At 70.6% G+C, this 55,319-nt stretch carries 55 protein-coding genes and 1 pseudogene (1 of these 56 running past the window's edge); 32 read left to right on the forward strand and 24 right to left on the reverse strand.

What is annotated here, in order from left to right; all coding sequences use genetic code 11:
* Positions 1–200: 200 nt before the first annotated feature.
* Entirely contained in the window at positions 201–1,736 is a 1,536-nt protein-coding gene (locus tag SPF06_RS13940; RefSeq protein ID WP_323279718.1) for a lipase maturation factor family protein, read from the reverse strand.
* Positions 1,737–1,770: 34 nt separating this feature from the next.
* On the opposite strand from SPF06_RS13940, the gene SPF06_RS13945 reads away from it, so the two are divergent.
* A complete protein-coding gene (locus SPF06_RS13945; protein ID WP_323279719.1) occupies positions 1,771–2,469 on the forward strand; it encodes a dienelactone hydrolase family protein in 699 nt (232 codons plus the stop codon).
* An 18-nt stretch (positions 2,470–2,487) separates the two neighbouring features.
* On the opposite strand, the gene SPF06_RS13950 is transcribed toward SPF06_RS13945, so the two are convergent.
* Positions 2,488–4,014: an MFS transporter gene (locus SPF06_RS13950; protein ID WP_323279720.1), complete on the reverse strand. Its 1,527-nt coding sequence runs from the start codon at positions 4,012–4,014 to the stop codon at positions 2,488–2,490.
* Positions 4,015–4,106: 92 nt separating this feature from the next.
* Here SPF06_RS13950 and SPF06_RS13955 point away from each other — a divergent pair, with 92 nt between their 5' ends.
* The 3 genes from SPF06_RS13955 (at position 4,107) to SPF06_RS13965 (ending at position 6,057) form a co-directional block, all read left to right on the forward strand.
* Positions 4,107–4,652, forward strand: a complete 546-nt coding sequence (locus SPF06_RS13955) for a TetR/AcrR family transcriptional regulator (RefSeq protein ID WP_323279721.1) — start codon at positions 4,107–4,109, stop codon at positions 4,650–4,652.
* 143 nt (positions 4,653–4,795) lie between these two features.
* Positions 4,796–5,551 (forward strand): MerR family transcriptional regulator, encoded by a 756-nt coding sequence (locus SPF06_RS13960; protein ID WP_323279722.1) that lies wholly within the window; start codon positions 4,796–4,798, stop codon positions 5,549–5,551.
* Positions 5,552–5,682: 131 nt separating this feature from the next.
* Positions 5,683–6,057 (forward strand): VOC family protein, encoded by a 375-nt coding sequence (locus tag SPF06_RS13965; RefSeq protein ID WP_323279723.1) that lies wholly within the window; start codon positions 5,683–5,685, stop codon positions 6,055–6,057.
* Positions 6,058–6,195: 138 nt separating this feature from the next.
* Here the strand turns inward: SPF06_RS13965 and SPF06_RS13970 are convergent, their stop codons facing one another.
* The gene (locus SPF06_RS13970; protein ID WP_323279724.1) at positions 6,196–7,668 is read right to left on the reverse strand and encodes an MFS transporter; all 1,473 of its coding nucleotides are present in this window, start codon (positions 7,666–7,668) and stop codon (positions 6,196–6,198) included.
* A gap of 85 nt (positions 7,669–7,753) precedes the next feature.
* On the opposite strand from SPF06_RS13970, the gene SPF06_RS13975 reads away from it, so the two are divergent.
* Complete coding sequence (locus tag SPF06_RS13975; protein WP_323279725.1) at positions 7,754–8,134, forward strand: MarR family winged helix-turn-helix transcriptional regulator; 381 nt, start codon at positions 7,754–7,756, stop codon at positions 8,132–8,134.
* A gap of 28 nt (positions 8,135–8,162) precedes the next feature.
* Here SPF06_RS13975 and SPF06_RS13980 read toward each other — a convergent pair whose 3' ends face one another.
* Entirely contained in the window at positions 8,163–8,576 is a 414-nt protein-coding gene (locus SPF06_RS13980) for a DUF5997 family protein (protein ID WP_323279726.1), read from the reverse strand.
* A 98-nt stretch (positions 8,577–8,674) separates the two neighbouring features.
* Here SPF06_RS13980 and SPF06_RS13985 point away from each other — a divergent pair, with 98 nt between their 5' ends.
* On the forward strand, positions 8,675–9,454 hold the full coding sequence (locus SPF06_RS13985) for a LysR family substrate-binding domain-containing protein (protein WP_323279727.1): 780 nt from the start codon (positions 8,675–8,677) through the stop codon (positions 9,452–9,454).
* Positions 9,455–9,622: 168 nt separating this feature from the next.
* Here SPF06_RS13985 and SPF06_RS13990 read toward each other — a convergent pair whose 3' ends face one another.
* The 4 genes from SPF06_RS13990 to SPF06_RS14005 all read right to left on the reverse strand — a co-directional run bounded on the left by SPF06_RS13990 (position 9,623) and on the right by SPF06_RS14005 (position 13,098).
* Complete coding sequence (locus SPF06_RS13990; protein ID WP_323279728.1) at positions 9,623–11,077, reverse strand: outer membrane protein assembly factor BamB family protein; 1,455 nt, start codon at positions 11,075–11,077, stop codon at positions 9,623–9,625.
* Positions 11,078–11,104: 27 nt separating this feature from the next.
* The gene (locus tag SPF06_RS13995) at positions 11,105–11,536 is read right to left on the reverse strand and encodes an ATP-binding protein (RefSeq protein ID WP_323279729.1); all 432 of its coding nucleotides are present in this window, start codon (positions 11,534–11,536) and stop codon (positions 11,105–11,107) included.
* Positions 11,529–11,861 (reverse strand): STAS domain-containing protein, encoded by a 333-nt coding sequence (locus SPF06_RS14000; protein WP_323279731.1) that lies wholly within the window; start codon positions 11,859–11,861, stop codon positions 11,529–11,531. The genes SPF06_RS13995 and SPF06_RS14000 overlap by 8 nt, the downstream gene beginning before the upstream one ends.
* A 142-nt stretch (positions 11,862–12,003) precedes the next feature.
* Positions 12,004–13,098: a SpoIIE family protein phosphatase gene (locus tag SPF06_RS14005; RefSeq protein ID WP_323279732.1), complete on the reverse strand. Its 1,095-nt coding sequence runs from the start codon at positions 13,096–13,098 to the stop codon at positions 12,004–12,006.
* A gap of 91 nt (positions 13,099–13,189) precedes the next feature.
* Here SPF06_RS14005 and SPF06_RS14010 point away from each other — a divergent pair, with 91 nt between their 5' ends.
* Positions 13,190–14,827: a sensor histidine kinase gene (locus tag SPF06_RS14010; protein WP_323279733.1), complete on the forward strand. Its 1,638-nt coding sequence runs from the start codon at positions 13,190–13,192 to the stop codon at positions 14,825–14,827.
* 10 nt (positions 14,828–14,837) lie between these two features.
* Here the strand turns inward: SPF06_RS14010 and SPF06_RS14015 are convergent, their stop codons facing one another.
* Both SPF06_RS14015 and SPF06_RS14020 read right to left on the reverse strand, forming a co-directional pair.
* Positions 14,838–15,749 carry a glutaminase gene (locus SPF06_RS14015; protein ID WP_323279908.1) on the reverse strand — a complete coding sequence of 304 codons (912 nt, stop codon included), beginning with the start codon at positions 15,747–15,749 and terminating at the stop codon, positions 14,838–14,840.
* Positions 15,750–15,784: 35 nt separating this feature from the next.
* A complete protein-coding gene (locus SPF06_RS14020; RefSeq protein WP_323279734.1) occupies positions 15,785–17,380 on the reverse strand; it encodes a PucR family transcriptional regulator in 1,596 nt (531 codons plus the stop codon).
* 215 nt (positions 17,381–17,595) lie between these two features.
* Here SPF06_RS14020 and SPF06_RS14025 point away from each other — a divergent pair, with 215 nt between their 5' ends.
* The 3 genes from SPF06_RS14025 to SPF06_RS14035 are packed head-to-tail and all read left to right on the forward strand — an operon-like array spanning position 17,596 to position 19,210.
* Complete coding sequence (locus tag SPF06_RS14025) at positions 17,596–18,189, forward strand: sulfite oxidase-like oxidoreductase (protein WP_323279735.1); 594 nt, start codon at positions 17,596–17,598, stop codon at positions 18,187–18,189.
* A complete protein-coding gene (locus tag SPF06_RS14030) occupies positions 18,186–18,914 on the forward strand; it encodes a ferredoxin reductase (RefSeq protein ID WP_323279736.1) in 729 nt (242 codons plus the stop codon). Before SPF06_RS14025 ends, SPF06_RS14030 begins: the two co-directional genes overlap by 4 nt.
* The gene (locus SPF06_RS14035; protein ID WP_323279737.1) at positions 18,911–19,210 is read left to right on the forward strand and encodes a DUF6510 family protein; all 300 of its coding nucleotides are present in this window, start codon (positions 18,911–18,913) and stop codon (positions 19,208–19,210) included. Before SPF06_RS14030 ends, SPF06_RS14035 begins: the two co-directional genes overlap by 4 nt.
* On the opposite strand, the gene SPF06_RS14040 is transcribed toward SPF06_RS14035, so the two are convergent.
* From SPF06_RS14040 to SPF06_RS14075, 8 genes are all read right to left on the reverse strand, one after another.
* Entirely contained in the window at positions 19,182–19,685 is a 504-nt protein-coding gene (locus SPF06_RS14040) for an NUDIX hydrolase (protein ID WP_323279738.1), read from the reverse strand. The genes SPF06_RS14035 and SPF06_RS14040 overlap by 29 nt on opposite strands.
* Before the next feature lie 84 nt (positions 19,686–19,769).
* Positions 19,770–20,825: a sugar phosphate isomerase/epimerase family protein gene (locus SPF06_RS14045; protein ID WP_323279739.1), complete on the reverse strand. Its 1,056-nt coding sequence runs from the start codon at positions 20,823–20,825 to the stop codon at positions 19,770–19,772.
* A 126-nt stretch (positions 20,826–20,951) separates the two neighbouring features.
* Entirely contained in the window at positions 20,952–22,577 is a 1,626-nt protein-coding gene (locus SPF06_RS14050; protein ID WP_323279740.1) for an ABC transporter substrate-binding protein, read from the reverse strand.
* A 30-nt stretch (positions 22,578–22,607) separates the two neighbouring features.
* Positions 22,608–23,744 carry an ABC transporter ATP-binding protein gene (locus tag SPF06_RS14055; RefSeq protein ID WP_323279741.1) on the reverse strand — a complete coding sequence of 379 codons (1,137 nt, stop codon included), beginning with the start codon at positions 23,742–23,744 and terminating at the stop codon, positions 22,608–22,610.
* Positions 23,741–24,805 carry an ABC transporter ATP-binding protein gene (locus SPF06_RS14060; RefSeq protein WP_323279742.1) on the reverse strand — a complete coding sequence of 355 codons (1,065 nt, stop codon included), beginning with the start codon at positions 24,803–24,805 and terminating at the stop codon, positions 23,741–23,743. The genes SPF06_RS14055 and SPF06_RS14060 overlap by 4 nt, the downstream gene beginning before the upstream one ends.
* Position 24,806: 1 nt before the next feature.
* Positions 24,807–25,823 (reverse strand): ABC transporter permease, encoded by a 1,017-nt coding sequence (locus SPF06_RS14065; RefSeq protein WP_323279743.1) that lies wholly within the window; start codon positions 25,821–25,823, stop codon positions 24,807–24,809.
* A 9-nt stretch (positions 25,824–25,832) separates the two neighbouring features.
* Entirely contained in the window at positions 25,833–26,708 is an 876-nt protein-coding gene (locus SPF06_RS14070; RefSeq protein WP_323279745.1) for an ABC transporter permease, read from the reverse strand.
* Complete coding sequence (locus SPF06_RS14075) at positions 26,689–27,762, reverse strand: sugar phosphate isomerase/epimerase family protein (protein ID WP_323279746.1); 1,074 nt, start codon at positions 27,760–27,762, stop codon at positions 26,689–26,691. The genes SPF06_RS14070 and SPF06_RS14075 overlap by 20 nt, the downstream gene beginning before the upstream one ends.
* A gap of 214 nt (positions 27,763–27,976) precedes the next feature.
* Between SPF06_RS14075 and SPF06_RS14080 the strand changes: the two genes are divergently transcribed.
* Complete coding sequence (locus SPF06_RS14080; protein ID WP_323279747.1) at positions 27,977–28,666, forward strand: FadR/GntR family transcriptional regulator; 690 nt, start codon at positions 27,977–27,979, stop codon at positions 28,664–28,666.
* Positions 28,666–29,727: pseudogene (locus SPF06_RS14085) on the forward strand (homoserine dehydrogenase); the annotation flags it as partial. The gene SPF06_RS14080 and the pseudogene SPF06_RS14085, both read left to right, overlap by 1 nt.
* A gap of 242 nt (positions 29,728–29,969) precedes the next feature.
* On the opposite strand, the gene SPF06_RS14090 reads toward SPF06_RS14085, so the two are convergent.
* Entirely contained in the window at positions 29,970–30,539 is a 570-nt protein-coding gene (locus tag SPF06_RS14090) for a hypothetical protein (protein WP_323279748.1), read from the reverse strand.
* A 167-nt stretch (positions 30,540–30,706) separates the two neighbouring features.
* Entirely contained in the window at positions 30,707–34,324 is a 3,618-nt protein-coding gene (locus SPF06_RS14095) for a proline dehydrogenase family protein (protein ID WP_323279750.1), read from the reverse strand.
* A 121-nt stretch (positions 34,325–34,445) separates the two neighbouring features.
* Between SPF06_RS14095 and SPF06_RS14100 the strand changes: the two genes are divergently transcribed.
* Both SPF06_RS14100 and SPF06_RS14105 read left to right on the forward strand, forming a co-directional pair.
* Positions 34,446–35,354, forward strand: a complete 909-nt coding sequence (locus SPF06_RS14100; protein ID WP_323279910.1) for a LysR substrate-binding domain-containing protein — start codon at positions 34,446–34,448, stop codon at positions 35,352–35,354.
* A gap of 174 nt (positions 35,355–35,528) precedes the next feature.
* A complete protein-coding gene (locus tag SPF06_RS14105; RefSeq protein ID WP_323279751.1) occupies positions 35,529–35,840 on the forward strand; it encodes a hypothetical protein in 312 nt (103 codons plus the stop codon).
* Between the two features lie 79 nt (positions 35,841–35,919).
* On the opposite strand, the gene SPF06_RS14110 is transcribed toward SPF06_RS14105, so the two are convergent.
* The 3 genes from SPF06_RS14110 to SPF06_RS14120 all read right to left on the reverse strand — a co-directional run bounded on the left by SPF06_RS14110 (position 35,920) and on the right by SPF06_RS14120 (position 38,839).
* Entirely contained in the window at positions 35,920–36,483 is a 564-nt protein-coding gene (locus SPF06_RS14110; protein WP_323279753.1) for a hypothetical protein, read from the reverse strand.
* A gap of 114 nt (positions 36,484–36,597) precedes the next feature.
* The gene (locus SPF06_RS14115) at positions 36,598–37,578 is read right to left on the reverse strand and encodes a bile acid:sodium symporter family protein (RefSeq protein ID WP_323279754.1); all 981 of its coding nucleotides are present in this window, start codon (positions 37,576–37,578) and stop codon (positions 36,598–36,600) included.
* 163 nt (positions 37,579–37,741) lie between these two features.
* Complete coding sequence (locus SPF06_RS14120; RefSeq protein WP_323279755.1) at positions 37,742–38,839, reverse strand: GTP pyrophosphokinase; 1,098 nt, start codon at positions 38,837–38,839, stop codon at positions 37,742–37,744.
* 56 nt (positions 38,840–38,895) lie between these two features.
* Here SPF06_RS14120 and SPF06_RS14125 point away from each other — a divergent pair, with 56 nt between their 5' ends.
* The 4 genes from SPF06_RS14125 to SPF06_RS14140 are packed head-to-tail and all read left to right on the forward strand — an operon-like array spanning position 38,896 to position 42,027.
* The gene (locus SPF06_RS14125; RefSeq protein ID WP_323279756.1) at positions 38,896–39,693 is read left to right on the forward strand and encodes an alpha/beta hydrolase family protein; all 798 of its coding nucleotides are present in this window, start codon (positions 38,896–38,898) and stop codon (positions 39,691–39,693) included.
* A gap of 4 nt (positions 39,694–39,697) precedes the next feature.
* Positions 39,698–40,636 (forward strand): carbohydrate kinase family protein, encoded by a 939-nt coding sequence (locus SPF06_RS14130; protein WP_323279757.1) that lies wholly within the window; start codon positions 39,698–39,700, stop codon positions 40,634–40,636.
* A 21-nt stretch (positions 40,637–40,657) separates the two neighbouring features.
* A complete protein-coding gene (locus tag SPF06_RS14135) occupies positions 40,658–41,218 on the forward strand; it encodes a YbhB/YbcL family Raf kinase inhibitor-like protein (protein ID WP_323279758.1) in 561 nt (186 codons plus the stop codon).
* Entirely contained in the window at positions 41,215–42,027 is an 813-nt protein-coding gene (locus SPF06_RS14140; protein WP_323279759.1) for an HAD family hydrolase, read from the forward strand. The genes SPF06_RS14135 and SPF06_RS14140 overlap by 4 nt, the downstream gene beginning before the upstream one ends.
* Positions 42,028–42,184: 157 nt before the next feature.
* Here the strand turns inward: SPF06_RS14140 and SPF06_RS14145 are convergent, their stop codons facing one another.
* Positions 42,185–42,331: a DUF5670 family protein gene (locus SPF06_RS14145; RefSeq protein WP_323279760.1), complete on the reverse strand. Its 147-nt coding sequence runs from the start codon at positions 42,329–42,331 to the stop codon at positions 42,185–42,187.
* Between the two features lie 126 nt (positions 42,332–42,457).
* Here SPF06_RS14145 and SPF06_RS14150 point away from each other — a divergent pair, with 126 nt between their 5' ends.
* The 14 genes from SPF06_RS14150 to SPF06_RS14215 form a co-directional block, all read left to right on the forward strand.
* Positions 42,458–42,787 (forward strand): hypothetical protein, encoded by a 330-nt coding sequence (locus SPF06_RS14150; protein ID WP_323279761.1) that lies wholly within the window; start codon positions 42,458–42,460, stop codon positions 42,785–42,787.
* 85 nt (positions 42,788–42,872) lie between these two features.
* Complete coding sequence (locus tag SPF06_RS14155; RefSeq protein ID WP_323279762.1) at positions 42,873–43,790, forward strand: S1C family serine protease; 918 nt, start codon at positions 42,873–42,875, stop codon at positions 43,788–43,790.
* A 197-nt stretch (positions 43,791–43,987) separates the two neighbouring features.
* The gene (locus tag SPF06_RS14160; protein WP_323279763.1) at positions 43,988–44,773 is read left to right on the forward strand and encodes an amino acid ABC transporter ATP-binding protein; all 786 of its coding nucleotides are present in this window, start codon (positions 43,988–43,990) and stop codon (positions 44,771–44,773) included.
* Position 44,774: 1 nt separating this feature from the next.
* The gene (locus SPF06_RS14165; RefSeq protein ID WP_323279764.1) at positions 44,775–45,419 is read left to right on the forward strand and encodes an amino acid ABC transporter permease; all 645 of its coding nucleotides are present in this window, start codon (positions 44,775–44,777) and stop codon (positions 45,417–45,419) included.
* Complete coding sequence (locus SPF06_RS14170) at positions 45,416–46,069, forward strand: amino acid ABC transporter permease (protein ID WP_323279765.1); 654 nt, start codon at positions 45,416–45,418, stop codon at positions 46,067–46,069. Before SPF06_RS14165 ends, SPF06_RS14170 begins: the two co-directional genes overlap by 4 nt.
* Positions 46,070–46,205: 136 nt before the next feature.
* On the forward strand, positions 46,206–47,078 hold the full coding sequence (locus tag SPF06_RS14175) for a substrate-binding periplasmic protein (protein ID WP_323279766.1): 873 nt from the start codon (positions 46,206–46,208) through the stop codon (positions 47,076–47,078).
* A gap of 123 nt (positions 47,079–47,201) precedes the next feature.
* Positions 47,202–48,107 (forward strand): dihydrodipicolinate synthase family protein, encoded by a 906-nt coding sequence (locus SPF06_RS14180; RefSeq protein ID WP_323279767.1) that lies wholly within the window; start codon positions 47,202–47,204, stop codon positions 48,105–48,107.
* 90 nt (positions 48,108–48,197) lie between these two features.
* On the forward strand, positions 48,198–49,199 hold the full coding sequence (locus SPF06_RS14185; protein WP_323279768.1) for a proline racemase family protein: 1,002 nt from the start codon (positions 48,198–48,200) through the stop codon (positions 49,197–49,199).
* On the forward strand, positions 49,196–50,182 hold the full coding sequence (locus SPF06_RS14190; protein WP_323279769.1) for an ornithine cyclodeaminase family protein: 987 nt from the start codon (positions 49,196–49,198) through the stop codon (positions 50,180–50,182). Before SPF06_RS14185 ends, SPF06_RS14190 begins: the two co-directional genes overlap by 4 nt.
* A gap of 23 nt (positions 50,183–50,205) precedes the next feature.
* Complete coding sequence (locus SPF06_RS14195) at positions 50,206–50,901, forward strand: GntR family transcriptional regulator (protein ID WP_323279770.1); 696 nt, start codon at positions 50,206–50,208, stop codon at positions 50,899–50,901.
* Entirely contained in the window at positions 50,898–52,094 is a 1,197-nt protein-coding gene (locus SPF06_RS14200) for an NAD(P)/FAD-dependent oxidoreductase (protein WP_323279771.1), read from the forward strand. The genes SPF06_RS14195 and SPF06_RS14200 overlap by 4 nt, the downstream gene beginning before the upstream one ends.
* On the forward strand, positions 52,091–52,366 hold the full coding sequence (locus SPF06_RS14205; protein ID WP_323279772.1) for a (2Fe-2S)-binding protein: 276 nt from the start codon (positions 52,091–52,093) through the stop codon (positions 52,364–52,366). Before SPF06_RS14200 ends, SPF06_RS14205 begins: the two co-directional genes overlap by 4 nt.
* Complete coding sequence (locus SPF06_RS14210; RefSeq protein WP_323279773.1) at positions 52,363–54,009, forward strand: FAD/NAD(P)-dependent oxidoreductase; 1,647 nt, start codon at positions 52,363–52,365, stop codon at positions 54,007–54,009. The genes SPF06_RS14205 and SPF06_RS14210 overlap by 4 nt, the downstream gene beginning before the upstream one ends.
* 58 nt (positions 54,010–54,067) lie before the next feature.
* Positions 54,068–55,319 carry the 5' portion of an aldehyde dehydrogenase (NADP(+)) gene (locus SPF06_RS14215; protein ID WP_323279774.1) on the forward strand. It continues 263 nt past the right edge of the window, so 1,252 of the gene's 1,515 nt are visible here — the first part of the coding sequence; its start codon is at positions 54,068–54,070; its stop codon lies off the right edge, out of view.

Consider the following 55,319-nt stretch of genomic DNA (forward strand, 5'->3'; position numbering starts at 1 on the left):
TCCCGAGACATGTGTCGCGTATCAGCTGTCGCCGATGTCGCGAGACACGTGTCGCCTATGTCCTGAGATCACACACCGCCTCGCGCACCCATGATGTCTCGGGACATCGACGACACCCCCGGTCTTCGGACCGGGGGTGTCGTCGTCTCTGGAGGGTCTCGGCCTGCAACCGGCCCGAGTCGGTGTGACGGATTCCCGCCCTACGCGACGTCCTTGAGCTGCACCGGCCGGATGAGCACCCGCATCGGAGTCACCACCCAGCGCTCGCGCGTCGCACGGAACTCCTCATGGGTCGAGAATTCATACAGCGCATTCCGCACGCGCACCCAGCGCGGCCGCACGCCGTCGAACGGGTCCGCGCGGAGCAGCCGCAGCGTCGCGGGGTCCGCCTCGAGAAGCTTGAACAGGAACGCGTAGAACCACTCCTCGTGCACGGTGCGCAGGGGGAGGAACCACATGAGCCAGTCAAGGCGCAGGTGGTACGGAGCCCACTGCCGCGGGACGCGGCCCGGCTCGCCGGGCTTGCCCTTGAAGCGGTACTCGCGCCATGCGGCGTCCTCCGTCGGATCGTCGTCGAGCGTCCCCTCGACGACGATCTCCACCCGGTGCTTCGTCACGCTCCCGAATGCCCCGTACGTATTGCCGAGCTGCCAGCGGTTGAAGCTCGCGTTCATGAGCTGCCGCCGCGAGAGCAGGTTGCGCGCGGGCCAATAGCCGAGCACGGCGAGGAGCAGACTCGCGGCGAGGACGACGGCGGCCCATGCCCACGCGAACACGTCGCCAGGGTATCCGGTCGCCTCGCCCAGTCCGCCGGCGAAGAGCCCGCCGGACCACACGCCGTCGTGCGCCGCCGCCGTGTCGGCCCACGCCGCCGTCGAGTAGCGGGCCGGCGTGAAGGGCAGGGCCGCGTGCACGACGCGGTCGCTCACGCCGGAGAACGCGAGCACGATCGCGGACCAGTTGAGCCACGCGAAGTTCCCCGAGAGCACGAGCCACAGCTGCGTGACGATGATGAGCGCCGCCGCGATGGTCGCGAGCGGCTGCGGCGCGAACAGGAAGAACGGGACGACGAGCTGGGCGAAGTGGTTCCCCGCGACCTCGGCCCGGTGCAGGCGCTTCGGCAGGAGGTGGAACTGGCGGCTGAGCGGGCCCGGCATCGGCTGGGTTTCGTGGTGGTAGTAGAGCGCCGTGAAGTTGCGCCACTCGGACCCGCCGCGGATCTTGATCATCCCCGCACCGAACTCGAGCCGGAACACGAGCCACGCCGTCACGAGGAGCACGGCCGTGGGCGGCGGGCTCTGGTCCGAGCCGAGGAACGCGACGGTGAAACCCGCCTCGAGGAGGAGCATCTCCCAGCCGAAGCTATAGAACGTCTGGCCCACGTTCACGATCGACATGTAGAGGCCCCACAGCGCGAGGAACGCGAGCAGCGGCACCCAGGGCGGCCCGAGCTGGGGAACGCCGAGCACGATGAGCCCCGAGATCGCGAGCCCGGCTCCGCACATCCAGCGCAGCCGCCTGTCCGAGTACCCCCAGCGGAACAGCGTCGGCCGGCGGAGGCGATGGAACGCGGCGATGAACTCGGGCACGGGCAGGAGGCCGCGTTCGCCGAGCAGTGCGGGGAACTGGTTGAGGCTCGAGAGGAACGCGATGAAGAAGAGGACGGCGATGCCCCGCTGGAGCACGACGCGCGCCAGCTGGTAGTCCGGCGCGCTGAACCACAGCAGCCAGTCCATGCGTCAACGCTACGCCCGGGGCTAGCGTGGTTCCATGAGCGAACAGAGGCCCTTTCAGAACGTCACGTTTCCCTCGGTGGGCCGCGAGGCTCACGGCTATCTCGCGCTGCCCGCCGCAGGCTCCGGCCCTGGCGTCATCGTCATCCAGGAGTGGTGGGGGCTCGTCGACCACATCCGCGACATTGCCGACCGCCTCGCCGCCGAAGGCTTCGTGGCCCTCGCCCCGGACCTCTTCGGAGGGCGCGTGGCGCACGACGGCGCCGAGGCCGCCCGCATCATGCGCAGCCTCCCCGAGGAGGAAGGGGCGCGGCTCCTCGCGGGCGCCGTCGACTACCTCCTCAGTCTGCCCGAGGTGACGAGCGCGACCGTGGGGGCGATCGGCTTCTGCATGGGCGGCGGCTTCGTGCTCCAGCTCGCCGCCCAGCAAGGTGACCGGGTGAGTGCTGCCGTGCCGTTCTACGGGGTGGGGCAGGGCGTGCCGAATGACTTCTCGGGCGTGCGCGCCGCAGTTCAGGGCCATTACGGCGAGCACGACCGCGGCTACCCGGCCGCCGAGGCGCGGAAGCAGGAGCAGCAGATCCGGCGAGAGTCCGGAGCCGAGGTCGAGTTCTTCTTCTACGACGCCGGCCACGCGTTCGCGAACGACTCCAACCCGCAGGGGAACTACCGGCCCGAGGCAGCCAAGCTCGCGTGGTCGCGCTCGGTGCAGTTCCTCAAGGACAAGGTCCACTGAAGCGCTTCCGTCCGGTGGTCACCTTCCGTGGGTGCCGAGCGCCCGACGGACGACGGCGGCGGCCACGAGCATGAGCACCGCGCCGATGGCGGCGGTCGCCCCGACGCCGGAATCGAACGCGCGATGCGCCGACTCGAGGAGCTCGGTGGCGACAGGCCCGGGGAGAAGCGGCGCGGCGTCGACCGCTCCGCCGAGCGTCTCGCGGGCCTTCGCCGCGGCGTCGGAGGGGAGCCCGCCGGGAATCGCGACATTGAGCCGGTACGCCGCGCCGAGCACACTCCCGAGGATGGCCGTTCCCATGACGGCGCCGAGCTCGTACGCCGTCTCTGAGATCGCGGACGCTGCACCCGCCTTCGCACGCGGGACGCTCGCGATGATGAGGTCATTCGAGAGCGTCTCGGCGAGGCCCACGCCCGCCCCGACGACGGCGAAGCCTGTGAGCAGCGCGGGCAGCGAGCCGTCGCGGCCGAACGCAAGCACGATCACGTAGCCCGATGCATTGAGCAGAAGGCCCGTCACCATCACGCCGCGGACCGAGAAGCGCGCGGCGAGCCGCACGGCGGCGAGGCCGGTCACGATCGTGAGCGCGAGGCCGGGGAGCATGAGCAGGCCCGCCCGGAGCGGGGATGCTCCGGCGACGAGCTGCAGGTGCTGCGAGAGGAACAGCATGAAGCCGACGAGCGAGAAGATGCTCAGGAGGTTCGAGGCGAGTCCCGCGCTGAACGCGCGCGTCCGGAAGAGGCGCACGTCGAGCATCGGCGCCGCGCGGCGCAGCTGCCTCCTCACGAAGACCCACCCGGCCACGAGCCCAGCGGTGAGGACGAGCGCGGCGGGGGCGCCGCCGTCGTGCGCAAGCTCCTTGACCCCGTAGACGACCGCGGTCGCGGAGGCGATGACGAGCAGGATGCTCGTCGCGTCGACGGGCGACGGCACGGGGTCCCGGGATTCGGGCACGAGGAGCGGCGCAAGCACAAGGAGGGGGACGAGCACGGGCACCGCGAGAAGGAACAACGAGCCCCACGCACCATGCTCGAGGAGTGCGCCGCCGACGAGCGGGCCGAGCGCCGCGCCGCCCGAATAGGCCGCGGCCCAGATGGCGATCGCAAGCCGGCGTTCCGTCGCATCCACGAAGATGTTGCGGATGAGCGAGAGTGTGGCGGGCATGATCATCGAGCCGAAGACGCCTAGCAGTGCCCGGGCGGCGATGAGCTGCGCCGCGTCCGTGGCGAGGGCGGCGGCCGCGGAGACAGCTGCGAAGCCCGTGGCGCCGATGAGGAGGATGCGGCGGCGCCCGAAGCGGTCGCCGATGCTGCCCATCGGCACGAGCAGCCCGGCGAGGACGAGCGCGTAGGCGTCGACGATCCACAGGAGTTCGGTGCTGCCCGGTTGGAGCGCGAGCGAGATCGCGGGGAGGGCGAAGGCGAGCACGGTGTTGTCGACGGCGATGAGCAGCACCGGGAACATGAGTGCGGTGAGCGCGAGCCAGCGTCGCGCAGTGGCGGGGTGCGTGCCGATCTCGGGCCGCGAGGCGATGTGGACCATCATGACTCCTTGGTGTGCCGGGCGCTGGGGTGTGGCCCGACTCGATAACTTTACCGTCTGGACGGTTTAGTTACAACACCACGTACAGTTTCCTTATGCCCAGACCGCCCAAGGCCCGCGAGGCGCTCGTCGCCGCGTATCGCGACCTCCTCGTCTCCGAGGGCGAGCGCGCCGCCACGATGGATGCCGTCGCTGCGCGGGCGGGGGTCTCGAAGGGCGGCCTCCTCTATCACTTCAAGAGCAAGGACGCGCTCGCGGACGCCCTTCTCGCGGCGCTCCACGAGGCGGCCTCCGCGGACCGCGAGCTGATGGCGGCGGATCCCGACGGGCCGTCGCGGTACTTCGTCCGGACGTCGGTCAACTCGGGGACCGACATGGACGCACTCTTCGTCGCGGCCGTCCGGCTCGCCCAGGCCGGGCACGTCGGCGCGCTCGCCGCCCTCGAGGAGATCGACGCCGCGTGGCTCGAGCTCATCCGGCGCGAGGTGCCGGACCCCGCCGTCGCCACGGCCGTCATGCTCATGGGCGAGGGGCTTTATCACTACTCCTCACTCGCCGGAAGCTGGCCCGAGAAGGCGTTCGGGACCTCGCTCGAGGAGCTGCTCGCCGTAGTGGACCGGCTCAGCGGGCGGGGCGGCTAGCGTTTCTGAGATCACGGGCTGCCCAAAGCCGCATTTCCGTGGGTCATTTCCCCCGGAGAAGCGGGGGAGGGCAGCACTTTGCCTGACCACTTGACCTTGACGCCGCGTCAACTTCTACGCTCGAAGAGGCAGGGAGGAAACGCATGGACTGGAGCATCCAAGAGGTCGCCAAGCTTGCAGGCACCACGAGCCGCACGCTGCGCCATTACGGCAGCATCGGGCTGCTCGAGCCGAGCCGCGTGGGCCACAACGGCTATCGCTACTACGACGAGGAATCGCTCGTGCGGCTCCAGCGCATCCTCCTGCTCCGCGAACTCGGGCTGGGTCTGCCGGCCGTCGCGGAGGTCCTCGAGAACCAGACGGACCAGAGTGCCGCGCTGCGCACGCATCTCGCGTGGCTGCGGCAGGAGCAGGATCGGCTCGCGCGCCAGGCGCGGGCCGTCGAGTCGACGATTCAGCAACTGGAGGAAGGAGGCCAGCTCATGGCACAGGACATGTTCGATGGGTTCGACCACACGCGGTACAAGGACGAGGTCGAGGCCCGCTGGGGAGCGAAGGCGTACGCGGACGGCGACTCATGGTGGCGCGGCCTAGGCGCCGAGGGCCAGAAGGAGTGGAAGGGGCGGATCTCCCGGCTCATCGATGACTGGCGCGCAGCGGCGTCGAGCGGCGCGTCGCCCGAGAGCGACACGGCCCAGACGCTCGCCGCGCGGCACGTCGAATGGCTTGGCTCGATCCCAGGCACGCCGGGCTACCCCGAGGGGCCCGCGAAGGCCTACGTGCTCGGCCTCGCCGACATGTACGTCTCCGACGAGCGCTTCGCGGCCAACTACGGCGGCGCCGAGGGGGCGACTTTCGTGCGGGACGCCCTGCGCGTCTACGCCGAACGCGAGCTCTGAGGTTCGCAGGCGCCCAGGCGGGCGGGGCGACGAAGGCGAGCGGACGACGGCGGGTGCGCGCCGCCGTCGTCCGCTCGCCTTGGCACTCGAAGCCCTCGTGCACCCGCGCTCACGCGCCTAGGGTTGACTGCATGCGAGTCAAGATGTGCAGCATTCACGTGACCGATCCAGCCGCGGCCCATCGTTTCTACACGGAGACGCTCGGCTTCGAGACCCTCATGGCCCTGCCTGAGGCTCACCTTTTCATCGTGTCGTCGCCCGGCACGCCGGGGCTCGGGCTCCTGCTCGAGCCGAGCGACAACCCCGTGGCCGAGGCCTACCGTCGGGGCGTCTACGCCCAGGGGCTCCCGGCGATCGTGTTCGGCTCGGCGGACGTGCGCGCGGACTACGAGCGGCTCACGGCCGCCGGGGTGGCCTTTCAGGGCGAGCCCGCCGAAGGTCCGGCTGGCCTGGCCGCCGTGTTCGACGACACGTTCGGGAACTTCGTCCAGCTCCACCAGGACTGACAGCGCGAGAGGTGGCCACGGGTTATGCGAGAGGTGGCCACGGGTTATGCGAGAGGTGGCCACGCGTCGCCAGCAGCGTGACGCGTGGCCACCTCTCACCCCACGCGTGGCCACCTCTCACCCCACGCTTGGCCAATCTCAGGCGCGCGCGCCCGCCGGGCGGCGACGCACCTGCCACCACCGCGGCGCGACCGCGATGAGCAGCCCGGCCACCGCGACCGCGGTGCTCAGCCCGAGGCCCGGCCGAAACACGTCGAGCATGGCCTCAGCCGACGCATGGCCGGCGTGCCCGCCGGACCCCACGAGCGCCGTGGTGACCGCGAGCACGAGGGCTGCGCCCACCTGCGTGCTCGTCTGGATGAGCCCGGCGGCGAGGCCCTGCTCGGCGTCGTGGATGCCCGCCGTCGCCTGCACGTTGATCGACGGGAAGCCGAGCGCGAAGCCCACGCCGAGCAGGAGGACCGAGGGCAGGATGTCGAGCGCGTAGACCGGATGCGTGCCGATCCGGAGGAATAGCAGGTAGCCGAGCGAGAGGGAGAGCAGGCCCGCAACGACGAGGCGCGTCGCCCCGAAGCGGTCGATGAGCCGGCTCGCGAACGGCGCGCTCCCCGCGACCATGAGCCCCGCCGGAAGGAGGGCGAGTGCCATCGCGAGCGGTGCCCAGCCGAGAACTGACTGCAGGTACAGCGTCACGATGAACTGGAAGCTCAGGTAGGAGCCGAAGAGGGCGACGGCGGCGAGGTTGGCGCGCGCGACCCAGCCTTCGCGGAGGATCCCGAAACGGATGAGGGGGTGCTTCACGCGCGACTCGATCCATCCGAACGCCGCGAGGACGGCGGCCGAGAGCACAAAGCCCGCGATCGTCTGCGCGGAGCCCCAGCCCGCGTCGGGGGCCGAGACGAGCGTGAAGACGAGCCCGAGCATGCCGGCCGAAAGGGTGACGGCGCCCCAGACGTCGTGTCCGCCGTCGCCCGCTGCGCGGTCCCGCGGGATGAAGCGCAGGCCCAGGATCACCGCTGCCACGGCGATCGGCACGGAGAAGAGGAAGGTCCAGCGCCAGCTGAGCGCCGTCATAAGCCCGCCCACGACGAGGCCCAGCGAGAAGCCGCTCGCCCCGAACGTCGTGTAGATGGAGATGGCGCGGTTGCGCTCGCGGCCTTCCGCGAAGTTCGTCGTGATGATCGAGAAGCCCGTCGGTGCGGTGAACGCCGCGGCGAGGCCCTTGATGAAGCGGGTCGCGATGAGCAGGGTCGGATCGCTCACGAGGCCGCCCAAGAGGGACGCGGCGGCGAAGACGCTCAGAGCGATGAGGAAGATCCTGCGCCGCCCGAGGAGGTCCGCCATGCGCCCGCCGAGCAGGAGGAGCGAGCCGTAGCCCAGAACGTAGCCGGACACGATCCACTGGAGCGCGCCCGTGCCGAGGCCGAGCTCACGGCCGATTGAGGGAAGGGCGACGCCGACCATCGAGACGTCGAGGCCGTCGAGGGCGAGGACGACGCACAGGGTGGTGAGGAGGAGCCACTGCGCGCGGGTCCAACGGGAGTCGCCGCGCGGCGTCGTGGGGGTCTGAGGGGCGGCCAAGGTGGTCAGAGTTGTCAGATCTTGCGCCATGCCCACGACATTACATGACGCATCATTCAATGACAAGGAAAAGAATGATGTGGAATTAGATTCCGTGTCGAGGTATACTCGGGGCATGTCCACGGAGGCCACGCACGAACTCGTCGAACAATGGCGAGCCCTCCAATGCGCCTATCTCAAGACCTCGAACGCCCTCGACCGCGAGCTGTCCTCGCGGCACGGCATCGGCCTCAACGAGTTCGAGACGCTCGACCTCCTCGCCGAGCACCGCTCCGAGGGATGCCGCATGAAGGACCTCACCTCGGTCTCGCCCATGACGCAGAGTGCGCTCTCGAAGATCGTGGACCGGCTCGAGAAGGCCGGTTACGTGCGCCGCGCGGCTTGTGCCGACGATCGCCGCTCCCTCTACGTCGAGCTCACCGACGCCGGCTCGCATCTGCACGACGAGGCCGCGACGACCCACCGCGAGCTCCTCGAGGCCAACCTCCCGGTCTGACGGGGCCCGGCCGCGGGCCGGACCCGGCTCAGTGGTAGTGGCGCGGATCCGCTTTGATCTTCTTCTGCGACTTGGCCGCCGCGGCATCCCGGATGCGCTTCTGTTCCTCGCGCACGGCCGCCATGTTGGCGCGCTCGTCGACGAGCCACTGCGGCCGATTCTGCAGGAGCTCAGAGATCTCTTCGGTGGTCAGCGCCTCGCTGACACCGCCACGGGCGAGGCCGCTGATCGTCACGTTGAGCTTCTGCGCGACGACGGGGCGCGGGTGGGGGCCGTTGCGGCGCAGGTCTGCGAGCCACTCCGGCGGGTTCGACTGGAGCTCGTCGAGCTGCTCGCGCGACACCTCGCCTGCCTGGAACTCGGCCGGGGTCGCGGGCAGGTAGATGCCCAGCTTCTTCGCGGCCGTGGCAGGCTTCATGGACTGGGGCTTGCGGGAAGTCATGGATCAAGCGTAGCTGGACGCCGCGTACCCTTGGCGGGCAGCGTGCTGACGACGCCACCCGTGGCCCCTCTCAAGACTTATCGGGCTACGGTTGACGCATGGATTCCGAGAGCCTCGCCCCGGCCGGTCTTCGCGTCGCGTTTGTCGCCGGCGTCTCGCCCGGCAAGTGGTTCCGCCGCTGGGAGGAGCGCTTCCCCGAGGCCACGCTCGCCTCCGAGATGGCCGACGACGGCGCCCAGCTCGCCGCTGTGCGCGAGGGCCGCGCTGACATTGCGTTCGTCCGCCTCCCCGTGGACCGCGAAGGGCTCCATGTCATTCCGCTCTACGAAGAGGTCCCGGTCGTCGTCGCCCCCAAGGGGCACGAGATCCAGGCCTTCGACGAGGTGCCCTTCGCCGAGATCGAGGACGAGCTCTTCGAGTACGACGGCGGCGCCTCCGAACGCCTCGACCTCGTCGAGGGCGGCGCGGGCCTTGCGATCCTTCCGATGAGCGTGGTCCGCCACTTCAACCGCAAGGAGCTCCGCTACCGGCCCGTCACGGGGGTTCCGGGATATGAGGTCGGCGTCGCGTGGCGTCGCGACAACGAGAGCGAGGCCGTTCAAGAGTTCATCGGGATTGTGCGGGGGAGGTCTGCGAACAGTTCCCGCCAGGCCTCGGTGCAGCGCGGCCAGCAGGAAGCCGCGAAGCAGCGCCGGGCCGATCGCGCGGCCTCCCAGTCGGCCGAGGCGAAGTCCCGGAACGAGGCAAGCCGCGCCGCGAAGGCCGCCCGCACGGGGAAGCCCGCTCGCGGCGCCGCGAAGCCTGCTCGGCAGGGGAAACCGGGAGGCGCGGGAGGGAAGTCGAGGCACTCGGGTGCGGGTCGCCGTCGTCCGCGGTAGCGCTCGCGTCGGTGAGTCCCGCGCCGCCGGGAGGTGGCCACGCGTGGGCGGGAGGTGGCCACGCGTGGGCGGGAGGTGGCCACGCCTGGGCGGGAGGTGGCCACGCGTGCGGTTGGCGACGCATGGCCAGCTCTCGCCCATCCCGTGGCCAGTTACCCGCTCGGCCGGCTATCCGACGCTGAGGGCCGCGACGCCGTCGAGCGTGCCGACGAAGGCCCTCCCGCCCGAGAGTGTCGGGCTCGCGAAGTGCGGCACGGGGCCCAGCTGCGCGTGTCGCCGGATGCCGCCGCTCGCCGGGTCGAGGGCGTAGAGGTCCCCGGTCTCGTAGTCGACGACCCACACCGCCCCGTACCCGGTCACGGGGGAACCGGCAGCGCGCACGGGAAGCCGCCACCCGAGGCGGAGGCCGGGAGGCGAGGTCACGGTCATCTCCTGGAGCCAGCCGTCGCACGGGACGTAGACAGTCATGCCGGTGACGGACGGCGCCCCGTAGGCCCGGCACGCGGCGGCCTGCGCGAGGGCGCCCCCGATCCCGCCGAGGTGCCCCGCGTCGAGCACGTACGCCGTCCCGCCCTTGCCGTCCATGAAAACGTACGGGCCCACCCGGACCGGCGTCATCGAGCCGAGGTCGGCGTCGGCGGCGTTCTCCCGCGCCCACGTGCTCGGGGCGAAGAAGTCGGTGCGCCGCAGCGACGCGTCGAGGGCGATCACCGAGTCGGAGCCGTCGTAGTCGGTGGTCGACGCGCCGTTGCCGACGCCCACGAGCAGGCGAGCGCCGTCCACCGCCGGCCCGCCGGGTGCCCAGATGCCGCCTTCGCGCGAGGTCGGCACAACGTAGTCTTCGACGGGCCCGCCGCCCGTCGTGGACACCGAGAGGACGGTGCCGGTGTAGTCGGAGCAGTCGCCGTAGAGCCCGCCGTAGGCGATGTAGATGCGGCCGCCCAGGAGGGAGAGCGCAGCGCGCTGCTGGTACGCGATCCGGCTGCCGCGCGGCGGCTCGACCTCGCGCCGCACGGCGAGCGAGCCGTCCTTCGCGTCGACGCCCACGAGCACATGGCTCCCGTCGGAGAGCTCCGCGACCGCGAACACCAGCCCCGTGGCCGGGTCGTAGACGGGGGTTCCCGTGATGCCCAGCGGGTCGATGTTCCCGCACGGCAAAGCCGAAGCGCGCGCGGGCACCCCGACGCTGCGCTGCCACGCGATCTGCCCGGTCGCGGCGTCGAGGGCGTAGATGGTGTTGGATTCCGTGGCCGCGACCACCAGTCCGTGGACCACGAGCGGCTCCCCGTACACGGCGCCGTCGAGCTTCGTGTGCCACGCGCTGCCGAGCTCGCCGGTCGTGCCGAGGGCGGGCGACGCCGGTCCAGCACCCGTGCGGGCCGCGTCGCGGTGGTAGGTTGGCCAGTCGTCCGGATCGAGCGGCTCTGGGGTGCGCGCTCCCGGAGGGGCCGTGAGGGGACTGGCTGTGAGGGTTTGGGCGGGTGGGGCAGGCGTGGTGGGCGGCGCTGTCGTCGGGACTGCCGTGCACGCGGCGAGTGCAGCGCCTCCGAGGACGAGACACGCGACGGCGGCCGCGGCTCGCCCCGGCGGGCGGCAGGCGCGCCGGCCCCTCGTTCTCGTCATGGTCCCGTCCTCTCCGAGACCGGGCTGCTATTCCGCCTCGTGCTCGGGGCGGAGGGTGAGCGTCCAGACGTTCCCGTCGTCGCGCCGCTCGCAGGTGATCGTGGTGAGGAGCTGGCGCGCGAGCGCGAGGCCGCGGCCGGCCTCGGCCTCCGGGTTCGGCATCTCGCCCGAGCCCTCGGGGATGATCGCGGGCCACGCCCCGAGTTCGAAGAGGCGCGCGAGCAGGAGGTCCGGCCGGATCTCGACCTCGAGATCGAGTTCGACCTCGCCTCCCGGCGGCCGCGCGTGTTTGACGGTGTTGGTGACGACCTCGATGACCGCGAGCTCGAACGGGAGGCGGTCCCCGAGGTTGATGACCATGGCGTCGGTCCAGACGCGGGCCAGCTCGTCCTGCACCGCGTCGACGATCCGCGGCGTGGCCGACCCGCGCACGTGCCCCTGGGCGAGCAGGTCACGCATCGCGGTATGCGTCCTCGACAGCGGTGTACGGCGTAAGGATCCGGTCGATGCTCGTGAGCTTGAGAACCATCTGCACCTGCTCTCCTACGTTGGCGATCCGGAGGTCACCCCCGGCCTGGCGCGCGGCCTTGAGGCAGCCCACGAGCGCCCCGAGACCTGACGAGTCCATGAACTCCGTCTCCCCGAGATTGAGGACGAGCAGCTTGTGCCCCGACTCGATGGCTTCCGAGACGGCAGCCTTGAGCAATGGGGCTCCCACCATGTTGAGGCGGCCCTGCGCCGCGACCTCGGTGTAGCCTTCCCGTTCCTCGACGGCGAACTTCATCTTTCCTCCTCGCCCCCCATCTGCGTTTGGAATCCTGCCAACCCCAGCATCCCGCGGGCCGCGCCGCGGACGCGCGACGCCGCGTGAAGAACCGCGAGTGCGCCCTGAGGGGGCCCCGTGGTCGCGACGCGTTGAGGCGGCCTCACGCCGCCGCCCCGGAGTGGTCTTCTGCGGGGGCGCGCCGGACGACGATGACGGTCGTATCGTCCTGGTTCGTCGAGTCGAGGCTGATGACCGAGCGCACGGCCGCTGCCGCGTCGGGGGCCCCGACGATCGCGGCCGTCGCCGCGTCGAGCGCGTCGTCCACGTGCGCGAACCCCTCGAGCAGGCCGTCGCTCAGGGCCACGAGCGTGCCGCCCGGCTCGAGCCGCCCGTCGCGGGCGGTCCACTCGGCGCCCTGGAGGAGGCCGATCGGGGGGCCCGACGTCTCGAGCCGCTCCCACACGCCGTCCGGATGGATGAGGACGCCGAGGCCGTGCCCCGCGTCGACGTAGGTGAAGTCTCCCGTCGCGGCGTCGAGCCGCGTGTGGAGGAGCGTCACGAACGATCCGAGCCGCAGCAGGTCGGGCTCGAGTGCCCTCGCGGCAGTCCCGACGAGGGCTCCCGGGCCGTGCTCGAGCCGCCCGGGGCGGAGGACCGCACGCGCGGTGGCCGCGACGAGCGCTGCCCCCATGCCCTTGCCCATCGCGTCGGCTAGCGTGAAGGCGAGCGAAGCGCCGTCGCTCTCCCAGTCGAAGAAGTCGCCCCCGACGGTGCGCGACGGATGGCACGCGCCCGCGATGTCGTAGCCGGGCACATCCGGTGCGCGGTCCGGGAGGAGCCCGCGCTGGACGCGCGCGGCGGTCTGGAGCTCGGTCTCGGGGGCGGCGGCCGCGCGCGGCCGGCGGAAGAGCGCCTCGACCCGCGCCTGGAGCTCGCGCGGGCTGAACGGCTTGGGGAGCACGTCATCCGCGCCGCGGTCGAGGGCCTCGAGGCGGTCCGCCTCCGCTGCGCGCGCCGTGACGACGAGGATGTACGCGTTGCTGAACATGCGCAGGGTCCGGCAGACCTCAAGGCCGTCGAGGTCCGGCAGGCCCAGGTCCAGGGTGATGAGATCCGGCTCGATACGGCGCGCGGCCTCAAGGGCCGGATAGCCCGCCCCCGCGCTCGTGGCGTCGAAGCCCTGACGGCTGAGCGTCGCCTCGAGGAGGCGGCGGATATCCGGATTGTCCTCGATGACGAGCGCGCGACGTGTCATGCTTCTCCTTTTTACAGGGCAACTCAATCATTTCTGACGTCCGATGTCACAAACTTGTGTGGGGAAAAACCACGAAGGTGACGGGAGAACCGTGGAGAAGCTTCTCGAGGTCCTGCTGGCGGCCCGACGCCGCTTCGACGGGCTGGGCCCCCGCGGACGGGTGGTCCTCGCGCAGCTGCCCCTCAATGCGACCCTCGTGCTCGTGTACGCGGTCGCGGCGTTCATGGACAGCGGGCCCGCCCGCCAGGGCGTCTTCGTCGCGGGGCAGGTGCTCGCCGTCGTCATCTTCGCGGCGTGCGCGGCGATCCCCTGGCATCGCCTGCCCTCGTGGGCGCCGCTCATTATCCCGGTCCTCGACTTCATCCCTGTCGGGCTTGTCCGCTCGGCCGGGGCACCGGTCCTCTCGGGGCTCGCGCTCATCGCGGTCTTCCCGATCATGTGGCTCGCGGGCTCGGGGCATCGCCCGCGGCTCGTCGTCGCGATCGGGGCGTTCGCCTCGATCGTCATGGTGTGGACCCCGCTCCTCATGGTCGGCGCGTCGGCGGGCCACTCGTTCATCGCCGAGCTCGTCGCGCCGCTCATGCTCATCACGGTCGCGATCGTGATCGCCGTCATGACTGCCAGCGGGATCGCGCAGCAGGCCCGGGTCGAGGAGCTCCTCGCGCGGAGCGAGACCCGCGAGAGGCTCCTCGACACCGTACTCGAGACGGTCGATGTCGGCGTGCTCGTCATCGACGACCAGGGCCAGAACGTCTTCCTCAACGCGAAGCAGCGCCAGCTCTACCTCGCCGCGCTGCCCGACGGCCGCTCCTCGGCGCCCGAGGGCGAGCTGCTCGTCTACCGCGAGACCGGCGATGAACCCGTGCCCCCCGCCGATCGCCCGATTGCTCGGGCCCAGTCCGGGGACATGCTCGACCACGAGGTCTTCCGGCTCGGTCGCGGGCCCGATGCGCGGATGGTCTCGATCTCGGCGCGCGAGTTCCACGACCCCACCGGGGACCACGCGGGGACCGTGCTCGCGGCGTCTGACGTGACCGAGGTCGTCGAGGCCGTGCGGGCGCGGGACAGCTTCCTCGCGAGCATGTCCCACGAATTCCGCACGCCGCTCACGAGCCTCCTCGGCTACGCCGAGCTGCTCCAGGAGGATCCGTCCTTGAGCCCCGAGGCCCGCTCTGACCTCCAGGTCATGAGCCGGAACGCGCGCCACCTCCGGAAGATGGTTGACAACATCCTGGCGGCGTCCGTCGAGGGCCCGACAGCAGAGGTCCAGCGCACGCCTCTCGACCTCGCGCGCCTGCTCGCCCACGCGGCCGCCTCGGCGGTACCCGACGCCGACGGGCGCGGCATCGCCGTGAGCGTCGAGGCCGACGTCGAACTTCCTGTTCTCGGCGACCGCACCGGGCTCGTCCGGGTGCTCGATAATCTCGTCTCGAACGCGCTCAAGTACTCGGAGTCCGGCACGACGGTGACACTCACGGCGTCGCGCGAGGGCGACTGGGCCGTGTGCAGCGTCGCGGACCAGGGCCTCGGAATCGCTCCCGAGGACGTTGAGCGCGTGTTCACGCGCTTCCAGCGCAGCACGGCCGCCCTCCAGGCCGGCATTCCCGGCACCGGGCTCGGGCTCGCGCTCGCACAGGAGGTCGCCATCCAGCATGGCGGCGGGCTCGAGTGCACGAGCGAGCTCGGCGTGGGGAGCGTCTTCACGCTGCGCCTGCCGCTTGCCGCCTAGCTTGCGCCGGTCAGAAGACTGACCAGCCCGTTCGCGCCGTGAGTTCGGCGAGAGCTGCGGTACCGGCCACCGAGTTGCCCTTCGCGTCGAGGCCGGGGCTCCACACGCACACGGTGCACCGCCCCGGCACCACGGCGAGGATCCCGCCGCCTACTCCGCTCTTGCCCGGAAGGCCCACACGGTAGGCGAACTCGCCCGCCGCGTCGTACATGCCGCACGTGAGCATGATCGAGTTGATGCGCTTGGCGTTGTCCGCGGACAGCACGCGGGGCCCGTCGGGCGAGGCTACGCCGCCACGGGCAAGGAAGAGCCCAGCCCGTGCGAGGTCCCGGCAGCTCATCGCGATCGAGCAGTGCCGCACGTAGTGAGTCAGCACCGCGTCGACCGGGTTGTGCAGGTTGCCGAAGTCGGCGAGGAAGTGCGCGAGGGCACGGTTCCGGCTGCTCGCGGCGAGCTCCGCCGCGGCAGCATCGCCGTCGACCGTGATCCGTGCGCTCCCGGACAGGCCGCGCAGGAAAGCGAGCACCGCCTCGCCCGCGTCGCCGAGCCGCTCCATGAGGAAGTCGGTGACCACGAGCGCGCCCGCGTTGATGAACGGATTTCGCGGGATTCCGGACTCGGCCTCGAGCTGCACGAGCGAGTTGAACGCGGTGCCGCTCGGCTCCCGCAGGACGCGCCGCCAGAGCGCCTCCCCGGGGTCGCCTGCCAGGGCGAGGGCGAGCGAGAACAGCTTCGAGATGCTCTGGATCGAGAACGGCACGTCCGCGTCGCCCGCCCCGAAGACCTCGCCCTCGACCGTCGCGACGGCGATGCCGAAGCCGAGCGGATCTGCCGCGGACAGGTGCGGGATCGACGCGGGGATGCGTCCGACGGGCGACGACGGCCGGTGCGCGGCCGCGAGATCCTCCAGAAGCGCTTCCATCGCCACAGCAGGGGCCTCGCGGGCGACGGCGACGCTCACGTGCCGGCCGCCGTCGCGAGCCGCTTGGCCTTCCAGAGCTCAAGGTGGAGCACGGCGATCGCGACGTGCGCGGGGTAGCCGAAGTCGAGGTCGGTCAGGCGGCTCGCCTTCGCGACGCGGTAGTAGACCGTGTTCTTGTGGAGGCCCATGCGCCGCCCGCACTCGGATACGTCCAGTCCTGCGGCGAAGTAGTCCACGAGGGTTTGTGCGAGTTCCTCGTCCTCGAGGCAGAGGCGCGTCAGGGCGCGGTGCCGGAACGGCGAGGACTCGAAGGCGCGGGACGCCTCGTCGAGAGTCACCTCGGCCTCGAAATCGTCGAGCGTCCCGACGGCCAGCTGACCCTTTCTCCGGAGGCAGCGCAGCACGGCAGCCGTCTCGCCCGCCGTCGTGCGCAGGGCGAAGAGGCTCGGGGCGATCTCTCCGATCGCGACGTGGATGCCCACGCCGATGCGGCGCGCGTCTTTGATGATCGACTCCGCGAGGACCCGCAGCGCAGCGGCGGCGTCTCCGGAGCGAAGCTCGGGGACCACGATCGCGGTCTCGCCGCCGAACTGGCCCACGACGGCCGAGGCCTTGAACGCCGCTGCGTGGATCGCGGCCAGATTGGCGAGTTCGCCTCGCTTGAGATCGGCATCGGCAGCGCGCAGCGCCTCGGGGCTGAGCCCCACGAGCACGAGGCACGCAGGCCGTTCAGGGTCGATCTGGGCGAACTGTGCGCTCGCCGCCGCCTCGTCCGGCGTCGAGAGGAGGCGCGCGATCCGGTCCTCGCGCAGGTGCACGGACTGCTCGTTGCGGTGCCGGACGAGTTCTGCCGAGGCGCGGCGGGCCGCGCCGACCAGGAGGTCATCGACGCTCGGTGCGAAACCTGATCCCGTCTCTTGGAGCCAGATGTAGCCGAGCACGCGCTCGCCGGCGAAGATCGCAATGGCCGCGCGTTCTTTGAGCCCGTCCTCGGGCCGTTCGGGCACGCGGACCACGCCCCGCGTGCGGTGCAGCTCCCGGTACGCGCCGAGGTCCTTGAGGAGCGTTTCGTACTTGCGCGGACCACGGCGCGCGAGGATCGACGCGCGGCGGAGCTCGTCGATGTCGTTCGAGACCGTCGAGTACGCGAGGACTTTGTTGGCCGCGTCTTCGATCACGACGTGGCTTGAGGTGAGCTTCGCCGTCGTCTGCGCGATCGCGAAGAGGTCCTCTTCAATGAGCGCGAGGACATCGCTGTGGTAGTCCGTGTTCTGGATCCGCCCGTTGACCATCGAGAGGACCGTGTCCCAGCCCGCCGTGGGGTCGATGAGAAAGAGGCCCACCCCCGCGGGGCGCAGGAGCTCCTCGATTTCCTGGGCCTCGCCCGGCGTGCCCTTGAGGGCGACGGCGACTGGGCGGCTCACCGCGAGGCGCCTCACCATGGGCAGGGCCTCACGGCCGCGAACGCCCATGAGGCAGACTAGCGCGCCAGCGACGTCTCGTTCGGAATCCTCAGAGTCGAGGATGAGGGCGTGGGCGACGGGTGCGTCCGTGGGTTGGGGCCTGCTGATGAGCCGGCCGAGGCCTGCGGGCAGGTCCTCCAAGATGTCGTCGACGTTGACTGATCCCACCGTGTGTTCCTCATTCGTGCCATCGGGAGCCTCCGGCGACGCTGCCGGGACGTTGTCCATGGTAGGCACCCCACAGTCGGCAAGGATTAGGCTGTCGCCCAGATTGGTGTGCGTGATTTGGCTCTCCGCACAAGACTGCGCGATCCCTAGCCCTCGCCGTCGAGCTGGCGTATCGTCCGAGCTGAACCGTGCCGCGACGAGCGCGAGGAGCAGCAGTGGGCATCGTGTCTTCTGGCTTCATGGGCCGCAGGAGGCGGGAGTCTCCCGCATTGCCTCCCGGGCAGTACCTCACGGAGGGATTCCCGGTGCTGTCCGCGGGGCCAACTCCGCACATCGACCGCAAGGACTGGGTGTTCTCGTTCACGTCGGACACGGGGAGCAGCCGCCATTGGGACTGGAACGGCTTCATGGCGCTGCCCCAGGAGGACGTCGTCGTCGACATCCACTGCGTGACGAGCTGGTCGAAGCTCGGGACCGCGTGGCGGGGCGTCTCGGTGGACACCCTGTTCGATGGGGTGGACAGCCACGTGCGCTTTGCACTTTTCCACTCGTACGACGGCTACACGACCAACCTCCCCCTCGAGGACGTGCTCGGCGGCAAAGCGTGGATTGTGCACGAGTTCGACGGCGAGCCCCTCGCCGCCGAGCACGGCGGCCCGGTCCGGCTGCTCGTGCCGCATCTGTATCTCTGGAAGAGCGCCAAATGGGTCCGCGGCCTTGAGCTCACGGCGGAGGAGCGGCCGGGGTTCTGGGAAAGCCGCGGCTACCACCTGCACGGCGACCCCTGGCGTGAGGAGCGCTACGGGTGAGCGGCTGGCAGGTCGCCGACGTCGTCGCCGTCCGTGAGGAGACGACGACGGCGCGCACCATCCGCTTGCGCCTCCCCGCCTCGGTTCGCTTCCTCGCCGGGCAGCACGTGGACGTCCGCTTGACGGCCCCCGACGGGTATCAGGCCGTGCGCTCGTACTCAGTTTCCGGGTCTGCGCCGCCCGATGGCCTCGAGATCACGGTCGAAGAGCTGCCCGATGGCGAGGTCTCGCCGTACCTCGTCCGGGATCTCGCCGTCGGAGACCAGCTCGAGCTCCGCGGCCCCGTGGGCGGGTGGTTCGTGTGGCGGCCCGAGGATGCCTCGCCCGTGCAGCTCATCGCCGGGGGCTCCGGCGTCGTGCCCCTCATGGCGATGGTGCGTGCGCACGAGGCCGCCGCGCATCCCGCCCCGTTCCGGCTCCTCTATTCGGTGCGCAGCCCGGAGGCGGTGTTCTACCGCGACGAGCTCGCGCAGCTCGTGGAGCGGTCCGAGACGTTCGAGGTCACTTACGTCTATACGAGGAAGGCACCCGACGGCGAGCCCGCGGGCCGGCTCGACAAGGGGACGCTCGCGCGCCACGTCCTCGACGGCGGGGCCGATCCTGCCGTCTTCATCTGCGGGGCCACCGGCTTCGTCGAGGCCGTCTCCGGCTGGCTCCTCGATCTCGGCCATGCCCCGGACCGCATCAAGACCGAGCGGTACGGGGGAATAGGAGGCGCATCGTGAACGTGTGGACGGGGCAGGCCCGCTCTCAGGCCGCGGACGACGACTACCTCGATGGCAATGCGCTCGCCGGCCCTCTCTCCGAGGTGTTCTCGATCGACATCACCGCCGCGCTCGGCACGTGCAGTGGCTGTGGCGCGGAGGGTGCCATCGCCGAGGCTCGCCTCTACGTGAGTGCGCCCGCCAAGATCTTGCGCTGCCCCTCGTGCGGCGCCGTTCTCCTACGCCTCGACGAGCGGGAGGGACGGCTCATCCTCGACCTCAGCGGCTTCAGGAACGTGACGATTCACCTCGACTGAGGCCCGCGATCTCGCGGCCCAGGGCGTCGAGGATGGGCAGCTGGCCCGAGACGAGCTTCTCCCTCGCCGCGGGCAGAGCAAACCATGCGGCGGCGTCGATCTCCGGGAAGTACCGGACCTGGCCGGACCCCTTGGGCCATTCGAGCGGGAACACGTTGCTCTCGATGCGCTCGGGCGCGAAGTCAGCCTCGGCCGCGAACACGGTGATGAGCTTCCGCGACGGCTGGCGGAACTCGCCGAGCAGGCGGTAGTCCGCCGAGGGCGGCGGCGTGCCGATCTCTTCCGTGAACTCCCGGATTGCCGCGGCGAGCGGGTCCTCCGGGTCGGCGAACTCGCCCTTCGGGATCGACCACGCGTGGGCGTCTTTGCGGGCCCAGAAAGGACCTCCCATGTGAGCGATCCAGACCTCGACGTCGGCCTCGCGCGCCCCGGCGGGGCGGCGGTACAGCAGCAGGCCAGCGCTCCGGACGGTCATGGATTCAGGCTAAGGGCTCGACGGCGACAAAGGGTCGCCGATGGACGGCCTCAAGACGAAACCCCCAGCTGCGGCTGCCCGGCCTCACCCGCGCGCCGCGACGGCCCGTCGCTCGACCCGGTCGAGCGCGGCCCGAAGGTGCTCCGCGCTGCGCAGGATGAACGCCTCGCCGTCATACGGCTGCGCCCGGAATTCGGCGATCGTGGGCACCTCGCCGCGCTGCGCCCGCTCGTCGTAATCACGTGCGAGGCGGAAGAGCTCCCCCACTTCGTCGTCATCGAGGTCGGGGTGGAGAGCGCGCCACGCGTCGTCGGAAAGGCCGATCGGCATCTGCATCGTCGGGGCGGCCGGCTCGATCGACGCCCACAGGTCGGGGCTGTGCTCCCACAGGGCGCCGAGCACGCCGTCCCAGTCGATGACGCCAAGGCCACACGGCGAGAAGCTGCGCGCGAGGCCGAAGTCCGTGAACGCGAGGACAGAGTCGCGCAGGTGCGTCGCGCGGACGTACGGAGCGACGCGGCGCGCGGCCGCGACCGGGTCCTCGCCGCGAGCAAGGACGTTGGCGGAGTCGAACGTGATGCCGAGGACGTCGGGGCCCACCGCTTCGACGAGCCGCACGACTTCGTTGGTCGTGATCTCCTCGTGGGTCTCGATGTTGAGGTGCACGCCGAGGTCCAGTGCGGCGGGCGCGAGCTGATGCAGGAACTTTTCGATCGCAACGAGCTGGTCCGGCCACGGCGCATCCGTGCGGAACCGGTCGTTCGCGTAGTAGCCGGGCAGGTTCGCCTTGTAGTTGCCGCACGCGACCCACAGCTCGCCGCAGTCGGCGCCCTCGCGGCACGCCTCCATCATCCGCACGATCCCCCGCGTGTAGTCGCCGTCCCCGAGCACGCGCACCTCGGGCGCCTCGGCCGCCGCGTAGGGATTGACCTTCGCAAGGCCCATCTGCAGGTACAGGCCGAGGGCGTCGGCACGCTCGCGGACCTCTCGCAGGACGCCGAGGTCCAGGATCGGCGTGATGTCGAGGACGGTGCGGAAGTAGACGCCCTCCATGCCGAGGGACGCGGCGTGCTCAAGGATCTCGACGGGCGAGTGGTCTGCGGCGCGAGGGATCTTGCGTCCGTCGACTCCGATCTTCATCTCTTCTCCTTTGAAAAACAGGGGCAGCAAAGCGGGGCAAAGCAGGGATGGGGCGGGCGCGAGGGGCGCCGCGCCGTCGTCGTCCGCCCGGGCGCCGGACGACGACGGCGGGCTGGTCAGCTCGGTTTACCGGCCCCAGTCCGCGAGGCGGAAGTTGGGGGCGTAGGCGAAGTGCTTGACGTCGGGGCTCACGACGGCGGTGAACTTCGCGCGGTAGAGGATGATCGTCGGCGAGTTCTCGAGCCACTTCTGCACGAGGGCGTCGACGATGGGCTGCTGGGCCGCGGGATCGGCGGTGTTGTTGAGCTGATTGAGAAGGTCCGTCGTGCCCGGGATGCAGATGTGCTGGTTGTTGGTTGCTGCACCGCACGTGAGCTTTTTGCGGAGCTCGTAGCCGCCGATCGGGGTGCTGTTCTCGAACAGCAGCGCGGACTGGTACTTGCCCTGGTTGAAGAGCGTCGTGAAGTCCGCCGGGGGCTTCGCGTCGATGGTCACGGTGACCCCGATCTGCTGCCATGCCGACTGGAGCAGCGTCGCGATGTCGGAGACGCCGGGCGCCGTCGGGTTGATCATGAGGTCGAGCGTCGGCGAGCTCACGCCGGATTCGGCGATGAGCTGCTTTGCCTTGCCGAGGTCGTAGGACCTCGCGGGCTCAAGCGCCGCGTTGTATCCCGCCATGCCGGGAACGACGGGCCCGTAGTACGAATCGCCGTAGCCGTAGGCAACCTTGTTGATGATGTCGGTGTACGGGACCGCGTAGGTGAGGGCCTCGCGGAACTTCGCATTGTTCGTGAGCGGGCCCTGATAGTTCATCGACACCGTGACGGGAGTCGGGCTGTCCGCCGTCACGACCTTGCAGCACGACTGCGTGCTGAGGTTCTTCACGGCCTGCGGGGGCAGACCCAGCGTGACGTCGGCCTCGCGGCTCTGCGCCTGCACCTGAAGCGTGGGGACCGCGGTGATGAAGTTGACGCGGACGGTCGGCTCGAGGGCGGGGGTCCCATAGTAGTTGGGGTTTCGCGTGAGCACGGCATGGTTGCCCGGCACGTATTCGGAGAGGACGTAGGGCCCGCTGCTGCTCGCTGTATGGCTCTGGAGCCACTGGTTGGGCGAGTTCGCCTGCACGCCGCCATTGGCCTCGATCTCCTTGGGATCGTAGATCGAGCCGCGGCTCTGCCCGAGGCTGTAGAGGATTGCCGGGTACGGCTGAGTCATGTGCATGACGACGGTCGTCGCGTTGGGTGCCTCGACGCTCGTGATGAGCGGGGGCTGGGTAATGCCGAGCTGAAGCGAGAGCGCGCCACACGCGCCGATCTTGAGCGTGCGGTCAAGAGAGTACTTGACGGCCGCCGCGTCGAGCGGGTCTCCGTTCGCGAACTTCTTGTCCGCTTGGAGGGTGAACGTGTACGTCTTGCCGCCGTCGGAGACGTCCCACTTCGTCGCAAAGTCAGGCTGGACCTTGCTCGGGTCGGGGTCGATCTGCGCGACGCCGGGGCTCGTCTCAGTGGTGGCGAGCTTGACGAGGCGGCCGTAGAAGTTGCTCGCGAAGCTGTTCTCGTCGCCCGGGCACGTGAACGCAGGGTCGAGGCTCGTGATGTTCGTCGCCCAGTTGACCGTGAACGGTCGGCTCGCCGTCGGGGCGCTCGCGGAGCTCGGTGCGTTGCATGCCGAGAGGGCGCCGGCGGCGAGGGCGAGCGCCGCGCCGATCGAGGCGCGCCACAGGGTGCCGCGCGCAGGCTTGGTTCGTGCCATGGGTATTCCTTCCTAGCCTCGGTAGATCGTTCAGGGGTTCGACGGGGATTCGGGGATGGCGGTGTTGGTGCGTGGCGCCGTGGCGGCCGCCTGCAGCTCGCCGGGGTAGTGGCACGCGACCTGGTGCCCGGGCGAGACCTCGCGGAGCACGGGCCGCTGGCTCGCGCACTCAGCACGGTTCATGCCGACGGGGCACCGAGGCTGCAGCGGGCAGCCGGTCCCCGGCTTCGAACCGGCGGGCGCGGTGGTCCCGAGGGCTGTGCGGCGGCTCGCCATGACGTCTGGATCGGGGACGGGAGCCGCCATGAGGAGCGTGACGGTGTACGGGTGGAGGGGGTTGTCGAAGAGCTCCTGGGAGCTCGCCATCTCGACGATCTCGCCGAGGTACATGACTGCGATGCGATGGCAGAGGTACTGCGCGACGGCGAGGTCGTGGACGATGAACAGATAGGTGAGGTTGAGCTCCTTCTGGAGTTCCGTGAGCAGGTTGAGGACCTGCGCCTGCACCGACACGTCGAGGGCCGTGACGGGCTCGTCGAGGACGACGAGCTCCGGGTTGAGCACGAGGGCCCGCGCGATCGCGATGCGCTGCCGTTGGCCGCCTGAGAACGCGTGCGCATTGCGTTCGGCCTGCGAGGCCGAGAGGCCCACGCGCTCGAGCATCTGCAGTGCCCGTTCGCGCCGCGCCCTGTCATCGTGGAGGCCGTGCACGAGCAGCGGTTCCTCGACGAGCTCGCGGACCGAGAAGCGGGGATCCAGGGATCCGTACGGGTCCTGGAACACGATCTGCATGCGTGAGCGGAGGCGGCGCAATTCGGACTTCGAGAGGGACCGGACGTCGACGCCGTCGAACGTCACGCTGCCCGAGTCCGGCTCCGTGAGCCGCAGGACGCACGAGGCCGCCGTCGACTTTCCCGAGCCCGACTCGCCCACAAGACCGAGCGTCTCGCCGCGCTTGACGTCGAAGGAGACCTCCCGGAGCGCCTTGACCTCGTTCGCGCGGCGCAGGCGCGCCCCGAGGGATTTCGAGTGGTAGGTCTTGGAGAGCTCGTGTACTTCGAGCAGTGGGCGGGGCCCGCGCTCGGCGGCGCTGCCGGAGCCCGGGCGGGGCCCGCGCTCCACGGCGTTGCCGTCGCCCGGGCGGCCCTCATGGTCCGGCGTGGTCACTTCTCCTCCTTGAGCTCGAGCTGTCCGGCGAAGTGGCACTTCGCGAGTTGGGTTCCGTGGGGTCCCTCGACGGCGACGACCGGTGGCTCGGTGCCGCGGCACAGCGGGTTGCCCTTGCCGAGCGGGCACCGCGGCTCGAAGGAGCAGCCCGTGAACGGCTGGGTCGGGTCCGGGAGCGTCCCCGGGATCGTCGAGAGGAGCCCGTCCTGCCGACGATCCGTGCGGAGCACGCACTTGAGCAGTTCGCGCGAATAGGGATGGGCCGCGCCGGCGAACAGCGCGCGGCTCTCGCTCTCCTCGATGAGCTGCCCCGCGTACATGACCTTGACCGTGTCGCAGAAGCCCGCGACGATCCCGAGGTTGTGCGTGATGAGCATGAGCGCGGCGCCGCGATCGGTCACCAGGCGATCGAGGAGCTCGAGGACCTGCGCCTGCGTGGTGACGTCGAGCGCCGTCGTCGGCTCGTCGGCGATGACGAGCTCGGGTGAGTTCGCGAGTGCCATCGCGATGAGGACTCGCTGGCGCATGCCGCCCGAATACTGGTGCGGGTAGTCGGAGAGGCGGCTCGCGGCGTTCGTCACGCCGACCTCGCCGAGGAGGTCCGCTGCCTGCCGCCGGGCCGCGCTCTTGCTCACCGATTGGTGGGCGCGGATGTTCTCGATCATCTGCGAGCCGATGCTGCGGATGGGATCGAACGCGCTCATGGGGTCCTGGAAGACGAGCGAGATCCGGCTGCCACGAATGGCAGAGAGCTTCCGGTCCGGGAGTCCGCGCAGGTCAGTTCCGCCGAGGCGGATCTCGCCCGCCGTCACACGTCCGGGCGGCTGGATGAGGCCCACGATCGACATTGCCATCGCGGACTTGCCCGAGCCGGACTCGCCGACGATCGCGAGCCGCTCACGCCGGCGGATCGTGAAGCTCACGTCCCGCACGGCGGCCACACGTCCGCGAGAGGTCTGGAATTCAGTCCGCAGTCCTCGCACGTCGAGGAGGGTCTCCTCGTCCGCGGGGGTGCGGGCGGCGTCGATGGTCATGGTGCGTGTGCTGCCTTCGGTGGTCATGTCACTTGGCTCCTGCCCGGATGCGGGGATCGACGACGACGTACACGACGTCCGCGAGGAAGCTCACCGTCACGTAGAGGGTCGCGCTGAGCAGGATGACGCCCTGCACAACCGAGAAGTCCTTCTGCAGGATCGCGTCGACCGTGAGCGACCCGACCCCGGGCCAGCCGAAGACCTTCTCGACGAGCACGCTTCCCGTCATCGTCTCCGCCGTGAGCATCGCCGTGGCCGCGACGAGCGAGAGGAGCGAGTTGGGCACCGCGTGGCGCAGGAACACCGAGCCGCGCGTGAGGCCGCGGCTCCGGGCGACGACGATGAACGGCTCGCGCATCGTGTTGCGCAGCTGCGAGCGGAAGAGCCGGCTCAGGAACGCGAACGGGCCGACGGCGATCGTGAGTGCGGGCAGGATGAGGTGCCGGACGGCGTCGACGAACGTCCCGAACTGGCCGGACAGGAGCGAGTCCACCGTGTAGAAGCCCGTGACAGTGGGCGGCGGGGCAAGGCTGGGCGAGAGGCGTCCCTCGGGACCCGGGAAGATCCCGAGGTTCACGGAGAGGAGCAGGATGGCCACGAGGGCGAGCCAGAACGGCGGGGAGCCCATGGCGAGGGAGGACGCGAAGCGCAGCGAGACGTCCGCGCCGCGCTTCTTGCGGTAGACGGCGATTGCCGCGAAGACGGTCGCGAGGAGGACGGCCGTCACGACACCCGTGATCCCGAGCTCGACGGTCGCGGGGAGCCGAGTCCTCACGAGGTCGCTCACGGGCTGCCCCGTCGAGTACGAGAAGCCGAGGTCGCCATGGAACGAGGCGGAGATGTAGTTCCAGAACTGCTGCGTCAGCGGGGCGTCGAGGCCCATGGTGTGGCGCAGGGACGCGATCGTCTGCTCGTCCGCGAGCTCCCCGCCGATGAGCCGCGCGGGGTCGCCGGGCAGTTTGCGCAGGAGGAAGAAGGAGAAGAGGCTCGCGCCGAGGATGGTCGCGGCGGCGACCCCGAACCGTTTGAGGATGAGTTTGAGCATGAGGGGCTCCTAGTCCGCGACGATGTACTCGCCGCGCGGGTCGAGCAGCTCGCGCGCACGGTCCGCGACGATGGTCGTGAGGGTGACGGCGATGAGGAGTACCAGGCCGGGGAAGGCCGCGATCCACCATTGGCCGGTGAGGAAGAACTGCTGCCCTTCGGTGATCATGGCGCCGAGTTCGGCTGTGGGCGGCTGGGCGCCCATCCCGAGGAAGCCCATCGCGGCGAGCGAGAGCACCGAGGCGCCGAACACGGCCGCCATCTGGAGCACGATCGTCGAGATGAGGTGCGGGAAGATGTGCCGGAACAGGATGCGCCTTTGGGACGCGCCGATGGCATTGGTCGATTTGACGAAGTCGAGCGCCGCGATGCGCATGACCTCGCCGCGGATCGTGCGCATGTACCAGGGGAACGAGTGGATCGAGAGCCCGATGACGACGGCGGGGATCCCCGGCTTGAGAGCCATGACGACCGCCATCGCGAGCATGATCGACGGGAAGCACAGGATCGAGTTCGTGAGCCACGTGAGGACCGTGTCGACCATCCCGCCGAGCGCGCCCGCGAGGAGGCCCGTGACCGAGCCGAGCACCGCGCCCGCGACGACGACGACGGCGCCCGCGCCGAGCGAGGTCCGCGCACCGTCGAGGACCCTCGCGAGCAGGTCGCGGCCGAGGTTGTCGGTCCCGAGGGGATGATCGGCCGACGGCGCCGCGAGCTGCGCGGTGAGCTCGGCGGCGTTGGCGTCGTAGTGCCAGAGGAACGGGCCGACGACGACGAGGAGGGCGATGAGCGCGAGGCCGGAGAGGGCTCCGACGAGCACACGATCGCTCTGGACGATGCGGCGCCGGGCGACGGCGATCCGCGGTTCAGCGACGGCTACTGCCATGATGGCCTTCCGAAATCGAGTCGAGGATGTGGCGGAGCCAGCGGGCGCTCTCGGCGAGCTCGTCCCGCCGCGCGAGGTGACCTGCGTCGTCGTCGTACGCTGCGAGGTGCGGGAGCCCGCCCGAGGCGGCGCGGCGCTCGCAGTCGACGGCGTGCTTGACCAGGACGGCGAGCTCGCGGGCCGTGACGTGCGGTTCGGCGTCGAACCACGCGGGGTCGAAGATGTCGAGGTCGAACCGGCCCGCGTGCTGTTCTAGCGTGAGCCTCCGCGCCGGGGATTTTTCGACGAGGATCCCGAGGATCGCGTCCCAGTCGAGGACGCCCGCGCCGCACGGGCGGAGCCGCCGGCGGAGTCCCCGCTCGACGATGTAGAGCGCGACGTCCTCGAGATGCGTCTGGTGGACGTGCGGGGCGAGCCTGCGCGTCGCCTCGACGGGATCCTCGCCACGCACCACGAGGTTCGCGACGTCGAGGCTCACGCCGACAACGTCCGGACCAGCAGTGTCCGCTCCACTCGCATCCACCAGCCGGAGGACCTCATGCGAGGAGAGGTCCTCGTGGGTCTTGAGGTTGAGGCGGAGCCCCTCGTCGCGGAGGCGTGGCACGAGGGCGTCGAGGGTCTTCTGGACGGCGGCGAGCTGGACCCCGTGCGGGACGCTCGCGTGCTGGCGTTCTGTTCGGGTGTACGCGAAGAATTCCCGGCACCCCGCCGCGGCCGCCGCATCGATGTGCGCGTTGAGCTCGGCCAGACGCTCGTCGGCATCGCCGAACGGCCCCAGGGAGCCGATCCCCACCTCGAGGTAGAGCCCCAGCTGGTCCGCGAGCTCGCCCGCTTCCTTGAGGGCCACGCCGTCGAGCTCCGGGCTGATCGCCCGCGGTGTTGTGAAGAGCACGCCGTCGTACCCGCCCGAGCTGGCCCACGCGAGGGCTTCCTCGGGATGACCGTCCACGAAGCCTTGGAGACGGCCGCACATGACGCCGATCCTCATCGACCGGCGTGCCCCGGCGCCGTCGGAGATCCGAGGCTCTGGGGTCTGCGACTTTTGGGTCGTCATGTCATATGATTATCAGGCGTCTGATGTTTAGGGAAGAGCCTGTGGAGAACTTCCTAGCCAATCCGAGACATGAGGCGCACGCCGAACGGCGTGCTCCGGGTGATGAGTCACCATGGAGCGGGTTGTGAGGCTAATGTGCATCGCAGGCAAGCGGCCCTGGCTCGTCAGCGGAAGCGGCGGGCGGGTTCGTGCGAGACCGAGAAGGGGTCCGAGGATGCTCAAAGTCAACCGGGTGTCGACGGTCGATGCCGTGATCGAGGAGATTCGGGGACGCATCCGCGAGGGCGAGTGGGCTCCCGGTGACCGGCTGCCGTCCGAGTCGGAGCTCACCCAGACGTTCGGCATCAGCCGCGCCTCCCTCCGCGAGGCCACGCGCGCGCTCGTCCACGCCGGGCTCCTCGTGGTGCGGCAGGGGGACGGGACCTACGTCGACGCCGTGGACGAGGCAGCCGTGGCGCTCAACCGCAAAGTCACCGCCAGCAAGAGGGCCGAGGTGATCGAAGTCCGCCGGGGGCTCGATGCGCTCGCCGTCTCGCTGGCCGCTGCGCGCCGCACCGGCGAGGATCTCGCCGCGATGCGCCGGGCGCTCGACGACCGCAACGCCGGAGCGGCCCGCGGCGACCTCGCGGCGTTCATCGACGGTGACCTCCGCTTCCACATGTCCGTGGCGAGCGCCGCCCACAACAACCTCCTGAGCGACCTGTACGAGAGCCTCAACACCGCCTTCCGCAAGTCGATCGGGCACGCCATGGGGCAGGGCACCGAGGATCACGAGGCCCTCTACCGGGCGATCGAGGAGCGCGACACGGCAATGGCGATGGAGCTCTCCCTCGCGATCATCGCCCGCATGGAGGACATGGAGGCTGAGCACGTAGCTCACGGGGAGCCCGGGATCGCGCCGTGATCGGCGGCCCGCGGGTGCTCAGGGTGGCGCTGTTGGGCTGCGGGACCGTGGGGAGCCAGGTGGCTCGGATCCTGCTCGAGGACGCGGCGGTGCTCGCGGCGCGATCGGGCGCGCGGCTCGAGCTCGTGGGGATTGCGGTGCGGGACCCGGGGGGAAGGCGTGACGTCGCGTTTCCGCGGGGGCTGCTGACCGCGAACGCCCGGGCGCTCGTGGACGGGGCAGACCTCGTCGTCGAGCTCATGGGCGGAATCGAGCCCGCGCGGTCGCTCATCCTGCGAGCTGTGCGCAGGGGCGCCTCCGTGGTGACGGGGAACAAGGCGCTGCTCGCGCAGCATCCTGAGCTGTTCGAGGAGGCGGACCGGCACGGCGCCGAGCTGAGCTTCGAGGCCGCTGTGGCGGGCGCGATCCCGATCATCCGCCCGATCCGCGAGAGCCTCTCGGGGGACCGGATCACGCGGGTGCTAGGGATCGTGAACGGGACGACGAACTTCATCCTGGACCAGATGGACTCCGCGGGGGTCGCGTTCGGGGATGCCCTCGCGGAGGCCCAGCGGCTCGGGTACGCGGAGGCGGATCCGACGGCGGATGTCGAAGGGCATGACGCCGCGGCGAAGGCGGCATTGCTCGCGACGCTCGCATTTCACGCGCCCGTGAGCCTCGACGACGTGCGCTGCGAGGGGATCGCCGGCGTCACTGCGGAGGACATCGCGGCGGCGAAGGAGTCGGGGATGGTGATCAAACTTCTGGCTGGCGCGGAGCTGGGACAAAGAGGGGCGGGCGACGACGGCGCGCGGCCGAGCGTGTGGGTGCGCCCCACGCTGCTGCCGCGAGGGCATCCGTTGGCCGCTGTTCGCGGGGCCGACAACGCCGTGTTCGTCGAAGCCGAGAACGCGGGCCAGCTCATGTTCCACGGCGCGGGCGCCGGGGGCCGACCGACCGCCTCGGCCGTCATGGGCGACCTCGTCTCCAGCGCTCGGCGGCTCGTCGCGCGCCAGCCGGGCGCCGTCGTCGGCCAGTCGGGCGCCGTCGTCGGCCAGCCGGGCGCCGCCGTCGGCCAGTCGGGCGCCGTCGCCCACTGGACTGCGACCGCATGACCGTCCCTCGGCCTCATGGCCGTCCGTCACATGCACAACCGTCCCTCGCAACGCGCTACGAGGGACGGTTATGCAGCCCACGGACGGTTATGTCGCCCACGGACGGTTGTGTCGCCGACAGACGATTAGTCCGCTGGGGCCGTTAGGGGCCGGCCCCGGGGCGGCGCTGCGACCCGCCGCCACCCGGGGCCGAGCTGTGGGACGGGAGCTCAGTCGCCTCGGCCGGAGTGGTGGCTTCCCTCGCCGGAATGTGACGCGTGGAGCGGCGCGGCGTGCGGCGACGCGCGGAACGACTCAGGTGTTTCGGTGCCCGACTCGTCCGATTCGTGCTGCGCCGACTGCCCGGGTGTGACAGTTCCGCAGAAGGCGGGGATGTTTGCGGCGCTTCCGGCGGCGTTCGCGAGGGCCTTGAACGGCGCGGTCCAGGTCGGAATGCCGCCGGCCGCGAAAGCGTGGCACAGGCCGAATCCCGCGGGGCCCGAGGCGTCCGGGCCCTCGGTGTCGCTGGGCTCAGCAGACTCCGTCGGTTCCGAGCTTTCGGTGGGCTCGGCCGTTTCCGTGGGCTCCGACGTCTCAGTGGGTTCGGACGTTTCGGTGGGCGACGCCGTCGTCGTGTCGGTCGGCGACTCCGTGCTCGTTGCAGATGCCGTCGGGTCCGCCGCGGGCAGGACGCCCTGGACGGCGAAGGCGGCGGCCCCCGTGCCGCCGATCGCGATCGCGCCTGCTGCCAGCGCGCCGAGGGCGATGCTCCGTGGGGATAAACGGGTGAACCATGACATAACGGACCTCCTGGTTGCGTCCCCCATGGATAGCAGTCAGCGTGTCCATGATCCATGACAGGTCCAGTCAATGTCACGGGGTCATGTGACAGTTTTTGAAATGTCAATCCGCCCGACGGACGCAAAGGCAGTCGGGTGGCCCGCTTGGCGCGGGCCACCCGCAGGCCTTAGAGCGTGATCGCCTCCACGACCGGGTTCGGGTTCCCGAACCGATGCGCCGTGAGGGAGACGGCTTGTTCGTGCAGGAACGGGAGCAGCTCCACGCGGCCGGCGCCGACCACGGGGTGCGCATAGACCGCGACGTCGGGCGTCCCACCAAGGGCCTCGGTGAGCCCGACCGCGGCGGGGGCCACGGGGCTCGAAATCAGCCGAATCCGGCCCGAGCCGAGGCGGCCGGCGCGTCGGAGCCACGCGGCGTCGTCCTCGACGACGACCGCTGCGTCATGGCGCCGCAGGACATCAGCAGCGCGGCCGGGGAGGTCGACGGCGCTGCTCACCACGAGCGCCGAGCCTGCGAGGAGTCCCGCGGCGGCCACGCGCACAAGCTCGGCCTCCCCATGCCCCGAGGTCGCGCCTTCGAAGCGAATCGTCACGGGGACGGCACGGTACCGGAACACGTTCCGCTCGCACGCGAGCCCGCTCACGTCCTTCGCGACGCCGAACTCCGAGGCCCACGCGGCGGCGTCCGAGCCGAGGGCGGCCGCGAGCCACGCGGCGTCGTCCGAGGGCATGGCCTCCCGGGCGGCCGCGAACAGCTCGGCGACCGGCCCGCTCAGGCGAGCGGCGCCGTCGTCGTTCGCGCCGGAAGCTCCGCGCAGTGGCACGTCGACCCATGAACCCAGCCCCACGAGGTAGTTCGGCCCGCCAGCCTTCGTGCCCGCGCCGATCGCGGACTTCTTCCACCCGCCGAACGGCTGCCGCTGCACGATCGCGCCCGTGATGCCGCGATTAACGTAGAGGTTCCCGGCCTGGATGGCCGAGGTCCAGTAGTCGATCTCGGCGGCGTCGAGCGAGTGCAGCCCGGACGTGAGCCCGTAGTCGATCCGGTTCACGAGCGCGACGGCCTCCTCGAGCGTCGAGGCGGTCATGACGCCGAGGACCGGCCCGAAGTATTCGACGAGGTGGTACTCCGACCCCGGCTTCACGCCCGCGCGGATGCCGGGGCTCCAGAGCTTGCCCGAGTTGTCGAGCTGGCGCGGCTCGAGCACCCAGTGCTCGCCCTCGCCGAGCTGCGTGAGCCCGCGGCGCAGCTTCTCGCCCGGCGGCTCGATGACGGGCCCCATCTGGCTCCGCGCGTCCCACGGGTAGCCGACATGCAGTGACTGCACCGCGTCGATGAGCTGGTTGCGGAAGCGCTTCGACGTCGCGACAGACCCCACGAGCACGACGAGCGACGCCGCCGAGCACTTCTGCCCCGCGTGCCCGAACGCGGAGTACGCGACGTCCTTCGCCGCGAGGTCGAGGTCCGCGCTCGGGGTCACGATGATTGCGTTCTTGCCCGACGTCTCGGCGAGCAGGGGGAGGTCTGGGCGGAACGAACGGAAGAGCTGCGCGGTCTCATATCCGCCCGTGAGGATCACGCGATCCACGTCGGGATGGGCAACGAGCTGCCGCCCGAGGGCACGGTCCTCGAGCTGGACGTACTGGAGGGCATCGCGGGAAACTCCCGCAGCGTCGAGGGCCTCCCAGATCGCCGAGACCATCACGGCGCCGGAGCGCCGCGCCTGCTTCGCGGGCTTGATGACGACGGCGGAGCCCGCGGCGAGCGCCGCCAGTGTCGAGCCCGCGGGGATCGCCACCGGGAAGTTCCACGGCGGGGTCACGACGGTGAGCCGGCTCGGCACGAACTGGGCGCCGTCGACCGTGTCGAGTTCGCGGGCGAGGTGCGCGTAGTAGTGCGCGAAGTCGACGGCCTCGGAGACCTCGGGGTCGCCTTGGTCGAGCGTCTTGCCGCATTCGCTCGCCATGACCTCGAGCAGCTCCGCGCGGCGCCGCTCGAGCGCACGGCCCGCCTCGTCGAGGATCGCGGCGCGCTCGGCCCCGCTCAGTGCTCCCCATGCCTCTCCAGCGACGACGGCGGAGCGCACGACGGCGTCGAGCTCACCGGCGGTGCCGAGGGTGTGGCGTTCGACGACGTCGGCGCCGAGCGTCGAGCGCTCGGCGCGGGCGAGGATCGCGCGGCCCCACGCGCGGTTGCCCGGGAGGTCGGGATCGGTGTCCGGGGTGTTTGCGAAGGCGGGATGTGCTGAGGAGCCGTGCGTGCGCGAGGGGGCTGCGCCGTCGTCCGACCCGTGGCGACGGTCCTGGCGCCGGTTCGGCAGCGGCACGCCGTGCCTCGCGTCGTCGCCGCCGATGAACGGCGCGCGGTCCAGCGCGTCGAGCGACGCGAGGAAGCGCCGCTTCTCGCGCTCGAACAGCACGTCGTTCGACTCCAGCTCGAAGACCGCGCTCATGAAGTTGTCCTGGCTCGCGCCCTCTTCGAGGCGCCGGATGAGGTAGGCGATCGCGACGTCGAACTCGCCCGGGTGCACCACGGGCGTGTAGAGCAGGAGATGACCGACGTCCGCGAGAACGGCCTGCGCCTGGGCTGAGGCCATGCCGAGGAGCATCTCGAACTCGATCAAGCCCGAGCCGCCGCGCACGCCCGTATCGACGCCCCGCGCCTTCGCGAGGAGCCATGCGAGGGCGATATCGAAGAGGTTGTGCCCCGCGATGCCGATCCGCACGTTCGCGAGCCGTTCGGGGTGCAGCGCGTAATCGAGGACTGCTTTGTAGGACGTGTCCGATTCGCGCTTCGACCCCCACGTCGCCACGGGCCAACCGTGGATCTCGGCGTCGACGTGCTCCATCGGGAGATTCGCGCCCTTCACGACGCGGACCTTGATGGGCGCCCCGCCCGCTGCGACGCGCGCCGCCGCCCACTCCTGGAGGCGCATCATCGCGCCGAGGCAGTCGGGCAGGTAGGCCTGGAGCACGATCCCCGCCTCGAGGCCGCGGAACTCCTCGCGCTCGAGGAGCCGCGTGAAGACCGCGATCGTGAGCTCGAGGTCCTTGTACTCCTCCATGTCGAGGTTGATGAACTTCGGCTTGCCGGCCTTCGCGCTGCGCACCGCGAGCTCGTACAGCGGGGCGAGCGACTCGACGATGTCCCCGACGGCCTCGTCGAACGCCCAGTGGTTGTGCGGCGCGACGGTCGCGGAGACCTTGATCGACGCGTAGTCGACGTCGTCGCGCTCGAGGATGCGGCGCGTTCCCTCGAGGCGGCGGGAGGCCTCGCCCTCGCCGAGGATCGCCTCGCCGAGCAGGTTGAGGTTGAGCCGGATGCCGGGCTTGCGGATCTTCGCGATCGCGGGGCCGAGCTTCGCGTCGGACGCATCCACGATGAGGTGGCTCACCATCTCACGCAGCACCCGGCGTGCGATCGGAACGACGACGCCGGGCGCCACCGGGGCGAGCGAGCCGCCGAGCTGCACGGCTCGCTTGAGCGGCCACGGGAGGAATGCGGGCGCCTTGGGGGCGAGGTCGCGGAGGTTGCGGGCCGCGACGCCAAGATCTTCCGGGCGGACGACGCCGTCCACGAAGCCGACCGTGAACTCGAGCCCGTTCGGATCCTTGAGGACCTCGGCGAGCTGCGCTGCCGCCGGGTCGACCGGGAAGGTTGCGGCGGCGTCGAGCCAGCGGCGCACCTGGGCGATGGCCTCGTCGGCGAGGTCCTGCGGGCGGACGGCGTCCGGGTGCGGCACCGTGCCGGGAATGGGCTTATGGGTCGGGCGCGGCGTGGTCATGTTGGTCCGATCTCTTGCGGGGTTTTCGGGTCTCCTGCCAGTATGTGCCGCGGATTACAGAAGCAGAAGTGATTGTTTTTGACGCATAATGATGGGGAAACCCGAACGATTGGGGGAACCTTTGCTCGAGATCCGCCGCCTTCGCCTGCTCCGCGAGCTCAGCATCCGCGGAACTTTGGCCGACGTCGCCGAGGCCCTCGCCTACAGCCCCTCGTCCGTCTCGCAGCAGCTCGCCCTGCTCGAGAAGGAAGTTGGGACCGAGCTCTTGCGGAAGTCCGGCCGGCGCGTCGTGCTCACGCCGCAAGCACTCGTGCTTGTGGAGCACACGAGCGAACTCCTCGACGCACTCGAACGCACCGAAGCCGCGCTCGCCGCGAGCCAGAGCGAGGTTCGCGGCACCGTCCGCCTCGCGGTGTTCCAGACGGCGGCGCTCGCCCTCATGCCCGTGGCCCTGCGCACGTTGCGGGAGCGGCACCCGGCGCTGCGGGTCGAGATGGTCCAGCACGAGCCCGAGACCGCGCTGCACGAGACGTGGGCGCGGGACTTCGACGTCGTCGTCGCCGAGCAGTACCCGAACCATGCCGCGCCGCATTACCCGGGCCTCGACCGGGAGCACCTCACCGGGGACGCGATCCGGCTCGCCGTCCCGCCCGCAGGGTCGGGGGACGCGTTCGACGGCGTACGGCAGCTCGCGCACGCCGCCCACCTCCCGTGGGTCATGGAGCCGCACGGCGCCGCGTCCCGGCACTGGGCCGAACAGGCGTGCCGCTCGGTCGGCTTCGAGCCCGATGTGCGCTACGAGACCGCCGACCTCCAAGCTCACGTGCGGCTTGTCGAGTCGGGCAACGCCGTCGCGCTCCTCCCGGACCTCGTGTGGGTCGGCCGCTCGCCGTCGACCCGTCTCGTGGAGCTCCCCGGCGCCCCGCACCGCACGGTGTTCACGTCGATGCGGGCCTCGAGTGCCGGGCACCCGGTGATGCAGGCCGTGCGGGGCGTGCTCGAGGAGACCGCTCGCACGCTGCTGCCCTGACACCCTGCGCCTCTGGCCCCTGCCCGCCCTGCGCTCGACGAGGGACTAAGGACGCCCCATCGCGCCATTGACCGGCTGAGACCGGCGGGCTTACGCTCCCGCCGTCGGCAGGCGTGGTCGGAACGGGGAGCCGTGCCCGGCGTCAATCGCAACGCTGATCAGGAGGTCGCCCCCATGTACCGACTCCGTGCCGTCTGTATCGTCCAGTACGGCAAGTTCCGCGAATTCGCAGGCCTGGCGAAACGCATTTCGGACGTCTGCGAGGCGAAGGGCTGGGCGAAGCCCCGGCTTCTCGTCCCGACGGCGGGTGCCAACAACGAGGCCGTTCTCGAGTTCGAATACCCGGATCTCGCGACCCTTCAGGCAGAGAATCGGGAACAGATGACCGATCCCGAATTCATGGGTCCGTATCGCGAATCCGCGGCGTACATCTACCCGCAGAGCGCCCGCACCGAGATCTATGAGGACGCTTTCGATATCGCCTAGCCGGATCGCTGCGGCGAGTGTGCAGCTGACGCGGGTGGGCGCGCACCTCACCCGCATCAACTGCACATTCAGCTGAGCGCTACAGGCACACGAGTGACCGGATCCCCACCAGGTTGGCCTGGACAAGTGCCGAGACGGACGCGGAATTGGGTGCCGCCGTCGCCGGATTCGCGGGATGGTCGCTCCCGTTGAGCTGGAGCGTGAACGTGTACGCGAGGCCGACCGTCAAGAGCCCGGCGCCCATGAGGTCGATCGTGACGGAGCTCCCCTGCGAAAGCGGTGCGGTGAGCGTCAGAAGGGCCGAGCTGCTCCCGAGCACCGAGATTGACACGAGCGTATTCGGGCTCGCCGCGAGGGCGCTCACATTCAGAAGCGAACTCGAGCTCAGCGTGAAGCTTGTTCCCGCGGGAACAGTTCCTTGGGCGGCTGTGATGGTGAAGGTGAGCGCGGAATTGCCGACGATGCCGAGAAGGCCCGTCGAGCATTGGCCCGTCACGGCGACGTCCCACGCGGGCGTCGACGCTGCGGCGGCTGGCGCGAAGGCCGCCCCCATGATGACGGGCGCGCTCCATGCCGCGCTCTTGACGATTTCTCGGCGCCCGATATTGGGCGCAGTGTCGATATCCGGAATTGTCCCTGTCATGGTCCCCCGACCTTCCTGAATGAGGTGAGGCCCGCCGCTGCGGACCCACCCCAGTTGTATAGGAAAGTGGCACTATCCTTCGAGTGTGATATCCATCACGGCGTCACATTTCGGTCAGGGAGCGTCTGAGCGGAGAGGGCGACGCGCGAGCCACGCCGCGACGGCCGCACCCGAGACGTTGTGCCAGACCGAGAACACCGCCGAGGGAAGCGCGGCGAGCGGGCTGAAGTGGGCGGCCGCGAGCGTCGCCGCGAGGCCGGAGTTCTGCATGCCGACCTCGAAGGCGAGCGCGCGGCGGGCCCTGCCGTCCAGGCGGCCGAGCTTCCCCGCGAGGTAGCCGAGGCCCAAGCCGAAGCCGTTGTGGAGGACGATGGCGAGGAGCACGATGCCTCCCGCGGCAGCGAGCTTCGTGGCCGAGCCGGCAACGACGATCGCGACGATCGCCGCGATGACGATCGCCGAGATCCATGGCAGAGCGGGAAGGACTTTCGCGACCACGCGCGCGAGGAACACTCGGGCCACGAGGCCGAGGACCACGGGGAAGAGCACCGTCTTGACGATGTCGAGCACCATCCCACCCGCGTCCACGTTGAGGAACGAGCCCGCGAGGAGCAGGGTGAGGCCCGGCGTCACGAGCGGGGCGACGAGCGTCGAGACCGTGGCCACGGCCACGGAGAGGGCGACGTCTCCCTTCGCAAGGTACGCCATGACGTTCGACGCCGTGCCCGACGGCGCGCAGCCCACGAGGATGACCCCGACCGCGAGCTCGGGCGGGAGGCGGAGCGCCGTCGCGATGCCCCACCCCGCCGCCGGCATGATCACGTAGTGCGCCGCGAGGCCCAGCGCAACCGCCCACGGCCGGCGCGCGACCGACGCGAAGTCGGGCGGCGTGAGCGTGAGGCCCATGCAGAACATGACCACGCCGAGCAGATACGGGACCGATGGCGCCGCGGGCTTGATCGCGTCCGGCGCGAGGAAGCCGATGGCGCCCGCGACGATGACGAGCGCGGGGAAGACCGTGACGGCGATCTTCGCGTCGCGGTCTGCGGTCGAGGCGGGGACATGGGTCGTCTCGGGCGTCTGGGTCGGGGTCACCTCCCCATGGTTGCATCAGGCAACGAAGCGCGGCGAATCCGTCCGGTCAACGGACGACGGCGCCGGGCCAAGTCAGCGGACGACGGCGGGAAGACAGCCTGGGGCTCAGAAGACGGCCCGGGTGCGTCTCACAGGCCACAACCCGTCTTCCGGACCGTGGCTCTCACCGGTACCGCTCGATCTGCTTGAGCCGCCGCTGGAGGCTGTCGCGCCGCGGGCGGGGCGAGGCGTCGGCAGGCTCGGCGGTGAGCTCGATGTGGGCGCGGCCGAACCGCCACAAGAGGAGGTCGTCGAGGAGCCGGTCGGGGCCGGGGGAGTACCGGTGGTCGAGAGCCTTGCGCACCTCCGTGATGCGCTCGGCGTCGAGCAGCTCTACGAGCTGCCACGTCTCGGTGAGGCCGTGTGCGGCGACGAGCTCGGCCGCCCAGCCCCAGTCGTCGTCGACCTTGCGGTCCACGTGGGGGAGCAGGGTCTGCCAGACGTCGCGGATGCGGTCAGGCGTGAGCGGGAGGGCGCCTTCGCCGGACTCGTCCCAGAAGCTGCGCACCTTCTCGTAGCGCTCGTTGAGTTCCGCGAACTCCTTTTCGACGACCTCGAGCATCGCGGCCGTCGCCGTGAACTGCCGGTCGAACTGGGGGCTCCACGCCCTTGGATCCTGGCTCTTGAACCGGATGTCGTGCTCGATCTCGCTCCAAGCGTGCGCGAAGATCGTTCGGATCTGGCATTCGAAGAAGTAGCTCCCGTTCGCGGGGAGCTCGGGATTGAAGACGGCCTGATACTCCTTGACGGCCTCATTCTGGAGCGTGCGCAGGATGAGGTGGCGGCTCGCGTACCCGTACGTGCCCGACTCGATGGAGCCGATCGCCTTCTCGCGGTCGCCTCGGCAGTCGAAGATGTCGCGCTGGCGCTTGATGAGGTTCGCCGCGACGGCGTTGTCCCGCGGGAGCTTCGTGATGACGCGGACGCCCACCATGTCATTGAGCGTCCGGAACGGGTCCGGGAACTTGAGCGTGGGGGAGCCGCCCGGTTCGGCGGGAGGGTCGAGCCGCGAGATCTTCTCGCGGAACGATTCGACCGACTTGGTGCGCCCCGTGATGAAGAGCGATTCGGCGTCATCGGCGTGCTTGAACATCTCCCGGAGCGTGTGGAGCACGTCGTTCGTGACGCCCTTGAGGGCCGGGCGGACACGGGCGTACGTCTCGACGGACGCATCGACGATCGCGCGCTGCCCGGCATCCAGCCGGTCATAGTTGCTGGCCATGCAAACAAGGTAGCAACCGGGGCCGACAGCGGAAGGCGCATCGTAAGGTTGGGCCCGTGGTGACACGTGAGCGCATCCCCTACGGCCCCCACCCCGACCAGTGGGGCGAGCTGTTCCTGCCCGGCTCGAGCGGCACGGACGGTGACGGGCCGCGGGCGGCGCGCGGCGTCGTCGTCGTGATTCACGGCGGCTACTGGCGCGACGTCTGGACCGCCGAGCTCGGCGTCCCCGCCGCCCTCGACCTCGCCGAGCACGGCTACGCCGCGTGGAACCTCGAGTACCGCAGGGCGGGAAGCGGCGGGACAGCGGGCGACGGCGGCTGGCCGGCCACCTTCCGCGACGTCGCCATGGGCATCGATCACCTCGCGAACCTCGAGGGGATCGACTCCGCACGGGTCGCCCTCCTCGGCCACTCGGCCGGCGGCCACCTCGCCGTCTGGGCTGCAGGTCGCGCCGCCCACGCCGCGCGCACAGGAGGCGAGCCGCCCGCCGTCGTGCCCTCCGGCGTCGTGAGCCAGGCAGGCGTCCTCGACCTCTCAGCGGCCCACCGGCTCAGGCTCAGCGACGACGCGGCCGCGAACCTCATGGGCGGCCCCGAATCCGAGCACCCGGAGGAGTACGCGCTCGCGGACCCGATGCGCCGCCTGCCCACGCGGGTCCCGGTGCTCGCGGTGCATTCCCGCGCCGACGAGGCAGTGCCGTTCGGGCTCTCGGAGGCCTACGTCGAGGCGGCGCGGGCAGCCGGAGATCCCGCCGAACTCCACGAGACCACGGGCGACCATTTCGCCCTCATCACCCCGGGCCAGGAGGCCTACGAAACCTGCCGCACGCTCATCGCCAGACTGCTACCGTAGGCGCATGCTGACTGTCATCGGCGAGGGCCTCATCGACGTTGTCCACAAGCCGAACGGCACCGAATCGCATCCGGGCGGAAGCCCTATGAATGTTGCGATCGGGCTTGCGCGCCTCGACCATCCAGTCCAGTTCATCGGCCGCTACGGCGACGACGCGAACGGGCGCCTGCTCCTTGAGCACCTCAAGTCCTCCGGCGTGCTCGTCCCGCTGCCGCCGGACGGGACGCCCACGTCCATGGCCATCGCGGAGCTCGACCATCAGGGCGCCGCGACGTACACGTTCGACCTCGACTGGCACCTCCCCGACCTCCGCGAGCGACTCTCGTCGATCCTCGGCGCCACGACCCTCCTCCACACGGGCTCGATCGCCACGGTCCTCGAGCCCGGGGCCGCCCAGGTGCTCTCCGCCGTCGAGCGCGCCCGCCCGCGCGCGACCATCGGCTTCGACCCGAACTGCCGCCCCACGATCACGACAGACCGCGAGGCCGTGCGCCCGCTCGTCGAGCGCTTTGTCGCGCTCGCCGACGTTGTCAAGGCCTCGGACGAGGACCTCGCCTGGCTGTACCCGGGTGTCGACCCGCTCGACTCCGCCCGCCGGTGGAAGGCGCTGGGTGCACCCGAGGGCCCGGCGATCGTCGTCGTGACGCGCGGCGGCGACGGGCCGTGGGCGATCTGCGCAGACGGCGAGACCTCGGTCCAGCCGCCCAAGGTGCGGGTCGCGGACACGGTGGGTGCGGGTGATTCGTTCATGGCCGCGCTCCTGAGCGGCGTCGTGGACCGCGAGCTCGACGGCGCCCAGCGCCGCCCCGAGCTGCACCGCGTGGACGTCGACGAGCTGCGCCGCATCCTCGAATTCGCGGCCCGCGCGGCCGCCGTCACGGTGTCCCGCCCGGGCGCGAACCCGCCCACCCGCGCCGACATGCGGGAAACCCTTCCGCTGTAGGACCCGTAGCAAGGAGCGCCCATGGCCAAGCACAATCCCTACGACGACCTTCCGCAGGCCGAACCGTTCACCGTGACGTCGGCGGACGTCGTCGACGGCGGGACGCTCGCGGCCAATCAGACGAGCGGCTACTTCGAGGTCCCGGGCGGCAAGGACCTTTCGCCGCAGCTCGCGTGGTCCGGCGCGCCCGAGGGGACGAAGAGCTACTGCGTCACGGTCCTCGACCCGGACGCCCCGACGGGCAGCGGCTTCTGGCACTGGGCGGTCGCGAACCTGCCCGCGACGGCGGACGAGCTGCCCGAGGGCGCGGGCGGCAGCCCCGACGGCATGGGGCCCGCGGATTCGGACGCGAGCCTGCCCGAGGGCGCGGTCGAGCTCAGGAACGACGGCGGCTACGCGGGCTTCGTGGGCGCCGCGCCGCCGCAGGGGCACGGCCCGCACCGCTACATCGTGACGGTGCACGCCGTCGACGTCGATCGCCTTGACGTCGGGCCCGACACCCCGCCCGCGCTCTTGGGCTTCCAGCTGTTCTTCCACACCCTCGGCAGGGCGCAGCTCACGGGTTACTTCGAGATCCCGTGAGGCTCGTCGCGAGCGACATCGACGGCACGATCCTCGACCGCGCGGGCCAGATCTCCGAGCGGACGGCCCGGGCCTTCCGGGCCTGCGAGGCGGCGGGCGTCGCCGTCGTGTTCGTCACCGGCCGGCCCGCGCGCTGGCTCACGCCGCTCATCGAACAGCTCGGCCACACGGGCACGGTGATCTGCTCGAACGGGGCGCTCCTGTACGACCTCGCGACGATGTCCGTCGTCGCCTCGCAGGGCATGCCGCGGCACACGATGCTCGAGGTGCGGGACATCATCCGCGGGCTTTTCCCCGAGTCGGCGTTCGCGGCGGAGACGACCGTCGAGTTCGTCATGGAGACCCGCTACGCGTATCCGAACCACCGGCACCTCCTCGACCACGTGCGGCACGGCGAGCTCGAGCGGCTTGTGAGCGGGGACGAGGTCGTGAAGTTCATGGCGAAGATCGAGGGCCTCACGCCCGAGGAGTACTTCGACGCCGTCGCCCCGCACATCGCGCACCTCGTCGCCGTGACGCATTCCGCGTTCGACATCACGCTCCTCGAGATGGCGCCCCTCGGCGTCAACAAGGCGGTCACGTTGGCCGAGTATGCGCATACGCTGGGCATCCCGCCCGAGGAGGTCGTCGCGTTCGGGGACATGCCGAACGACGTCGAGATGCTCACGTGGGCGGGCGAGGGCTATGCGATGTCCTCGGGCCATCCTCAGGCTTTGGCGGCCACCGAGCTGCACGCGCCGGGGATCGAGGACGACGGCGTCGCGCAGGTTCTCGAGCGCAAGCTCGCCGCGCTCCGCCGGGCTGGGTGATGCTCGCTCCGCTGGGGTCGGCATCTCTGCCGCTGACCCGCAGCGGGGCCGCTTCCCCGTTATTGTGCCGCGGGTCCGCGGCACAATAGCGGCGAAGCGCGCTTCTTGTTCGGGAGCTACAGCAGATGAAAGGAAAACCCGGGGAAACGGGTGTTCCCTACTGCACCGGCCGACGGCGCCCCACGAGATACACGATGAACATGATGACGGCGATGAAGAGGAAGAGGTGGATCCCACCGCCGATGTTGGCGATGACGCCGAGGACCCACAGGATGGTCAAGATCAACGCGCCCCAGAGGAGCATGGCAGACCTCCTTGCATGGACTTCCGAGGACCATTGTCCGCTCGCAGGTTCACAGGCGCCATGGCCGCGCAGGCCGCATGCCGGGGTGATTGGACCCTGGACCACCGCTCTCGAATAATGTGCCGCATGAAGCGGGGGAAACGGCTTGCCGCGTGGTTGGGCGGCGCCGTCGTCGTTCTTGTCCTTGTTCTGGCGGGACTGAGGCTCTGGGACGTGCACCGCACGACGAACGACTGGGCGCTGTGGCCTCCCGCGGCGCCGTCGAAGGTGCAGTTCGCGGGCCGCGACTACGCGTGCGAGCCGGCGGCCAGCATGTCCCTGAATGGGTTGAGCGTTCGCGGCAAGACTGCCGGCGGTGCGGACATCTACGCGCCCGCGGTGGGCAGCGTCAGCGTCACGATTGTCGTCAAGGCCGACGACGGACTGCACGCGTGCGGCCTTCTGGGCGGCCCGTGACGGGGTTGATCGGGCGCGAAAGCGGAGCCCGTTCGCCTTCGGCAATACCGGGAATCGCGCCGCAACGGGCTTCGTTCGATATGTCGTGGGCGATGACGAAGTCCTGGACGCCTATTCCCAGGTGGTGACGAGTGTCGCGCGGCACCTCACGCCGCGCGTTGCCTCGGTGCGCACGGAGCGCGGTGCGGGCTCCGCCGTCGTGCTCACCGGCGAGGGGCACCTCGTGACGAACGCGCACGTCGTCGGCCGCTCCTCGCACGGCGAGGTGACGTTTGCGGACGGCATCGCCGGGCCCTTCGTCGTCGTCGGGCGGGATCCCCTCTCGGACCTCGCCGTCCTGCGGACCGGCCTCCCCGTACCGGAGCCGCCCGATTTCGGCAACGCCGACCAACTCCTCGTCGGCTCGCTCGTGGTCGCTGTCGGCAGTCCGCTCGGGCTCGAGGGCAGCGTCACGGCGGGCGTCGTGAGTGCGCTCGGGCGGTCGATGCCCGCGCGCGGACGCACCGCGTCCCGGCTCATCGAGGACGTCATCCAGACCGACGCCGCGCTCAACCCGGGCAACTCGGGGGGCGCGCTCGCGGACTCGCGCGGCCGCGTCGTCGGCATCAACACCGCGGTCGCGGGGATGGGCCTCGGGCTCGCGGTGCCCATCAATCCGACGACGCGCCGGATCCTCCACTCCCTCCGCGAGGACGGCCGGGTGCGGCGCGCGTACCTCGGGCTCGTGAGCGTCCCGACGCCGCTCAGCGAGCCGTGGGCTGCTCGCACCGGGCGACGGCGCGCGCTCCGCGTTGCGGAGGTCGTCGAAGGAAGCCCTGCTGCCATGAGCGGGATCCGGCCCGGCGACCTCATCCTCGCGATCAACGGCCACGCGCTCGCCGACGCGCAATCCCTGCAGAAGCAGATGTTCGACGACGCGATCGGCCGCCGCACCGAGATCACCGTCTTGCGCGGGGAGGCAATGGTCGACGTCGTCGCGGAGCCGACGGAGCTTGTCGACTAGGGTCTGAGCGGCCTACCGCGCCTCGCCCGCCCTCTCCTGGCCCTCCCAGGCCCGTGAGGTCCTCGAAACCAACTCTTTTCCTCCATCCCGTTGACTCCTGCAGTGTGACATGTACCATTGCACATATGATGTGACGCCGACCACACCGGCGCCACGCGGAACATCCGTTCCAGCTGGTCCACACAGGGAAGACGGTTATGACCCTTTCACCACCCGCGGATTCGAAGCTCGTGCCCCGTCTCGGCATCACGCTCGACAACATCTCGAAGCGCTATGGGGACCACGTGGTGCTCGACGACGTGTCCCTCCACGTCGAGCCCGGGACCGTGACCGCGCTCATCGGCCCGTCGGGTGCCGGCAAGAGCACGTTCCTGCGCTGCATCAACCTCCTCGAGCGCCCGGACGCGGGAACGATCCGTGTGGCCGGCCACACGATCGAGCCCGGCAAGGCGGTGAATGGCCGCGATCTCGCTGCGCTGCGGAGCACGGTCGGCATGGTCTTCCAGTCGTTCAACCTCTTCCCGCACATGACGGCGCTCAAGAACGTGAGCTTCCCGCAGCAGCGCGTCCTGGGACGCAGCAAAGAAGAGGCCGACGCGCGGTCGATGCAGCTTCTCGAGCGTGTGGGCCTCAAGGAGAAGGCCGGCCAGCACCCCGGGCGCTGCTCCGGCGGGCAGCAGCAGCGCATCGCGATCGCCCGGGCCCTCGCGCTCGACCCGAGCATCATGCTCTTCGACGAGCCGACGTCGGCCCTCGACCCCGAGGTGGGCCTCGAAGTCCTCTCCGTCATGCGCGAGCTCGCGGCGGATGGGATGACGATGGTCGTCGTCACCCACGAGATGCAGTTCGCGCGGGACGTCTCGGACACGCTCGTCGTCATGGCCGACTGCAAGATCATCGAACAGGGCGATCCGCGGGCCATCATGAGCGACCCGCAGGAAGCGCGCACGCGCCGCTTCCTGCGCGCGGTCCTGGAGCGGTGAGATGAACGCCCTCACCGCCGTCCTCGAGGGGCTCCCGCTCACGGTCGGCCTGACCCTCGCGGCCTTCGCGATCGGCCTCGTCGGCGCCGTCCCGCTCGCGCTCGGCCTGTCCTCGCCGGTTGTCCCCCTCCAGCTCGCGTGCCGCCTCTTCGTCGACCTCGTCCGTGGCGTGCCGATCATCGTGTGGCTGTTCCTGCTCAAGTTCGGCATCCAGATCGGCACGTTCAAGTTCAACCCCGTGGGCGCGGCGATCGTGGGCCTCGGCGTCGTCTCGGTCGCGTATCTCGCGGAGATCTACCGCGGCGGGCTGCAGGCCGTCCCGCGCGGCCAGCTCGAGGCGGCCCACGCGCTGGGGCTCCCGCGCGGCAGCACGTTCTTCCGCGTGATCGTCCCGCAGGCCTTCCGGATCGTCTCGCCTTCAATCGCGACGTACCTCGTGGGCCTCCTCAAGGATTCCTCGATCGCCTCGACCATCATCGTGGGCGAGATGGTCTTCCAGTCCCAGTCGTTCGCCCGGCAGCACCCGACGGTCGAAGGCATCCTGCCGTACATCATCGTCGGCGTCGTCTACATCGCCCTGAGCCTGCCGGTCGCCTACCTGTCCCGCACCCTCGATGCCCGCATGAGGAAGGTTGTGCACGTATGAGCTGGCTTGGAGCCTGGGCGGGCTACCTCCCGCAGATGATGTCCGGCCTCGGGGTGAGCCTCCTGATCGCGGCGATCTCGATCGTCGCCGGCTACCCGCTGGGCCTCGTCCTGAGCCTCATGGTCCAGGCGAAGAACCTCGCCGTGCGCACGCTCGGCCTCGCGATCGTCGAGGTGGGGCGCGGCGCCCCGGCCCTCGTGATCCTCTACCTGTTCTACTACGGGCTCCCGAAGTTCGGCATCGCGTTCGAGAGCATCACGGCCGCATGCCTCGCGCTCATCTGGAACGCCGCCGCCTACTCGTCCGAGATCATCCGCGCCGGCATCCAATCGGTGCCGCGCGGCCAGCTCGAGGCCTCGAACGCCCTGGGCCTCTCCCAGCGCGACTCCTTCTTCCGGGTCGTCATGCCGCAGGGCATGCGCTCGGCGATCCCGGGTCTCATGGGCGTCGCGATCCAGATGTTCCAGGGCACCTCGCTCGCCTACGCGATCGCCGTCCCCGAACTCATGAAGTCCGCGTACAACATCGGCAGCCAGGACTTCAACTACCTGCAGATCTTCACCCTCGCGGGCATCTGCTACGCCGTCATCTCGATGCCGGCGACGTGGATCACCGTGCTTTTTGAAAAGCGCATGGCCCGCCATGCGTGATGCCCGCCCGCCCGCCCCGGAACGCCGCATGGCCCGCCACGCATAACCCGCCCTACCGACCCCAACCCACCCACCTTTCCCAACCCACCCACCTTTCCCAACCCACCCGCCCTCCCCAACGAGAGGAACCCCTCCCATGAAGAACCACCACCTCAAGCGCTCCGGCGCGCTCGCCGTCGTCGTCCTCGCCGCCGGGCTGGGACTCACGGCGTGCGGCGGCTCGTCCACCGCGTCCCAGTCCAACTGCACTCCCAAGCACGAGGGCGTGCAGACGGTCTCGCAGGGCAAGCTCACGATCGGCGTCATCGACATCCCGCCGTTCAGCAGCTACAACAGCGGCAGCCCGACCGGCATCGACATCTCGATCGCGAACAAGATCGCCAAGGACGAGTGCCTCACCCCGGTCTACCAGCAGGCCACGTACGCGGACGCCGTCCAGTCGATCTCGGGCGGGAACATCGACCTCGCGGTCGGCACGATCGATGCGACGGAGAAGCGCCTCAAGGCCGTCGACTTCTCGGCCTCGACTTACCTCGACGGTATGGGCATCGCCTCGAAGTCCGGGGCGACCACCGTCGCAGACCTCGAGAAGATCGGCAAGGTCGGCACGATCGACGGCTACCTGTGGGTCGAGGACCTCAAGAAGATCCTCGGCGACAAGCTCGTCACCTACCCGAGCAGTGTCGAGCTCAAGGCCGACTTCGACGCGGGCCGCCTCCAGGCGGACGTCGACGCCTACGGTGTGCAGGTGCTCCAGTTCAAGGGCGCGCAGGGCGTGACCGTCTCCCTCGCGAACGACCACCCGGACCCCCGCGTCGGCGCCATCACCCAGGCGCCCGAGGCGGCGTTCCCGCTCACGAAGGGCAATGCGAACCTCAAGAAGGCGCTCGACGACGGCATTGCGGCTCAGCGCCAGGATGGCACCATCGCGAGGCTGCTCACCGATGCCGGCCTCTCGGCGGGCCTCGGCAAGGTCGCGGCCAAGCAGTACGTCGTCCCCGCTAGCTAACCCCCAGACTGTTGCCGGGGCGAAAGTCCCGGCAACACCATCCTCCTGTGCAATGTCACATGGTAAGATCAAGGCGTGAGGCAGGTCACAGCGTGACCGTCGCCTCTATCGAAAGGACCCAACATGACCGCAAACCGCAAGCCCTGGCACGGCGTTCTCGTCGCGACCGCGCTCCCGTTCCATGAGGACCTGAGCGTCGACTTCGACGCGTACGCCGAGCACGTCCGCTTCCTCGCGGGGGCAGGGTGCGACGGCGTCGCGCCGAACGGCTCGCTCGGCGAGTACCAGGCCCTGAGCGACGCAGAGCGCGCCCGCGTCATCACGACGGCGGTCGAGGCCGCCCCCGAGGGCTTCACCGTCATGGCCGGCGCCGGCGCGTACAGCGGACTCCAGGCCCAGCGCTGGGCCGAGCAGGCCGCCGAAGCCGGCGCGCACGCGCTCATGCTCCTCCCACCGAACGCGTACCGCGCGAACGAGGAGGAGGTCGTGGACCACTACCGTCGTGTGGCTTCCGTGGGCCTCCCGATCGTCGCGTACAACAACCCGATCGACACGAAGGTTGACCTCACGCCGCGCCTCATCGCGCGCCTCTACTCCGAGGGCTTCATCGTCGGCGTCAAGGAGTTCACGGGGGACGTGCGCCGGGCGTACGAGATCAGCGAGCTCGCCCCCGGGCTCGACCTCCTCATCGGCTCGGACGACACCGTGGTCGAGATGGGCCTCGCCGGAGCCGTGGGCTGGGTCGCGGGCTACCCGAACGCAATCCCGGAGTCCACGATCGAGCTCTACCGCCTCTCGACGTCGGGCAACGTGGCCGATCTCGAGCGGGCTCGCGAGATCTACCGCGACCTCCACTCGCTCCTCCGCTGGGACTCGAAGACCGAGTTCGTCCAGGCGATCAAGCTCTCGATGGACATCGTTGGCCTCAAGGGCGGTGGCTGCCGCCCGCCGCGCGGGCCGCTCGCCCCCGAGACCCGTGAGGCGATCATTCGCGACACCGAGGCGGTTCTCGCTAAGGGCTACAAGTAACCACACGTCATCGATTGCTCCATAACTGTCGTTATGAGCGTCCAAAACGACAGTTGTGGAGCACTCGATCCTCCCGACCAGGAGAGCAGCATGAGAACGAGCCGCATCTTCCACGCCGTGGACTCCCACACGGAGGGCATGCCGACGCGCGTCATCACGGGCGGCGTCGGGACGATCCCCGGGGCGAGCATGGCCGAACGCCGCCTGTGGTTCATGGAGCACAGCGACTGGATCCGCACGCTCCTCATGTACGAACCGCGCGGGCACGCGTCGATGAGCGGAGCGATCCTCCAGCCGTCGACGCGGCCCGACGCCGACTTCGGCGTCCTCTACATCGAGGTCTCGGGGCTCCTGCCCATGTGCGGCCACGGGACGATCGGCGTCGCGACGGTGCTCGTCGAGACGGGGATGGTCGAGGTGGTCGAGCCGGTCACGACGGTGCGGCTCGACACCCCGGCCGGTCTCGTGATTGCGGAAGTGGCGGTCAAGGACGGCCACGCCGAATCCGTGACGATCCGCAACGTGCCCTCGTTCGTGGATCGGCTCGACGCGTCCGTCGAGGTCCCCGGCTACGGCAGCATCCAGTACGACCTCGCCTTCGGGGGCAACTTCTACGCGATCGTGGACCTCGACGGGCTCGGCCTGCCCTTCGAACGGAAGCGCAAAGACGAACTGCTCAAGGCCGGCCTCGCCGTCATGGACGCGATCAACGCCGCCGACGAGCCCGTGCACCCCGAACGCGACGACATCCGCGGGTGCCACCACGTGTACCTCAAGGCGCCGGGCTCGACGGCGCAGCACTCGCGCCATGCGATGGCCATCTACCCGGGCTGGTTCGACCGCTCGCCGTGCGGCACGGGCACAAGCGCGCGCATGGCCCAGCTCCACGCGCGCGGCGAACTGGCCCTCAACGCGGACTTCGTCAACGAGTCCTACATCGGCTCGCGCTTCATCGGCCGCCTCGTCGAAGAGACCGAGGTCGCCGGTCGGCCCGCCGTTGTCCCCACGGTCACGGGCCGCGCGTGGGTCACGGGCACGGCGCAGTACTTCCTCGATCCGACCGATCCGTTCCCCGCGGGATTCCTGCTGTGACCGCGACGGAGATCGCAGCCACGGGACTCCCGTACTTCGACGCCGCGGCTGTGCGCGCGGCGGCTCCATGGACGACGGCGGTCGCGGCCCTCGAGCGCGCCCTCCTCGACGGTGTGGACCCGGAGGAGGATAGCCCGCGCCTGTTCAGCCCCGCGCCGGGCGGCGAGTTTCTCATCATGCCCGCGGCCGGCCGCGCGTACAGCGGGGTCAAGGCGCTCACGGTCGCGCCGGGGAACCCGGCCCGCGGGCTCGAGAAGATCCAGGGCGTCTACGTGCTCGTGGACTCGGACACGTTGGCCCCGCTTGCCGTCATGGACGGCACTGAACTCACGGCCATCCGCACCCCCGCGACGACGCTCCTCGCCGTGACGCACATCCTCGCCGCGGCGCCCGGCGGCGCGGGGGTTCCCGACAGTGCTCCCGCGGCGCCGCACGTCCTGGTCTTCGGCGCCGGCGTCCAGGCCTTCAACCACGTCCGCGCGGCGCACGCTCTCCTGCCCGGGTCGAGTTTCGCCGTCGTCGGCCGTCGTTCGGAACGCGCCCGCGAGCTCGTGGCGACGCTTGCCGCGGAAGGCATCGCCGTCCGCGAGGGGAGCGTCGCCGAGGTGCCGCACTCCGACGTCATCCTGTGCACGACGTCGTCGCGCACCCCGCTGTTCGACGGCGCGCTCGTCGCCCCGCACGCGGTGGTCGCCGCCGTCGGCCAGCACGGTCTCGACGCGCGCGAGGTGGACGCGACGCTCGTGCGGCGCAGCGACGTCGTCGTCGAAGGGCGCGCCTCGGCGCTCCGCGAGGCCGGGGACCTCATCCCGGCCCGCAGCGCCGAGGAGTGGCAGGAGGTCCGCCCCGCCAACCTCCGCGACCTCGTGCGCGGCGGCTTCGAGCGGACGCCGGGCCGCCCCGCGCTCTACTGCGGCGTGGGCATGGCCTGGGAGGACCTCGTCACGGCGGCCTTGGTGTATGAAGGGGGCACGAAACAATGACGCCCGCCCAAGGAGTGTCCGCCGTGTCCACGAGCCACAACCTTCCCATCGCCCCGCTCGGCCCGCAGCGCAGCCTGCGCGAATCCGTGACGGAATCCCTTCGCGCCGCGATCATCGCCGGCACGCTCGAGGAGGGAACCCTGTACTCGGCGCCCGCCCTCGGGGCCGCGTTCGGCGTCTCCGCAACGCCCGTGCGCGAGGCCATGATGGACCTCGCGCGCGAGGGGCTCGTCGAGACCGTGAAGAACAAGGGCTTCCGCGTGACTCGCATGAGCGATCGCGAACTCGACGAGATCACCGAGATCCGGCTCCTCATCGAGCCGCCCGTCGTGGGCGGCATCGCCGGGGCGATCCCGCCCTCCGGGTATCCGGTGCTCCGGGCGCTCGCGGACACGATCGTCGCCGCCGCACGCGAGGGCGACCTCGCCGCGTACCTCGCCGCGGACCGCGACTTCCACGCCGAAGTCCTGCGCTACGGCGGCAACGGGCAGCTCGTCGACCTCGCGACGAGCCTCCGCATGAAGACCCGCATGTACGGGCTCAAGTCCCTGAGCGAGTCCCACCGCCTCGCCGATTCGGCGGAGGAGCACCACGAGCTCCTCGACCTCCTCGAGGCGGGCGACGGCGAGGCGGCCCTCGCGCTCATGCGTCGCCACATTGGCCACGCGCGCGGCCTGTGGGCCACGGGCGAGCAGGAACCACCCGAGGAGAGCCCGTGAACGTCCCGTCCGGTGCCGGCGTCAGTGACGTGGTCGTCATCGGCGCGGGCGTCATCGGCGCCGCGACCGCGTACTTCGCCGCCCAGCGGGGCCTGAGCGTCGTGGTGCTCGACAAGGGGCTCCCCGCGAGCGGGACCTCCTCCGCGTGCGAGGGAAACATTCTCGTCTCGGACAAGGAGCTCGGCCCCGAGCTCGAGCTCACGCGCTACTCGCTCGGCGTGTGGCATGGGGACCTCGCCGAGCACCGGCACCTGTGGGAATTCGAGCGCAAGGGCGGCATCATCGTCGCGTCGCGCGAGAGCAGCCTCGTCTCGCTGAGCCGGGTCATGGCGGCCCAATCCGGGTTCGGTGTGCAGGTTGAGGAGCTCGACGCCGACGCGCTGCGCGCCCTCGAGCCCAACATCTCCCGCGAAGCCCTCGGCGGCGCGTACTACCCCGAGGACTGCCAGGTCCAGCCCATGCTCGTCGCCGCCCACCTCGTGCGGCTCGCCGTCGCAGCCGGGGCCACCTTCCACGCCGACACTCCCGTGACCGGGTTCCTCCGCTCGGGCGGCCGGATCACCGGCGTGCGGACCGCGCGCGGCGACTTCTCGGCGTCGTCCGTCGTCAACTGCGCCGGCACGTGGGCCGGGGAGCTCGCGGCACTCGCCGGAGTGGAGGTGCCGGTCATGCCGCGCCGCGGCTTCGTCATGGTCACCGAGCCGCTTCCGCCCATGGTCCACCACAAGGTCTACGCGGCCGAATACATCGACAACGTCGGGAGCTCGGACGCGGGGCTGCAGGCCTCGCCGGTCGTCGAGGGGACGCCGAGCGGAACGATCCTGATTGGCTCGACGCGCGAACGCGTGGGCTTCGACCGGACCGTGAGCACGGAAGCTCTGCGGACCTTGGCGCGCAACGCCGTCGGGCTCTTTCCCTTCCTCGCCGACGTGAAGGTGATCCGGCACTACCACGGCTTCCGACCGTATTGCCCGGACCACCTCCCCGTCATCGGGCATGACGAGCGCACGCCAGGCCTGTGGCACGCTGCCGGCCACGAGGGCGCAGGCATCGGCCTGTCCGTCGGCACCGGCAAGCTCCTCGCCCAGGCCCTCGCGGGCCGCGAAACGGACCTCGACCTCGCCCCCTTCGCCCCGGCGCGCTTCGGCCGCGCCGCCACTCCCGACCAGCCCCGTGAGGAGGCCACCGCATGAGTACGTTGACGTTCAATGGCGAGCCGCTCGAGGCCGGCCCAGGCCAGACCGTCGGTGCCGCGCTCATGGCCAGCGGCATCCCCGCATGGCGCACGACGCGCCAGGGCGGTCGCCCGCGCGGCCTGTTCTGCGGGATCGGCGTGTGCTTCGACTGCCTCGTGACGGTCGACGGCGCCGCGAACCAGCGCGCGTGCCTCGTCGAGGTGCGCGAGGGCATGCGCGTCGAAGGCAGCGGTTCGGTTCACGGGCCGGCCTCGGGAGCCGAGGCGTGAGCGCCGTGCGGGCGGACGTTGCCGTCGTCGGGGCGGGGCCCGCGGGGCTCGCCGCCGCGGTGGCGGCGGCCGAGGCGGGGGCGAGCGTCGTCGTCGTCGACTCCGCGGCCCAGCCCGGCGGGCAATACTGGCGCCACCGGCCCGAGCACGCTGTCGCCGCCGACGGCCGCGGGCACCACGACTGGGGCGTTTACCTCGATCTGCGGGCACGCTTCGACGCCGCGCGCGCCGCGGGGCGAATCGCCTATCTGCCCGGCCGCCAGGTCTGGATGGCACAGAAGGACGACGACGGCTTCACCCTCCGCACGACGCCTACCGTGGCGCTGGCCCCCTCCGTTTCCGCGTCCCCCGCCGCGCCGCCGTCACTTTCGCAGGGTGATCGCGCCGAAACGTGGCCACGGGTTGGGCGAGACGTGGCCACGCGTTCTCCAGGGACGCGTGGCCAGATTTCGCACGACGCGTGGCCAGCTCCGTCCCGCCCTGCGTCGGAGACCGCGCAAGCGGGAGGCGGCACGACGGTCGTCGCGTCCCGCCTCGTCCTGTGCCCCGGCGGCTACGACCGCCAGCTCCCCGTGCCCGGTTGGGACCTTCCCGGCGTCATGGCCGCGGGCGGGATCCAGGCGTTTATCAAGGCCAACGGCGTGCTGCCGGGACGGCGCTTCGTCGTCGCGGGCACCGGCCCGTTCCTCCTCCCCGTCGCGGCGAACATCGCCGAGGCGGGCGGGACGGTCGTCGCGGTGCTCGAATCGTCGTCGCCCGTCGCGTGGTTTCCGCATCTCGGCGCGGCGGCCGGGGTACCGGGGAAGGCCCTCGAAGGCGTCGGCTACGCCGCGGTGTTCGCGCGCCACCGCATCCCGTACCGGGCCCGCAGCGTCGTGACCGAGGTCCTCGGCGAGGACCGGGCCGCCGGCGTGCGCTGGGCCCGGGTTGACGCCGCGGGCCGCGTCCGGCCGGCGAGCGACCGCGTGATCGAGGACGTCGACGTGGTCGGCTTCGGCTGGGGATTCACGCCCCAGCTCGAACTGCCGGTCTCGCTCGGCGCCGCGACGCGGGTCGACGCGGACGGGTCCCTCGTCGCCGTCGTCGACGCGCGGCAGGAATCGAGCGTTCCGGGTCTCTTCCTCGCGGGCGAGGTCACGGGCGTGGGCGGAGCGGCGCTCGCCGTCCTCGAGGGGCGCGCCGCGGGGGCCGCGGCCGCACGGGCCGGCGATTCGTCGCGAGCCCGTCCGTCGTCGGCCACAGCCACAGGCGAGGCGCCGGTCCTATCCTCGCCCGACGCCGCCCGGGTCGCGCGCTACCGGCACTTCGCCGAGGCGATGCACAGCGCCCACCCCGTCCCGGACGCGTGGCACGAGTGGCTCACGCCCGAGACGACGGTGTGCCGCTGCGAGGAGGTGACCGCGGGCCAGATCGCCGAGGCCCGCGACACCCTCGGCGCCGCCGACGCACGCTCTCTCAAGTCCTTCACGCGCGCCGGAATGGGCTGGTGCCAGGGCCGCGTCTGCGGCTTCGCGGCGTCGTGCCTCGGCGCGGGAGGCGGCGCCCATCCGAGCGAGGCCTCCCTCGCGGCCTCGGCGAAGCGCCCGCTCGCGGCTCCCGTGAGCGTCGGCGAGCTCGCCGCCCTCGAACCCTCCGACCACTGACTCCCCACGCGTCGCCGCCGACGCGAGCCAACCAGACCACCACGAAAGGAACGCTGGCATGAGTGCTGTCCCGCCCGCTCCCACCACGCCCGCTCCCACCACGCCCGCCGCCACCACGCCCGCCGCCGCCACGAGCGCCGCCGAGCTCGAAGCCCTCCTCGCCGCCGCTCACGGCGCCGCCCGGCCCCTCGCGGCCCTCCGCCCCGCCGAGCGCGCGCGCCTCCTCGACGCCGTCGCCGACGCGCTCGACGCCGCCGCGGACGAGCTCGTGCCGATCGCCCAGGCCGAGACCCACCTCGCCGAGGGTCGTCTCCGCGGGGAGCTCAAGCGCACGACGTTCCAGCTGCGCCTGTTCGGCGAACTCCTGCGCGACGGCGGCTACCTTGACGCGCGCATCGACCATGCCGACCCCGAGTGGCCCATGGGCGCCCCCCGCCCCGACCTGCGGCGCGTGCGCGTGCCGGTCGGCCCGGTTCTCGTGTTCGCGGCGAGCAACTTCCCGTTCGCGTTCTCGGTCGCGGGCGGGGACACGGCGTCCGCGCTCGCAGCGGGGTGCCCCGTGCTGCTCAAGGCGCATTCGGGCCACCTCGAGCTCTCGCGCCGCACGGGCGCCGTCGTCGCGGAGGCGCTTGCCGAGGCGGGCGCACCGGAGGGGACGTTCGCCGTCGTCGCCGGGACCGCTGCCGGCGCCGCTGCGCTCCGCGACCCCCGGATCGCGGCGGGCGCGTTCACCGGGTCCATCCCGGGCGGGCGCGCGCTCTTCGACATCGCGTCATCCCGCCCGGACCCGATCCCGTTCTACGGCGAGCTCGGGAGCAACAATCCCGTGTTCGTGACCGAGGCCGCGGCCGCCTCCCGCGGGGGCGAGATCGCACGGGGCTTCGTCGGATCGTTCACGCTCGGCGCGGGGCAGTTCTGCACGAAGCCAGGAACGCTCGTCGTGCCAGCCGGTTCCGTCGTGGTCGAGGCGCTCCGTGAGGCGGCCCTCCCGCCCGCCGCCGCGCTGCTCAACGAGCGCATCCAGAAGGGGTACGCCGAGGTGCTCGAGGGGTTTGCCGCGAATCCGCGGCTCGACGTCCTCGTCCAAGGCCCGTCGCCGCTCGCCGACCCCCCGAGCCCGACCCTCCTCGTCGCCACCGCGGCGGACATGCTCGCCGAGCCCCACGCGCTGCAGGCCGAATGCTTCGGGCCCACCGCCGTCGTCGTCACGTACGACGACGAGGCCCAGCTCGTGACGCTCGCCGAGACCTTCGAGGGCCAGCTCACGGCGACGATCCACGGAACGGACACGTGCGACGTCGCGTCCCTCG

Source organism: Sinomonas terricola (assembly GCF_034931225.1).
Taxonomy (GTDB): domain Bacteria; phylum Actinomycetota; class Actinomycetes; order Actinomycetales; family Micrococcaceae; genus Sinomonas; species Sinomonas terricola.

Coding starts and splice junctions, on each gene's coding strand:
- SPF06_RS14110 (WP_323279753.1), bottom strand. CDS start 36,483: ATGACAGGGACAATTCCGGATATCGACACTGCGCCCAATATCGGGCGC.
- SPF06_RS13950 (WP_323279720.1), bottom strand. CDS start 4,014: ATGATGGTCCACATCGCCTCGCGGCCCGAGATCGGCACGCACCCCGCC.
- SPF06_RS14005 (WP_323279732.1), bottom strand. CDS start 13,098: ATGACACGTCGCGCGCTCGTCATCGAGGACAATCCGGATATCCGCCGC.
- SPF06_RS14070 (WP_323279745.1), bottom strand. CDS start 26,708: ATGGCAGTAGCCGTCGCTGAACCGCGGATCGCCGTCGCCCGGCGCCGC.
- SPF06_RS13995 (WP_323279729.1), bottom strand. CDS start 11,536: ATGCGTGACCTGCTCGCCCAGGGGCACGTGCGCGGGTCGGCCACGCCG.
- SPF06_RS13980 (WP_323279726.1), bottom strand. CDS start 8,576: ATGACTTCCCGCAAGCCCCAGTCCATGAAGCCTGCCACGGCCGCGAAG.
- SPF06_RS13955 (WP_323279721.1), top strand. CDS start 4,107: ATGCCCAGACCGCCCAAGGCCCGCGAGGCGCTCGTCGCCGCGTATCGC.
- SPF06_RS14165 (WP_323279764.1), top strand. CDS start 44,775: ATGAACGCCCTCACCGCCGTCCTCGAGGGGCTCCCGCTCACGGTCGGC.
- SPF06_RS14065 (WP_323279743.1), bottom strand. CDS start 25,823: ATGCTCAAACTCATCCTCAAACGGTTCGGGGTCGCCGCCGCGACCATC.
- SPF06_RS13985 (WP_323279727.1), top strand. CDS start 8,675: ATGGATTCCGAGAGCCTCGCCCCGGCCGGTCTTCGCGTCGCGTTTGTC.
- SPF06_RS14095 (WP_323279750.1), bottom strand. CDS start 34,324: ATGACCACGCCGCGCCCGACCCATAAGCCCATTCCCGGCACGGTGCCG.
- SPF06_RS13940 (WP_323279718.1), bottom strand. CDS start 1,736: ATGGACTGGCTGCTGTGGTTCAGCGCGCCGGACTACCAGCTGGCGCGC.
- SPF06_RS14105 (WP_323279751.1), top strand. CDS start 35,529: ATGTACCGACTCCGTGCCGTCTGTATCGTCCAGTACGGCAAGTTCCGC.
- SPF06_RS14180 (WP_323279767.1), top strand. CDS start 47,202: ATGACCGCAAACCGCAAGCCCTGGCACGGCGTTCTCGTCGCGACCGCG.
- SPF06_RS14160 (WP_323279763.1), top strand. CDS start 43,988: ATGACCCTTTCACCACCCGCGGATTCGAAGCTCGTGCCCCGTCTCGGC.
- SPF06_RS14130 (WP_323279757.1), top strand. CDS start 39,698: ATGCTGACTGTCATCGGCGAGGGCCTCATCGACGTTGTCCACAAGCCG.
- SPF06_RS14075 (WP_323279746.1), bottom strand. CDS start 27,762: ATGACGACCCAAAAGTCGCAGACCCCAGAGCCTCGGATCTCCGACGGC.
- SPF06_RS14185 (WP_323279768.1), top strand. CDS start 48,198: ATGAGAACGAGCCGCATCTTCCACGCCGTGGACTCCCACACGGAGGGC.
- SPF06_RS14120 (WP_323279755.1), bottom strand. CDS start 38,839: ATGGCCAGCAACTATGACCGGCTGGATGCCGGGCAGCGCGCGATCGTC.
- SPF06_RS13970 (WP_323279724.1), bottom strand. CDS start 7,668: ATGGCGCAAGATCTGACAACTCTGACCACCTTGGCCGCCCCTCAGACC.
- SPF06_RS14000 (WP_323279731.1), bottom strand. CDS start 11,861: ATGAAGTTCGCCGTCGAGGAACGGGAAGGCTACACCGAGGTCGCGGCG.
- SPF06_RS14050 (WP_323279740.1), bottom strand. CDS start 22,577: ATGGCACGAACCAAGCCTGCGCGCGGCACCCTGTGGCGCGCCTCGATC.
- SPF06_RS14045 (WP_323279739.1), bottom strand. CDS start 20,825: ATGAAGATCGGAGTCGACGGACGCAAGATCCCTCGCGCCGCAGACCAC.
- SPF06_RS14090 (WP_323279748.1), bottom strand. CDS start 30,539: ATGTCATGGTTCACCCGTTTATCCCCACGGAGCATCGCCCTCGGCGCG.
- SPF06_RS14135 (WP_323279758.1), top strand. CDS start 40,658: ATGGCCAAGCACAATCCCTACGACGACCTTCCGCAGGCCGAACCGTTC.
- SPF06_RS14040 (WP_323279738.1), bottom strand. CDS start 19,685: ATGACCGTCCGGAGCGCTGGCCTGCTGCTGTACCGCCGCCCCGCCGGG.
- SPF06_RS14145 (WP_323279760.1), bottom strand. CDS start 42,331: ATGCTCCTCTGGGGCGCGTTGATCTTGACCATCCTGTGGGTCCTCGGC.
- SPF06_RS14175 (WP_323279766.1), top strand. CDS start 46,206: ATGAAGAACCACCACCTCAAGCGCTCCGGCGCGCTCGCCGTCGTCGTC.
- SPF06_RS14080 (WP_323279747.1), top strand. CDS start 27,977: ATGCTCAAAGTCAACCGGGTGTCGACGGTCGATGCCGTGATCGAGGAG.
- SPF06_RS14170 (WP_323279765.1), top strand. CDS start 45,416: ATGAGCTGGCTTGGAGCCTGGGCGGGCTACCTCCCGCAGATGATGTCC.
- SPF06_RS13960 (WP_323279722.1), top strand. CDS start 4,796: ATGGACTGGAGCATCCAAGAGGTCGCCAAGCTTGCAGGCACCACGAGC.
- SPF06_RS14060 (WP_323279742.1), bottom strand. CDS start 24,805: ATGACCACCGAAGGCAGCACACGCACCATGACCATCGACGCCGCCCGC.
- SPF06_RS13990 (WP_323279728.1), bottom strand. CDS start 11,077: ATGACGAGAACGAGGGGCCGGCGCGCCTGCCGCCCGCCGGGGCGAGCC.
- SPF06_RS14015 (WP_323279908.1), bottom strand. CDS start 15,749: ATGGAAGCGCTTCTGGAGGATCTCGCGGCCGCGCACCGGCCGTCGTCG.
- SPF06_RS13975 (WP_323279725.1), top strand. CDS start 7,754: ATGTCCACGGAGGCCACGCACGAACTCGTCGAACAATGGCGAGCCCTC.
- SPF06_RS13945 (WP_323279719.1), top strand. CDS start 1,771: ATGAGCGAACAGAGGCCCTTTCAGAACGTCACGTTTCCCTCGGTGGGC.
- SPF06_RS14150 (WP_323279761.1), top strand. CDS start 42,458: ATGAAGCGGGGGAAACGGCTTGCCGCGTGGTTGGGCGGCGCCGTCGTC.
- SPF06_RS13965 (WP_323279723.1), top strand. CDS start 5,683: ATGCGAGTCAAGATGTGCAGCATTCACGTGACCGATCCAGCCGCGGCC.
- SPF06_RS14205 (WP_323279772.1), top strand. CDS start 52,091: ATGAGTACGTTGACGTTCAATGGCGAGCCGCTCGAGGCCGGCCCAGGC.